Raw genomic sequence first — 51,722 nt, 5'->3', positions numbered from 1 at the left:
GCGTCGGAGGGGGAGGTAGGCGATACACTCTCCAATTGAGCGCAGGGGTTCCGCCCCCTCCGTCACGCTGCGCGTGCCACCTCCCCCTGGCGGGGGAGGATTGAGAGCCCTCGCTCGGCTGAATGTCGATTCAACCTCAGTTCAGCACTTCGCCCGGCTCGACGCCCCAGAGGTGGGACTGCTCGATATAGCCCGCGCGGCCGCCCACGTCGAAGCGGCACCAGCCGCCTCCGCATTTGCTGATCCGCCCGACCACGCCGGGCTCGACCCGCCAGTTGATATGCGCGCTGAGCTGCGGCGTCGCGCGGAGTTCGGTGACGCCGCCGGTCACGATTGCCGTACGCCGCTCGTCGAGGAAGTTGCGCAGCATCCAGCCCTGGGTGCCGCCGGGATCCTCGACCTTGCGCCACTCGCCATAGACGTCGAGCACCTTGAGCGGCAGGTCGCGGCGCTGGTAGAGCCAGCTCGCCGGATAGTTGCGCCCGGGGCCGGTGCGCATCCGCGCCTTGTCGACGTCGATCGACACCCAATAAGGCGGTTTGCGCTGCGCCACCGCGGGCACGGCTATCCCCAGCACCATTGCCGCCAGTACCAGCCACCCGAAGCGCATTCGATCCCCTTTCATCGCATCCGCTGATACTGCGGGCGCGGCCTGCGCTTCAACCCGTTGACTGCGGCGCCCGCGCCCGCCAATCCGCTCTGAATGGCACAGACCGCGCGCCCTTCCTGTCCCCGCGTGACCGTCACCCGCGCGCTGCCGCAGGCGATCGAGGCGCGCATGTCGGAATTGTTCGACGTCGCGCTCAACGAAAGCGACCTGGCGATGGACCGCGCAGCGCTGGCGGCCGCCATGGCCGATGCCGACGTGTTCGTGCCCACCGTCACCGACCGGATCGACGCGGAACTGATCGCCGCCGCTCCCGATCGCCTCCGCCTGATCGCCAATTACGGCGCGGGCGTCGGCCATATCGACCTCAAGGCAGCGCGCGAGCGCGGCATCACCGTCACCAACACGCCGGGCGTGCTGACCGAGGATACCGCCGACATGGCGATGGCGCTGATCCTCGCCGCGCCGCGCCGGCTGATCGAGGGCGACAAGCTCGTCCGCTCGGGCGAATGGACCGGCTGGCGCCCCACCGGCATGCGCGGCCACCGCATCGGCGGCAAGAAGCTCGGCATCCTCGGCATGGGCCGGATCGGCCAGGCGGTGGCGCAGCGCGCACGCGCCTTCGGCCTGCAGATCCATTACCACAACCGCCACCGCATCCCCGAAGTCGCCGAGGCGCAACTCGGCGCCACCTTCCACGCCGATCTCGACGCGATGCTCGAGGCGGTCGACATCCTGACCATCCACACACCGCACACCCGGACCACCGGCGGGTTGATCGACGCGCACCGGCTCGACCTGCTCGGGCCCCAGGGCTGGCTGATCAACACCGCGCGCGGCGAGATCGTCGATCCCGAGGCTTTGGTCGCCGCGCTCGAAGCCGGCCGCATCGCCGGCGCGGGGCTCGACGTCTATGTGGACGAGCCCGCGGTCGATCCGCGCCTGATCGCGCTCGACAATGTCGTATTGCTCCCGCACCTCGGCTCGGCCACGTTCGAGGGGCGGGAGGCGATGGGTGTCAAGGTGATCGCCAATATCCGCTCCTGGGTCGACGGCCACCGCCCGCCCGACCAGGTCCTCGACGGCTGGCTCTAGGCCGCGTTCCGGCCCGCACGATCAGAGGCCGCGGAGCCACTCCGCGATCATCGCCTGCCCCGCGGCGACCGCGGCGGGCCCATGCGCGCCGTGCGCGTCGCGCAGCCGCTCGGGCGAGGTGCCGGCCTCGGCGATGAAGGCTGGGCCGTTCTCGATCCACGCCTCGAAGCGCGGATCCTCGCCCATCTCGGCATGGAACTGGAGCGCGAGCAGCTCAGAGCCGCGCCGGAACGCCTGATGCGCATAGGACGGGGTCGAGGCGAGCAATTCGACGCCATCGGGCAGATCGAAAGTGTCTCCATGCCAATGCAGCATCGGCACCTTGGCCACGTGGCGGAGCGGCGAATCCGCGCCCCTATCGTTGAGCGTCACCGGCGCGAAGCCGATCTCCTTCACCGGTCCCGGCCGGACTTCCGCGCCCATCGCCGCCGCGATCATCTGCGCGCCCAGGCACACGCCCAAGGTCGGCAGCCCGCGCGCGATCCGCTCGGCGAGCCGCTCGAGCTCGTGCGCGATCCAGGGATGCGCCTCCCGCTCATAGACGCCCATCGGGCCGCCCATCATCAGCAGCAGGTCGGGCGCCTCGAAGTCCAGGTTGGCAAAGCCCGGATCGGTGACGTCGACGCGATCGAGGACATAGCCCGCCGCCTCGATCGGCTCGCGGAACCCGGCGATGCCCTCGAAGGGCGTGTGGCGGATGATGAGACCAGTCTTCATGCGGCCAGACTAGAGAGACCCGGTCGAACCGCCAGCCAAGGGATTCTTGCATCTGGTCAAGAGTAAGCCCCTCCCCTTCAGGGGAGGGGTTGGGGGTGGGGCATGTAAGTCTCACCGAGCCCATCGCCCGCGGACAAGCCCCACCCCAACCCCTCCCCGGAAGGGGAGGGGCTCTTATAGTCTCAATCCCCCGTCAAAATCCGGTCGACCAGCTGCTTCACCGTCGGCACGAACCCGTTCGAATAGAAGGGGTCGCGCTTGAAATTGTACGCGCCGTGGCCCGCGAACATCAAATTCTCGTGCACCGGGCCGCCATGCGCGATGTCCTGCAGCGTCTTCTGGATGCAGAAGCTGCGCGGATCGGCGAGCCGGCCGGTCGAGTTGGTCTCGGTGTCCGCCCAGGACGAGAACTGGCACTGGCTGAGGCAGCCCATGCAGTCGGCCTGATCCTTGCGGATCACGCCCTTCTCTTCCTCGCTGACGAAGACGAGCGTGTTGTCCGGGGTCTTGAGCGCCGAGGTGAAGCCGAGCCCGAACCATTCGCGCGCGCGCAGCAGGTCGTTGCGCGTCACCCAGAAATTCTTGCCCTTCACGCCCACGTCGAGCTGGAAGGTGTGATCGCCGGCATGCTCGGTCGAATAGGCGATCTGCCGCTCGCTGCGTGCCTCGAGGTTGCGCAGGAAGGGATTGCGCACCGCGCTCGAGTAGAAGCCGGTCGGCGAGAAGCGGTGGAGCAGGATATCGCCTTCCTCCAGCTGCATCAGCTCGTTCTTCCACTCCTCGGGGATCGGGCTCTCCTTGGTGAGCAGGGGCCGCGTGCCGAACTGGAACGCGATCTTGCCGAGCTCGGGATTGTCGATCCAGTCGTTCCAGTCGCGAAGGTACCAGACGCCGCCCGCCATCACGATCGGCACGTCGTCCGAAATGCCGCCCTCGCGCATCGTCGTGCGCAGGTCGCGGACGCGCGGATAGGGATCCTGCGGGACCAGGGGATCCTCGGCATTGGACAGGCCGTTATGCCCGCCCGCGAGCCAGGGATCCTCATAGACAACCGCCGCCAGCCATTCCGAAGCCTTGGAATAAGCCCGCTTCCACAGCGCGCGGAAGGCACGGCCCGAGCTGACGATCGGCAGATAGCTGACATTGTACGAAGCTGCGATCTCGCTGAGCTTGTAGGGCATGCCCGCGCCGCAGGTGACCCCCGCCACCATGCCGCGGGTGCGCTCGAGCACGCCGTGCAGCACGCGCTGCGCGCCGCCCATCTCCCACAGCACGTTGATGTTCACCGCGCCCTTGCCGCCGGCGATCTCGAACGCGCGCTTGACCTGCTCGACCGCGCCGTCGATCGCGTACTGGACGAGTTCCTCGTGCCGCTCGCGCCGGGTCAGCGCGCGGTAGATCTGCGGGATGATCTTGCCCTCGGCATCATAGCTGTCGGCATTGACCGCGCTCACGGTGCCGATTCCGCCGGCCGCTGCCCAGGCGCCGGCACTGGCGTGGTTGGTCGCAGCCACCCCCTTGCCACCCTCCACCAGCGGCCAGACTTCGCGACCGTTATAGTTGATGGGGGTCAAACCCTTGAACAAATGTACCTCCGCCCGAAATTTCGCGGAACGCTATACGCAAAACCCGCCAACAAGCGAGCAGCAATCGTTATTGCAATGCGTCAGGGCGTCCCATCGCTGCACCATAAAGCCGCGCATAAGCGGCGATCATCTGCGCCTCATCGAACAACGCACGGGCGCGCTCCCGGTTCTGTCCGCCGATATAGCGCATCGAATCCGGATGCCGCGCCAGCGTGTCGATCCGGTCACGCAGGTCGACTTCGTGGTGCCGCGGCGCCAGGAACGGTTCGTTCTCGGGCGCCACCATCACCGGAATGTCGCCCACCCGGGTCGAGACCACCGGCAGCCCCGCCGCCATCGCCTCGATCACCGAGATCGGCGCCTGCTCGCTCCTCGACGACAATGCGAAGATGTCGAACAGGCCCATATAGCGATGCGGCTCGGGGAGGAATCCGGGCAGGATCAGCTGGTCCTCGATCGCCATCGCCTCGGCGGCATCCAGGATGTTCTGCCGCTCGGGCCCCTCGCCCAGGATCACCAGCTTGAAGCGCGCGTTCACGCCCGCGCAGGCACGCACCAGCATCGGCAGGTCCTTGACCGGCCGCAGACCCGCGACGCAGCCGATGAACACCTCGCCCTCGCGGCGGTTCGCGAGTTGCGGGATCAGGCTCGCATCGGGCTTGCCGGCATAAAGCTTGGTCGCCACGCCGTTGGCGATGCGGTGGACGCGCCCAGCGGGCTGGCGCCAATGCTTCACCGCGACCTTCTCGAGCACATGGCTCGGCACGACCAGCGCATTGGCCGCGGGCAGCGCGATGCGGCGATACATGTTGCGCACCGGATTGAGCCGCTCGGCCTCGTCCTGGTTGAAGCCGTCCTCGTGGTGGACGATCGGCGGCAGTCCCTTGCCGAACACGCGCGCCGCCATCACCCCGTCGATCGCGCCCCAATTATAGGTGAGCACCAGATCGAAGCGCCGCATGAACCGCGCGATCTCCTCATAGCGCTTGGCTGAGGGGCGTCCGGAGAGCGGCGGCGGGTTCTGCGCGATCTCGTACTTGACCCCCCTGGCGATCGCATCGCGTGCATTGAGCTGATCGGGCATCGCCGAGACGATCGTGTGCCGCGCCCTGTCGCCGAACGCGTTCATCAGCCGCACGGCGCGCGATTCCTTGCCGCCGAGGTTGAAGGTGGAGTGCAGGTGAAGGATGTGGATGGGCATATTGGAAGCGGTGCTTAGCTATATCGTCATCCCGGCGAAAGCCGGGACCTCAGGCGACTGAGCGAGCGGCGCGCGATCCCGGCTTTCGCCGGGATGACGGCTACGCCGTCACCTTCCCCAGCAACCGCTCGATCGCCGCCACCACCTCGGGCTCGTCGAGCGTCGGCGCATGCCCCACGCCCGGCACCGTCACCAGCTTCGCGCCGGGCACCCGCGCGAGCATCTTCGCCGCGGTCTCGGCGCTCAATATGTCCGAACGTTCGCCGCGCACGATCAGCACCGGCTTGCCCTTGAGCGCGTCGATGGTCGGCCACATGTCCGGCCCCGCCTCGTTGCCCGGCACGCGGAACGGCTCGGCGATCTTCATGTCGTAGTCGAGCACGATCCGGCCCGAGCTGTTCACTCGGAACAGCCTCTTGGCCATGCGCAGCCAATCCTCGATGCCATAGCCCGGATAGACATCGGCATTGCCCTCGGCGACGCCGCGCGCCGCGTGCATCCAGGTCGGGTGCCACACCGCCTTGCCGACATAGGTGCGGATCCGCGCCAGCCCGCCGGGATCGAGCTCCGGGCCCACATCGTTGAGCACCACGCCCGCCAGCTTCGCGCCGTCGGTGGCCGCGAGCAGCATGGTGACGATGCCGCCCAGCGAGGTGCCCACCGCGACGAAGCGCTCGATCGCCAGCTCGGCGAGCAGGGCCTCGACGTCCTGCAGATAGGTCAGCGGGACATAGGACATCGGATCCTTGGCATAGGCGCTCTCGCCCCTCCCGCGGAACTCGACGAGGAGCACGCGCCGTTCGCCCGCCAGCCGCCCCGCCAGCACCTCGTAATCGCGCGCGTTGCGCGTCAGGCCGGGGAAGCAGAGGACCGGCGGCTTGTCGTCCGCGCCGGCATAATCGCGATAATGCAGGCGCAGGCCGTCCTTCGACCACCAATAGCCATCGCTGTAGTTGCGCCGCTCGCCCATCGGTCCCCATATCGCCGCATGAACTTCACTCCGCAACAGGCGATCCTCGAACTCGGCGATGCCTTTTACGATCCCGTCCCCGCGGCGCGTTTCCCCCAGGCGATCCTGCGCTTCCGCAACGATCGCGCGGCGGCGCAGATCGGGCTCGATCAGTTGAGCGACGCGCAATGGATCGCGCATTTCGGGCGTTTCGAGCCGCTCCCCGGCGCGCTCGAACGGCCCTTGGCGCTGCGCTATCACGGCCACCAGTTCCGCGTGTACAATCCCGAGATCGGCGACGGGCGCGGCTTCCTGTTCGCGCAGATGACCGACGAGCGCGGCCGCCTGATGGACCTCGGCACCAAGGGTTCGGGCCAGACGCCGTACAGCCGCTTCGGCGACGGCCGGCTGACGCTCAAGGGCGGCGTCCGCGAGATCCTCGCCACCGAGATGCTCGAGGGGCTGGGCGTCGAGACCTCGCGCACCTTCTCGCTGATCGAGACCGGCGAGGAGCTCCATCGCGGCGACGAGCCCTCGCCCACCCGCTCGGCAGTGCTCGTCCGGCTCAACCACGGCCATATCCGCATCGGCACCTTCCAGCGGCTCGCTTATTTCCAGGACCTGGAGAATATCGAGCGGCTGACCGGCTATGTGCTCCGCCACTATTTCGGCGAGGAGCCCGGCGACGACGCCCCCCAGCGCCTTCTCGCTTATGTCGCCCGGCGCACCGCGCGCATGGCCGGCCGGTTCATGGCCGCGGGCTTCGTCCATGGGGTGCTCAACAGCGACAACATCAACGTCACCGGCGAGAGCTTCGACTATGGCCCCTGGCGCTTCGCCCCGACCTGGGATCCCGGCTTCATCGCCGCCTATTTCGACCAGGCCGGGCTCTATTCGTTCGGCCGCCAGCCCGAGGCGATCTATTGGGACGTGATGCAGCTCGCCAGCTCGCTCCGGCTGATCGCCGAGGAGGAACCGCTGGTCGAAGCGATGGACGTGTTCCCCGAGGCCTTCCAGCGCGAGGTTGCCGAGGCGATGCTGTGGCGGCTCGGCCTCGTCCCGCGCGGCGTGGAGCACGACCGGCCGCTGGTCGGCGCGATCGAGCGCGCGCTGGTCGAGACGGGCACCCCGATCGACCGCTTCTTCTTCCACGGCTTCGGCGGCAAGCTTCCGCCCAGCTACGGCGAACCCTTTGCCGACCTCCGCGCGCAACTCGCGCACTACGCCCCGCGCAAGGGGCGCGACCACGCTTACTGGTCCGGCGACGCCCCTTGCGCGATGCTGATCGACGAGGTCGAGGACATCTGGGCGGCGATCGCGCGCGACGACGACTGGTCGCGCCTCAACGCGAAGGTCGCGGCGATCCGCAGAATGGGCGAAGCGCTCCGCTAAATCCTCCCCCGGAGGGGGAGGTGGCGCGCGTAGCGCGACGGAGGGGTATTCTCCACAGGCGACACGGCTTGGGGAGACTACCTCTCCACCGCTTCGCGGTCCCCCTCCCCCTCCGGGGGAGGATCTCGCGACATAACGCCGCCGGGGGGTTGGCAACCCTTCTCCATTTCGGGCAAGAGCATTGCCATACTTCCGGGGACATCAGCAGAATATAATGCCGGGAACGGAAATCATCTCCACCGAGCCGGCAACGGGCGCCGTGCTCTGGCGCCAGAAGGTCGGCGACGTCGACGCCGAGGTCGCGCATGCGCGGCGCAGCTGGGCCGAATGGGCCGCGCGCCCGCTCACCTACCGGATCGAGGCGCTCCGGCGCTTCGCCAACGTCGTCCGGCAAAAGGCCGACGCCTTCACCGACCTGCTCGCGCGCGAGACCGGCAAGCCGCTCTGGGAGGCGCGCACCGAGGTCGAGACCGTGATCGGCAAGGTCGACATCTCGATCACCGCTTATTCCGAGCGCACCGGCCAGCGCCGGATCGAGGCGCCGATGAACACGCGGCTCGCGCTGCGGCACAAGCCGCACGGCGTGCTCGCGGTGCTCGGCCCCTACAACTTCCCGGCGCACCTTCCCAACGGCCACATCGTCCCCGCCCTGCTCGCCGGCAATGCGGTGGTGTTCAAGCCTTCGGAGAAGACCCCCGCGAGCGGCGCGTTCCTCGTCGATTGCTTCCACGCCGCCGGCATTCCCGAGGGCTGCATCCGCCTGCTGATCGGCGGCCCGGACGAGGGCAAGGCGCTCGCCGCGCATCCCGATATCGACGGGCTGCTGTTCACCGGCTCGGCCAATACCGGGATCGCGCTCAACCGCCAGTTCGCGACGCGGCCCGAGAAGATCCTCGCGCTCGAGATGGGCGGCAACAACCCGATCGTCGTCTGGGACACGCCCGATCTCTATTCGGCCGCCGTGCTCGTCATCCAGTCGGCCTTCACCACCGCGGGCCAGCGCTGCACCGCCGCGCGCCGGCTGATCGTCGACCAGAACCTCTTCGATCCGCTGATGGTCGAGATCAACAAGCTGATCGGCCGCCTGATCATCGGCGAGCCGCATGCCGACCCCGCGCCCTTCATGGGCCCGGTGATCGACAACGACGCCGCCGACATGCTCACCGAGAGCTTCCTCGCGTTGTCGACGATGGGCGGGCGCCCGCTCAAGCACATGGAGCGCCCGATCGAGAGCCGGCCCTTCCTCACTCCCGGCCTGATCGACATGACCCAGGCCAACGACAAGCCCGATGTCGAACTGTTCGGCCCAGTGCTCCAGATCTATCGCAAGGCGACCTTCGAGGAGGCGATCGCGGAGGCCAACGATACGCGCTACGGCCTGTCGGCGTCGCTGGTGAGCCAGAATCCGCGGCTCTACGACCAGTTCTGGGCGAACATCCGCGCCGGCATCGTCAACTGGAACCGCCCCACCAACGGCGCCTCCTCCTCGGCGCCCTTCGGCGGGGTCGGCTGGTCGGGCAACCACCGCCCCAGCGCCTATTACGCCGCGGATTACTGCGCCTATCCGGTGGTCTCGTCGGAATCCGAACAGGCCCGCGCCGCGATCGGGCTGGGACTGCGCGACGCCTGAGCAGCGAGCCGGAGCCATGGCCCGGCATGAAAGACGCTCATCAGCAGGTACATCGGCACCATGCCGCCGAACGGCGACATCGCGCCGCAGAGCATCTCCGCCGCGTCACCGCTGAGCGCAGTGAGCAGCGCCATCAGCGCGAAGCCGGGCGCCGCTGCCAGCCCCAGCCAGTCGGCGGCGCGGCGCACGTTCATGACGCGGTGTCGGCGTTGCGGAAGGCGGCCTCGCCGGCGTCCGACACTTCCACCCATTTGGGATCGGGCGCGGCCTCGGCTTCGTAATTGTCGTGCCAGTTCCACCATTTGTACGTCGGCGTCTGCGGATAGCCTTCGGGCGAATCCTCCCACACTTCCTGCCGGCCGAGCGGAGTCAGGTCGAGATAGCTCCACACCGTCCCCATCGCCTCGTCGCCGCGATTGTTGATGAGATAACTGCGGTAGATCCGCTCGCCGTCGCGGATGAAGACATTGTGGCCGTGCCACTCGTCTACCCCGAAATCCTTGTCGAAATCGTCGGTGATCGTGACCCAGGGCATCTCCCAGCCCATCCGCGCCTTCAATCGCGCGATGTCCGCCTGCGGCGCGCGCGAGGCATAGACGAGCGTCGTGTCGCGCGCGTTCAGATGCGCGAGATGGCTCACCTGATCGGCGCCCAGCGAGCAGCCGCGGCAGGCATGGTCGGGCCAGCCGAACACGCCCGGCTCGAAGAACGCCCGATAGACGATCAGCTGGCGCCGCCCAGCGAACAGGTCGAGCAGCCGCACCTCCCCGTCGGGGCCCTCGAAGACATAGTCCTTCTCGACCGCCATCCACGGCATCCGGCGCCGCTCGGCCGCCAGCGCGTCGCGGGCGCGCGTATGCGCCTTCTCCTTGACGAGCAGCGCCGCGCGCGCCGCCTCCCATTGTTCCGGTGCGACCACAAGGGGATGGCTTTTCGGGAGTTCCGACATGCTCACTGCTCCTCTTCGCCAGTGACCGCGCCGATGCGCGGGACGACCTTGAGCCAGCCGCCGCTCATCCGCTCGTAGGCGGTGTCGTTGCGCGGCAGGACGAAGCCCGAATGGACGAGCCGGAGGCGCGTGCCGCCCTCGGCTTCCTCGAGCGTGAAGGTGACGATCGTGTCGAGGAGCGAGCCATAGCCGGCATTGCCCGCATGCCCGCCCTTCCACGAATAGACGAAGCGCTGGTTGGGGATCGCCTCCAGCACTTCGCACTGGATCGTGCCGTCCCACTCGCCGGCCGGCGTGGTCTGGTAGGTGAAGCGGCTGCCCGGCACCGGCTCGAAGTCGGTCGGCACCATACCCAGCCACCGCGCCATCAGTGCGCCTGAGGTCAGTGTCCGCCAGATCGTCTCCGGCGCGTGCGGGAAGACCTCGTCGACCACGATCTCGCGGGCGCGGGTCTGCAATGTGGTGTCGTTCATGGATCGATCTCCTTGAGAAGCGTACGCAGGTCGGCGAAGCGATCGCGCCAGAAGACGTCGTAATGGCTCAGCCAGTCGAACAGCGGCGCGAGCCCCTCGGGCCGCGCGCGATAGAAGACGTTGCGCCCCTGCGGACGCTCGGCGACCAGCCCGGCCAGCTTGAGCGATTTGAGATGCTGCGACACCGCGCCCTGCGTCACGCCGCTCGCCCGGGTCAGCTCTGCGACGTTGATCTCCTGCGCGCGGGCGACGCGCTCGAACACCGCGCGCCGCGTCGGATCGGCGAGCGCACGCATGACGGAATCGATCGGGCTGGTCTGTAGCATGGCTCATAATTAGCCATCGCTAATGCATTAGTCAATGCTAATGTTTCTAACAGACTCTTCGCCGCTGGACAGAAGGCGAAGCGGCTCGCTATCGGCCGCGCATGCCCGTCATCGCCACCATCATGAACTCCACCACCGGCCAGCCGATCCAGAGGATGACCTTCGGCCGCATGCCCAAGCCCTGGGCCTCGTTCACGCTCGAGAGCGGCGAGCTCGTCACCGCCGACCGCGTCGACATCGGCAAGCCCGCGCCCGGCAAGGTCGTGGTGCCGGTGTCGGTCTGGGTGACCCCGAAGAAATAGCGCCTCGCGCCGCACTCCTCCACGTCATCCCCGCGAAAGCGGGGACCCATCTCGTGCGCGTGCCAAGCGATACAACGGCCGTTGTGCGCGCTGAGGGTGCCGGAGATGGGTCCCCGCTTTCGCGGGGATGACGTGATTGATGGCGTCGCTCCGGCAACATTTTGTTACGATGCCCTGCAAACCGGGCATTGAATCCTTAACCCCCACCCCCTAGATTCAGGCTTGCGGGACCGGGCCCCTCTGGCGGCGGCTTCATCTGAAGCTCCGTGATGTCGGACCGCATCGAGCTAGCTCGGTGCAGGTTTGACGGCTGTCCGTCACCACCCCTCACCGAAGAACCGGCTCGATCGATGTAACTGTCGATGGAGTGGCATGTGAGTAACCTTATCGAGCGGCTGATCGCCGCGCACCGCGTCCTGAACCGCGAAATCCGCCGCGAGCTCGCTCGTCGCGCACCCGATCGCTTGCGCCTGACTCGGCTCAAGAAGGAGCGGCTCGCGATCAAGGACCGGCTGTTCCGCCATTTCCCCGACGCGGCCGAGATGCGCCGCATCGCCCGCGGCGCGATCCGCCGCGCGCGTCACGCCTGAGGAGACCCTTAAGTGGACAATCTTTCCGCCTTCAACCGAAGCGCCGCCGCCGCCGCGCAGGTCCGCTACGATGAGGGCCTGCGCCGGCACATGCTCGGCATCTATCGCAACATGGGGATCGGCCTCGCCATCACCGGCCTGGTCGCCCTGCTCGTCGCCAGCACGCCGCCGCTGGCCGCGTTGATCTTCGGCACGCCGCTGAAGTGGGTCGCGATGCTGGCCCCGCTCGCCTTCATCTTCTTCTTCACCTTCCGGGTGGAGCGGATGACCACCGCCGGCGCGCGCACGGCCTTCTTCGCCTTCGCGGGCGTGATGGGCGTGTCGATGGCGAGCATCTTCTTCGCCTTCACCGGCCCCAGCATCGCGCTGGCCTTCTTCACCGCCGCGGCGATGTTCGCCGGCCTCAGCCTGTGGGGCTACACGACGAAGCGCGACCTGACCGGCATGGGGACCTTCCTCTTCGTCGGCCTGATCGCAGTGATCGGCGCGAGCCTGGTCAATCTGTTCCTCGGCTCGGGCCTGCTCCAGATCGCTCTCTCGGTGGTCGGCGTCGCGGTGTTCGCGGGCCTCACCGCCTGGGATACGCAGCGGCTGAAGAGCGAGTATATCGTCTATGGCAATAGCCAGGCGGCCGAGAAGCTCGCGATCATGGGCGCGCTGTCGCTCTATCTGAACCTCATCAACATGTTCCAGCTGCTGCTGGGGCTCATGGGCGAACGGGAGTAACGTACATGACCGGCAATTTCACCTGCCCCGTCGACGGCACCAAGCTGGTGCCGATGGAGCGCTCGGGGATCGAGATCGATCATTGCCCCAGCTGCCGCGGCGTCTGGCTCGATCGCGGCGAGCTCGACAAGATCATCGAGCGCAACGCCTCGTCGGCGCCTCAGCCCCAGCAGAGCCAGCCGGCGCCCGCGCCCTGGCCCGAGCAGCGCCCGCGCTATGACGATCGCCACCACCAGCAGCATCATGGCGGCCATTACGGCCACAAGCGCCGCAAGTCCTTCCTCGAAGAGCTGTTCGACTAAGCCCCCCTTTCCCCGAACAGCTTGAACCTCGCCCGTCGCCGATCGCTCGGCGGCGGGCTTTTCTTTGCTCCCTCTCCGCCGCTATCGTCACCCGAAACCGGACGGGGAGAGGAAGTCATGGTCACGCGCAGAACGGTGCTCGGCACCGCAGCAGCACTGGCGGCCGCCACGAGCCTGCCCGCCGCCGCCGCCGCGCCGCCCGCCGCCTTCGTCCGGCGCGAAGGCACGCGGCTGACGCTCGACGGCAAGCCCTATCGCTTCGCCGGCGCGAACCTCTGGTACGGCGCCTGGCTCGGTGCATCGGCCGAGTTCGGCAACCGCGATCGCCTCGCCCGCGAGCTCGATGCGCTCGCCGCGATGGGCGTCGCCAACCTGCGCATCCTTGCCTCGGCCGAGACCTCGCCGCTCAAGAACTCGGTCCGCCCCGGCTTCCGCGACCGCGGCAATGTCTGGAACCCCGCGTTGCTCGACGGGCTGGACCATTGCCTCGCCGAAATGGCGAAGCGGAACATGAAGGCCGTGCTCTACCTGACCAATTTCTGGGAATGGTCGGGCGGCATGATGACCTATCTCTATTACGTCACCGGCAAATATATGGACGCGAACGACCCGGCGCATCCCTGGCCCGCCTTCGCCAACGCCACCGCCCAGTTCTACGCGAACCCCAAGGCGGTCGCGCTCTACGACGACTGGGTCCGCGCGATCGTCGGCCGCGCCAATGGCGTGACCGGCACCGCCTATCGCGACGATCCGACGATCATGGCGTGGCAGCTCGCCAATGAGCCCCGCCCCGCCGGCGACGCCGCCACCGCCGCGCCCCTGCTCCCCGCCTTCCATGCCTGGATCCAGGGCACCGCGAGGCTGATCAAGTCGATCGACCGCAACCACCTCGTCTCGACCGGCAGCGAGGGGCTGAAGGGCAGCGTCGAGAGCGCCGACATCTTCCGCAAGACGCATGCCTTCCCCGAGATCGACTATCTCACCACGCATATCTGGCCGCTCAACTGGAGCTGGGTCGACGCGAAGGACATCCCGGGCACCCACGCCGCCGCCACGGCGAAGGTCGCAGAATATCTCCAGCAGCACCAGGCGCTGGCCCGCGAGATCGGCAAGCCGCTGGTGATCGAGGAATTCGGTTATCCACGCGACGGCGGTGGTTACGATCCGGAGGCAAGTACGCACTTCAAGGACCTGTATTACCAGCAGATCTACGACGCGGTGCTCAACAGCGTGCGCACCGGCGGCCCGGTCGCCGGCTCGAATTTCTGGGCGTGGAACGGCGCGGGCCGCGCGGTCCATGGCGACCATCGCTTCCGCCCGGGCGAGACTGCCTGGCTAGGCGATCCGCCGCACGAGCCGCAGGGCTGGTACGGGGTGTTCGACAGCGACGCGAGCACCCGCGCGGTGATCGCGGCGCATGCGAAAGCGCTGGCGACAGTAGGCGAACCGATCGCCTCCTGAAAATCCTCCCCGGAACGGGGAGGGGAACCGCGCCACGCAGTGGCGTGGTGGAGGGGGCCCCGACCTCCTCGAGCGATGTCGCTAGCGGACAGCGGGCCCCCTCCACCATGCTTCGCATGGTCCCCCTCCCCGTTCCGGGGAGGATTTAAAAGCCCCATCAATAGCTCCGCTACACCCGCGCAAAGCATCCATCCGTTGCCGCGAATCCCCCGACGCACCATTTGCGGGGCCATGGCATCCCTGCTCGACCCTTCCGCGCGCGGTCGCGTGATCCTCGTCGGCGCCGGTCCAGGCGACCCTGGGCTGCTCACCGTGCGCGCGGTCGAGGCGCTGCGCGCAGCCGACGTGCTCGTCCATGACGGCCTCGTCGATCCGCGCGTGCTCGATCTCGCCCCGCAGGCCCATCGCATCTCGGTCGCCAAGCAGCGCAACCGCCACACCCTGCCCCAGGAAGCGATCAACGCGCTGATCGTCGCGCATGTGAAGACCGGCGCGATCGTCGTGCGCCTCAAGGGCGGCGACCCGTTCATCTTCGGCCGCGGCGGCGAGGAAGTCGAAGCGGTGCGCGCCGCCGGCCTGCCGGTCGAGGTCGTCCCCGGCGTCTCCGCCGCATTGGGCGCCGCCGCCGAGGCGATGCTGCCGCTCACCCATCGCGACTGGTCGAGCGCGGTCAGCTTCGTCGCGGGCCAGTGCAAGGGCCTGTCCGACCAGAACTGGTCGGGCCTCGCCGGCAAGGGCCGCACCTTGGTCATCTACATGGGCGTCGCCAACTGCCCGCAGATCGCCGACAAGCTGATGGCCGACGGCGTCGCCCCCGACATGCCCGTCGCGGTGCTCGAACGCGCCACGCTGGAGGGGCATCGCGCGATCCGCACCCTGCTCGCCGATCTCGGCGACATGGTCGAGCGCGAGAAGGTGAAGAGCCCCTCGATCATCGTCGTCGGCGAGGTCGTCCGCCTGTCCGACGCCGACGACAAGCTCGTTCAATGGGCCAAGACCGCGGAGACGCTCGCATGAAGCTCCTGACCGGAAACGACCTCGCCACCGGCGACGTGACCTGGTGGACCGGCACCGGCTGGTCGCGCCATGTCGAGGACGCCGTCGACGTCGGCGACCAGGGCGAGGCGATCGCGCATGCCGAGGAAGGCGCGCGCCGGGTCAACGCGCCCTATGTGATCGACGCGACCGAGACGCCCGAAGGCCCTCGCCCCGCGCACATCAAGGACCGCATCCGCGCGCTCGGCCCCACCGTCCGCGCCGACCTCACGCTGAAGCCCGCGGACCCGAACGCAGGGAGCTGGGTGATATGATTTTCGCACGCGGAGGCGCGGAGGAAAAGAGTGCGTTCGCGCAGAGGCGCAGAGAGCACAGAGATGTCGCGCTCGGCTGCGCCAGCAGCCTTTCATCCACTCGCGACTGGAATGGAAAGCGGGCTGCCGCGCGCATCTTCTTCTCTGCGTCCTCTGCGCCTCTGCGCGAACCCATTTTTTTCGCGCCTCCGCGCCTCCGCGTGAATCAAATTCAGGCCACAAGCTGATGTACAAATACGACCAGTACGACCACTCGATCGTCGCCAGCCGCGTCGAGGAGTTCCGCGACCAGGTGGCGCGCCGCCTCGCCGGCCAGATCACCGAGGACCAGTTCAAGCCGCTGCGGCTGATGAACGGGCTCTATCTCCAGCTTCACGCGTACATGCTGCGCGTGGCGGTCCCCTATGGCACGCTCGACAGCCGCCAGATGCGGATGCTCGCCACGATCGCGCGCAAATACGATCGCGGCTACGGCCATTTCACCACGCGCCAGAACATCCAGTACAACTGGATCAAGCTCGAGGACGCGCCGGACATCCTTGCGGATCTCGCCACGGTCGAGATGCACGCCATCCAGACCAGCGGCAATTGCATCCGCAACATCAGCTCGGACCAGTTCGCCGGCGCCGCCGCCGACGAAGTCACCGATCCGCGCCCCTGGGCGGAGCTCCTCCGCCAGTGGAGCACCTTCCACCCCGAATTCAGCTATTTGCCCCGGAAGTTCAAGATCGCGGTGATCGCCGCGGACGAGGACCGCGCGGCGATGCGCCTCCACGATATCGGCATCCAGATCGTCGACAACGACGGCGTGCACGGCGCCAAGGTCTTCGTCGGCGGCGGCATGGGCCGAACGCCGATGGTCGCGCCCGAGATCAAGGACTTCGTGCGCCTCGAAGACCTGCTCAGCTATCTCGAGGCCTGCCTGCGCGTCTACAATCGCTACGGCCGCCGCGACAACATCTACAAGGCGCGGATCAAGATCCTCGTCAACGATCTCGGGCCCGAGGAATATGCCCGCCAGGTCGAGGAGGAGTTCGTCGCGGTCAAGGCGCTCGGCATCGATCCGCCCCAGGCCGAGTTCGACCGCATCGCCGCCTATTTCGCGCCGCCCGCCTGGGAGGCCGGCCTCGGCGACGAGCTCGATCGCAGCGACCCCGATTTCGCCCTCTGGCTCGACCAGAACGTCTCCGCACACAAGGCGCTCGGCTATGCCGTGGTCACGATCAGCCTCAAGCCGATCGGGGGCATCCCCGGCGACGCCTCGGCCGACCAGATCGACCTGATGGCCGATCTCGCCGAGCGCCTCAGCTTCGACGAGCTGCGCGTCACCCATGCGCAGAACATCGTCCTGCCGCACGTCCGCAAGGCGGATCTCTACGCGCTCTGGGAGCAGCTCCGCGACGCGGGGCTCGCCGAGGCGAATCTCGACCTGATCAGCGACATCATCGCCTGCCCGGGCCTCGATTATTGCAGCCTCGCCAACGCCCGCTCGATACCGGTCGCGCAGAAGATCGCGACGCGCTTCGCCGATCTCGGCCGCCAGCGCGACCTGGGCGAGCTCAAGCTCAAGATCAGCGGCTGCATCAACGCCTGCGGCCACCATCATGCCGGGCATATCGGCATCCTCGGCGTCGACCGCAAAGGCACCGAGAACTACCAATTGCTGCTCGGCGGATCTGGGGCGGAGGATGTCAGCCTCGCCAAGATCACCGGCCCCGGCTTCTCCGAGGACGGCATCGTCGACGCGGTCGAGAAGGCCACCAACGTCTATCTGCGCGAACGCGCCGAGGGCGAGCGCTTCCTCGACACCTATCGCCGCATCGGCATGGAGCCGTTCAAGGAGGCGCTCTATGGCTGATCGCAACCGCTATTCGACCGCTCTCACTCCGTTCGTTTCGAGCGTAGTCGAGAAACGGCCAGGCAACCCTTCCTCTCGGTTTCTCGACTTCGCTCGAAACGAACGGGGCATGGCATGACCGACAATATCCTCCGCTTCCGCGACGACGAGCTCCACGAGGAGCCTGCGGTCACGCTCGACTCGTTCCTCGGCCAGTCCAATGCCACCGCGGTCCGCATCGAATCGGGCGAGGATGCGCGCGCGCTGCTGCCGCACATCGATCGCCTCGCTTTGGTTGAAGTGAGCTTCCCCAAATATCGCGACGGCCGCGGCTATTCGACCGGCCGGATCCTCCGCGAGGCCGGCTATACCGGCGAGCTCCGCGCGCAGGGCGACGTCCTGGTCGACCAGATCCCGCTCATGCGCCGCTGCGGCTTCGACAGCTTCGCCCCCGAGGCGCCGGTCGACCCCGCGACGCTCGAAGCCAGCCTCGCGCGCTACGAGCATGTCTATCAGGCGGCCGCCGACAGTGCGGTGCCGGTGTGGAAGCTCCGTCATGGCTGAGGCCGTCGCCCGCAAGATCGACAGGCTGGATATCGCCCCCCGCTTCACCGAGCAGGACGCGATCCGCCTGAACAACATGTTCCGCGGCACCTCGACCGAGGAGATGCTGCGCACGGTGCTCGGCGAGCACATGGTCGGCGACGTCGCGGTGGTCTCGTCCTTCGGCGCCGAGTCCGCGGCCTTGCTCCACCTCATCGCCTCGATCGATCCGTCGGTCCCGGTGCTGTTCCTCGAGACCGGCAAGCATTTCCCCGAGACGCTCGCCTATCGCGACCTGCTCGTGGAGCGGCTGGGCCTGAAGGATTTCCGCAACCTCCGGCCCGACCCGGAAGTGCTCGCCGCGCGCGACGCCAACGAGCTGCGCTGGTCGTTCGACCCCGACGGTTGCTGCGATATCCGCAAGGTGGTCCCGCTCGCCAAGGGGCTCGCCGATTTCGACGCGACCATCACCGGCCGCAAGGCGTTCCAGGCGAGCACCCGCAGCGCCCTGCCCCGCTTCGAGATCGACACGTCCGACACGGTCGGCCGGCTCAAGGTCAATCCGCTCGCCGACTGGACCCGCGCCGATCTCGACGCCTATTTCGCGAAGCACGACCTGCCGGCCCATCCCCTGGTGGCACAGGGCTATCTCTCGATCGGCTGCGCGCCGTGCACCAGCGTGGTCAAGCCCGGCGAGGACCCCCGCGCCGGTCGCTGGCGCGGCTGGGACAAGACCGAATGCGGCATCCACACGCCCATTGCGGACGGCGACCCGAACCAGCCGAGCTTCTGAGGCCAAACTTCCCCTCTCCCACAGGGGAGGAAAAAGCGTCGCCGGGGCCGCTTCTGCGGCAGCCCCGGCGATCCTCTCCTGCTGACGAACCTGTCAGAACAATATCGGCAGACGCGGCAGGATCTGGTTGCGCACGCTGTCGCCGCCCCGCGCGTCCGCACCAAGGCTGCCGAAGAGCATCGCCCCGCCCAGGAACGCGCCGAGCAGGAAGCTCAGGCTCGCCAGCGTCTCGCCTTGGTTCGATCCTGGCCCGAAGATCTGCCCCGGCTTGGTCGCATTGAGATCGGCCTGGGTCGCCACGTCGCCGGTATAGGCCGAGCGCCAGCCCGCGCCGCTGTCATTCTCGTGCAGCACGAAGCCGTCGGCATTGGCGCGGTCGAGCGCGCGGCCATTGTCGCCCATGGTGATCTCGAGGTCGCCGAGCTTCTGCTGGCTGAGCCCGGTCACTTCGATCGCCTGGTCGCCCTTGGTGATCGCCACCGAGCTGGCGAAATAGACGTTCGGATTGCCCTGGCCCTGCTCGGTGTTGATCGTGATCTTGGTGCCGTTGTCGAGCGTGAAGGTCGTCGTCCCCCAGAAGTCGTAGACGTGCTGGCCGTTCACATCGACATGCGGGTCGCCCCAGATCCGGGTGGTCTCGCCGGTATTGGCGTTGGTGATCGTCATCTCCGAATTGCGTTCGTTGAGCTGCAGGCTGTAGCCGTCGCCGAGATCGATCGAGGCCTTGCCCTCGGTGCCGGTCTTCACCGTCCAGCTCGCCTGGGTCTCGCCGCCGCAGCGCGCATCGACGTTCCAGCCGCGCGGGAAACAGGACGAAGCGAACGGCCCCGCGCCGAGCGGATTGAGCAACTTGCCCGCGATCCCGGCCGCGAGCACGAAATTGGCCGAAGCCGAGCCGGAGAGCAGCCCTTGCAGGGCGCTGGAGAAAGCAGTGTTCGCAGCGATCGTCGTCATCTCGCGTCCCCTGTGCCTGGTGGATGCGAAGAACGTTACGCTGTCGCACGCCCGCCCGCGCTCCGCATTCCGACTAGAGCCGCTAGTCGCTTCGATTAGTCGCGCATCCGCCCCGGCCCGCCGCTGGCGCGCTCGACGCGCCCGCACCGCCGCCCTTCCCTTTCGCCCCGGGATCGTCGAGGAGGGCGCCATGCTCCGAACCCTCTATCCCCCGATCGAACCCTATGCGACCGGCACGCTCGACGTCGGCGACGGCCACAGCATCCATTATGAGCGCTGCGGCACGCCGGGCGCCAAGCCGGCGGTGTTCCTGCATGGCGGCCCCGGCGGCGGCATCTCGCCCAAGCATCGCGGCCTGTTCGATCCCGCGCTCTACGACGTGCTGCTGTTCGACCAGCGCGGCTGCGGCAATTCGACTCCGCATGCCGGGCTGGAGGCGAACACCACCTGGCACCTGGTGGCGGACATCGAGCGGCTGCGCGAACTCGCCGGCGTCGAGCAATGGCTGGTGTTCGGCGGTTCCTGGGGCTCCACGCTCGCGCTCGCCTATGCGCAGGCGCATCCGGACCGGGTGAGCGAGATCGTCCTGCGCGGCATCTACATGTGCACCACGGCCGAGCTCGACTGGTTCTACCAGTTCGGCGTGTCCGAGATGTTCCCGGACAAATATGAGCGCTTCGTCGCGCCGATCCCCGAGGCCGAGCGCGGCGACCTGCTCCGCGCCTATCATCGCCGCCTGACCACCGGCACGCGCGAGGACCAGATCGCCGCCGCCCGGGCCTGGAGCCTGTTCGAAGGCGAGACGATCACGCTGCTGCCCGATCCCGCCACATCCGCCCAGCATGACGAGGGCCATTTCGCGCTCGCCTTCGCCCGGATCGAGGCGCATTATTTCGTCAATAACTGCTGGCTCGAGCCCGATCAGCTGCTGCGCGACGCGCACCGGCTGCACGCGATCCCCGGCACGATCATCCATGGCCGCTACGACATGCCCTGCCCCGCCCGCTATGCCTGGGCACTGCACAAGGCCTGGCCCGAAGCGGACTTCCACCTGATCGAAGGCGCCGGCCACGCATTCTCCGAGCCGGGCATCCTCGATCAGCTGATCCGCGCGACCGATCGCTACGCAGGCAAGAGCGGCGAATAAGGTCCGTCCGCAGTTACCATGCCTTCCCCGCGAGGAAGAGCGCCGAAACCCACCCTTGACTCTTAAATCTACATATGTTGGATTGAGCCATGGTTCGAAACCGGCGACCATCGAAGCAGATGCTCATCCTCCTGGAGGCGCTATCCGTGCGACGGCAGGAATGGCGTCATGGCTATGACCTCATGAGGGAGACCGGCCTGTTGTCGGGCACGCTCTACCCGCTGCTGATGCGGATGACCGATCAGGGGTTGGTCGAAGCCGAATGGCGCGAGCCGGCACAGCCCGGGCGACCCGCCCGTCACGCCTATCGGCTGACCGCTGCCGGTTTCGCGCTCGCCCATGCGGTGGCCAATGACAGCGGGGACCTTGCCCCCAGGGTTTCGCTGGCATGAGGGCCGCCGTGTCGCGGGCCGTGATGGCGCTGGCGATCGCCTGTCTTGGCGAGCACCGCCGGGAATGGGCGCGTGCGATGCGGGCGGAGTTCGATGCTGCAGCCGAGGATGGGAAGCCGCTGATGTTCGCGATCGGCTGCCTGACGGCATCCTGGCGCGCGATGCCGACCCATGAGGAAGGCCGTTTCGTTCTGACCAACTATGCCCTCGCGCTTGGCCTGATGGTGCCGATGGCGGCCCTGCAGATTGGATGCGCGGTGTTCGGTTTCCCTTACCTGTATCCAGGACAGGACGGGCTTCGTGGCGCGCTGATGGCGGGCGGCGCACAGGAACTCCTCCTGCGCGGCGTCTATCAGGCCGCCGTGCCGTCGCTCACCGCGCTCCTGCTCTTGCTCGGCCTGGGGCATCTCCGCATTGCCTGGGTCATGCTGGAACGCGACTGGTCGCGCGTCACCTCCATGGGGACGCGCATCATGGCGGCGGCGGCGACGCTCATCATCTTCATGACGGCGCTCTTTCTCGATAGCAGCCAGGCGGTGTTGCAAACCGCGGTGCTGGCGATCGAACTGGCGGTCCTCACCCTTCTCGCGCGGTGGCACGCGCAGCTTTTCCCACCGGCCTCGCCAGAGGATCTGGCGCGGTAGATTCAACCGGCAAGTTTTCTTCGGGAGCGTGAGCGCTTTGAAGATGGATGGCGCGCGCCTGCAGTAGATCGCCCGCGGGCTCTGATGCGTGGCCGAGATTTGGCAGCTTACAACAACAGGAGAGGTGCCCCATGTTTCGATCCGGTCCGGGCTTCAGAGCATTATTTCTCGGCGCAGCTGGCCTGGCGTTGATCGCTGGCGGCGATGCCGCTGCGCAGGCAAAGGAAGCGCGCTGCGCGGTCCCCGCCACGTCGGCGGGCGGACCGAGCAACGCCCATACCCGATACGTCGAGGCGAACCTCAATCCGCCCGTCATCCAGCCGGGCGCCAGGCCGTACAGCCTCGCCGAGCGGATGCGGACGTACGACGTGCCGGGCATCAGCGTGGCCGTCATTCATGGCGGCAAGCTCGACTGGGCGCGCGGCTGGGGTCTTCGCGACACCGCAAGTTGCGCGCCCGTGACGCCGGATACGGCGTTTCAGGCCGCATCGATCAGCAAGGTCGCGACGGCGATGATCGCGCTGCGCCTGGTGGAGCAGGGAAAGCTCGCGCTCGATCAGGACATCAACCTCTGGCTGCGCTCCTGGCAGCTGCCCCGCGATCCGAAGCTGGACCCCGACGGCGTGACGCTCCGCCAGCTTTTGAGCCACACGGCGGGGCTCGGCGTTCACGGCTTCCCCGGCTATCTGCCGGACGCCCCCTTGCCCACGCCCGCCCAGATCCTCGACGGCAAGGCGCCGGCCAACACTGCGGCGGTGCGCAGCGTGCTGCCCGTGGGCGCGCAATGGACCTATTCGGGCGGCGGCTATGTGCTGACGCAGCTGGCGCTCGCCGACGTGAGCGGAATGCCGTTCGCGGACCTGGCCCAGCGCGAGCTGCTGCGCCCGTTGGGGATGACGCGCAGCGCCTATGCGCAGCCGCCGACCACGGCGATCCGCGCCGACATGGCCTTCGCGCACGCGCACGGCACGCCGATCCCCGGCAACTACCATGTCTATCCCGAACTCGGTCCGGCGGGACTGTGGACCAGCGCGAGCGATCTCGCGCGCCTGCTCATCGACGTGCAGGCCTCCGCCGCCGGTCAGGCCGGCCACAGGCTGTCGCCAGCCATGACCCGCACGATGCTGACGCCGATCATGGGCAATTGGGGCCTCGGACCGGCGGTGTATCTGGATGGTGCCCGGCGCTTTGGGCATGACGGCCTCAATGAAGGCTTCCAATCATTGATGATCGCCTATGTCGACAAGGGCGAGGGCGTCGTGGTTCTCACCAATGGCGGCAACGGCAAGAGGCTGATGGACGAAGTCGTCCGGGCGATCGCGACCGACTATGGCTGGAAGGACATTGCGCCCCCGGCCGTCCAGGAGAAGGTACTGACCGGCGCCGAGCTCGCCAAAGTCGCGGGCAGGTTCGAAGGCGGCGGACTTTCCGTCATTCTCGAAGCGCGGCCGGACGGACTCTTCGCCGACACCGGCGGCCCGAGCCCCGAGCGGCTGACGGCACTATCCGCCACACGCTTCCTGAGCGACGCGCGAGGGATCGTCGTGCAATTCACTCCCGACTATTCGAGCTTCGATATCGTCGAGGGCGGGCCTCCGATCAAATTCCTCCGCGCGAAACCGTCTGCTCCGGCCCCGAAAGCGGACGGGCCGTGAACCACCGCCAGCGCCCCTTCCCGCGACTCGCCGCTCAATAATCCTCGTGCGCGAGGTCGCTGAACTTGGTGAACTGGCGGTCGAAGCGCATGTGCACCGAACCCGTCGCGCCGTGGCGCTGCTTGGCGATGATCACCGTCGCCTTATTGGCGACCTCGAGCTGCTTGGCCTGCCAGGCCTCATAGGCCATGCGCTCCTCGGCGGTCTCGGTGCCGTCGGGGACCTTCGTCGGCGCCTTGAAGTCGTGATAATATTCATCGCGATAGACGAACAGCACGATATCCGCGTCCTGCTCGATCGAGCCCGATTCACGAAGGTCCGACAGCTGCGGCCTCTTGTCCTCGCGGCTCTCCACCGCGCGGCTCAGCTGCGAGAGCGCCAGCACCGGCACGTTGAGTTCCTTAGCCAGCGTCTTCAGGCCGCGGCTGATCTCCGAGATCTCCTGCACGCGGCCGTCGCCCGATGCTTTGGCGCTGCCGGTCAGCAGCTGGAGATAGTCGACGATCACCATGCCAATCTTGTGCTGGCGCTTCATCCGCCGCGCGCGGGTGCGCAAGGCCGCGATGGTCAGGCCCGGCGTGTCGTCGATGAACAAAGGCAGCCGCTCGAGATCGCCCGCGGCGCGCGCGAACTTCTGGAACTCGCCATGGCTGATCTGCCCGGTGCGCAGCTTCTCCGAGACGACCTCGGCCTGCTCCGAGAGGATACGCATCGCGAGCTGGTCGGCCGACATTTCGAGGCTGAAGAAGGCGACCGGCGCGCCGATCGACTTCTCCTCGGGGATCCCCGCCTCGAGATCGTCGGCCCAACGCTTGGCGGCGTTGAACGCGATGTTGGTCGCGAGCGAGGTCTTGCCCATGCCCGGGCGGCCGGCGAGGATCAGCAGGTCCGATCGGTTGAAGCCGCCGGTCGATGCGTTGAGGTCGCTCAGCCCGGTGGTGACGCCCGAAATGCCGCCGCCCGAATTCATCGCCTTCTCGGCCTGCCGCACCGCCAGCGTCGCCGCGCGGGTGAACGATTTGAGGCCGGCGTCCGAATCGCCCTTCTCGGCGACTTCGTAGAGCTTCATTTCGGCCTGCTCTATCTGCTTGGCCGGGTTGATGTCCTGGCTGGTGTCGAGCGCGCCGTCGACGAGATCGCGCCCCACCGTCACCAGCGCGCGCAGCATCGCGAGGTCGTAGATCTGGTCGGCGAACGAGCGCGCGCCGATCAGGCTCGCCGGGTTGCCGGTGAGCTGCGCCAGATAGGCCGGGCCGCCCACTTCCTTCATCGCCGGATCGGCGGCGAAGAGCGGGCGCAGGGTCACCGGCGTCGCCAGCCGGTTGTCGCCCACCATCGCCGCGATCGCCTCGTATATCCGCCCGTGCAGCGGCTCGAAGAAATGTTCGGGCCGCAGCTTCTGGAGCACATCCTCGGCGACGCGATTGTCGATCATCATCGCGCCGAGCAAGGCCGCCTCGGCCTCGACATTCTGCGGCAGGCTCACGCCTTCGGTCGGCTGGGGATTCGGAAAGGGGATCGGCTCGGCCATGCCCGTCTGTCGCGCAAGCGGCCGTCCGCATCAACCACCACGCTTGTGAATAACGGGCATGAGCGGATAGGAGCCAGTCAATGGCCGATCCGCGCATCATCGACGTGACCCTCGACGAGCGCACAATCCTGTGGCGCTCGGCCGATATCGAGCAGGAGCGCCGCATCGCGATCTTCGACCTGCTCGAGGACAATCGCTTCGCTCCCCAGCGCCGCCACGCCGACGGCTATGAAGGGCCCTACAAGCTCCACCTGCGCGTCGAGGAAGGCCGGCTCGCGCTCGAGATTCGCCGCGCCGACGATTCGCACCTCGAGACGCTCGTCCTCGGCCTCGCCCGCTTCCGCCGCCCGATCCGCGACTATTTCGCGATCTGCGACAGCTATTACCAGGCGATCCGCAACGCCTCGCCCGCCCAGATCGAGACGATCGACATGGCGCGACGCGGCATCCACAACCAGTCGGCGGAGCTGCTGGTCGAGCGGCTCGAGGGCAAGATCGACGTGGATTTCGACACCGCCCGCCGGCTCTTCACGCTGATCTGCGTGCTGCACATCAAGGGGTGAGTCCCGGCCCAGGGGAACAGCATGATGGACGAGGCCGGCACCAGAATCATTCCCCGGAGAACGCCGGAATCAGCGGCGATGGTGGCCAGCGTCCAGCGGGCGATGGCGATCACGCCGGTGCTCAACCGCCTGACGTTCGCCGACGCGGACCAGATTCGCGCCGTGTTCAGCGATCTCATCGGAAGCAAGGTCGATGACGGTTTTTCGTTGATCCCGCCCTTCTACACGACGGGGGGCGAGAATATCCGGATCGGGCGCAACGTATTCATCAACCAGAATTGCACGATGTACGATCTCGGCGGGATCGATATCGGCGACGACGTGATGATCGGCCCCAATGTGAGCATCATCACATCAGGCCACCCCGTCGAACCCGCGCAGCGGCGCGCCGCCGTCGTCGCAAAACCCATCGTGATCGACCGAAACGTCTGGATCGCGGCCGGCGCAACGATCATCGGCGGCGTGACGGTCGGCGAAAACTCGGTCGTAGCCGCGGGCGCGGTAGTCACGAGGGACGTTCCGCCGAATACGCTGGTGGGAGGCAATCCGGCGCGCGTCATTCGTTCGATCGGCAACGAGTGAAGCGGGATCCGCTGCCTCTGGCTCCTCGCCCGACGATGTGGCACCCGTCGCGCAGGATTTGGGACAGGATTTGGAATTGCACCACATGAACGACGAAGGCGCACGCACACTGATCGAGGCGGCACGGCTGGCAGCGAAAAATGCCTACGCCCCCTATTCGAACTTCGCGGTGGGCGCCGCGGTGCTGCTGGAGGACGGCAGCGTCGTCACCGGCGCCAATTTCGAGAATGCCAGCTACGGCCTGTCGCTCTGCGCCGAGACGGTGGCGCTGGCGACGGTCAACGCGCAGGGCCGCTTCCGCGAGGTCGTCGCGATCGGGGTGATCGGCGGCCGCATCGGCCATGCCGACACCGCCCCGGTGAGCCCCTGCGGACGCTGCCGTCAGATCATCAACGAGGCCGCGCAGGTCGGCGGGCGCGACTTGCCCGTCTATTGCGGAGGCGCGGCGGGCGACGCGATTGCGGAGTACAAGCTCTCCGAGCTCCTCCCCCACGCCTTCGGCCCCGCCGATCTCGGGCTTGCCTGACGCCCGGTCTGAACGCGTTCAGCGCTTCGGCCCGGCCGCGCCATTGCCGAGGCCAGGCGCGAGCACCGGCCCATCGCCCCCATAGGCATCTCCCGGCAGGCTGCCGCTCGGCCCCTGCGGTCCGTCATATTCGTGCAATTGCGGCGACGGCGCCTTGCCGGGGCTCGTATTGAGGCCGGGCGCGATTACGCGGTCGGCCTCATAGGCGTTTTGCCCGCCCTCCAGCCGCCGCTCCGATTCCGCGCCACTGGGTCCGTCATATTCCTGGAGCGCCGGGGTCTTGGGCCCCTGCCGTGCCACGTCGTGCGGCGGCGGCGCCCGGTTGCCCCACAGTTCGTCGCGCATCGCACCCGGCCGCGCCTCGAGCGGGTTTTCGGCAATCCGGCGCCGCTGGTCGATATAGCGCCGATACTCGCCCGGCTCGCGCGCCTGGAGATAATCGGTATAGCGCCTCTCGGCCAACCGGATTTCGTTACGTGCCCAATCCGCTTCCTTGTCGAAGTCCCTGCGCAGGACAATGTCGTCCTTGGGCAGCAATTCCTTGCGCTGCAGGATCATGTCGAGTTGGCGCCGCTTCTGCGAGAGTGCGTCTTCCAGTTCCCTCTTCAGCTTCGGATTGGGGCCGCTACCGCCGCCGTCTTCGCGCTCCTCCTTCTTTTTGGGGCCGGCGGCGACCGGCGCCTTTTTCGGCGATGCCTTGCTGACGGGCTTTGCGGGCGAAACCGGAACGGCGCCCGCAAAGCCCGGCCCGAATACGATCTTCAGCGGCCCCGGCGGCCCGGACCGCACGGGGACGGCCTGATCGACCTGCATTTCCTCGAGGATGCGCATGGCCTCGGCAGTGTCGCCGGACTCGGCGGCCTTGCGATAGCGAACCTCATAGAGGCTCCTGCGCTCGTCCAGATTCCGCGCGGCCTCCCGCTCGCTCGCTCGGACATCTCTTCTGGCCTGCTCGATGATCTCGTTCTGCGTGGGCGCCCTGTCCTGCGCGGCCGCCATGGCGGGCAACAAAAGGCTGCCCGCCGCCAGAAGCTTGATCTTTACCCGCATCATCACGCGCCTTCTCCGGCGCCGAACGCGCCCATTGCCGTGGCGCTCACTATCACCCGGGGCGACGCTCACCGCTGACCTCGCGACCAAGTCCGCCGTGCTTGCGATCGGTTCTGCCCCGACAGGGAGCCAGGCCGAGCCGGCTTGCCAATTCCTTCGCTCCCGTGCTTGGTAACGCTAACGGAGGAGATGCCATGAAGACGTTGTCCCGGAGCGCGCTCGCGCTGCCGATCCTGTTCGCCGCGCCCGCAGCCGCGCAGGAGGCGGCGCCTCTGCTCCATCCGATGTTCCAGGATCATGGCGTCCTCCAGCGCGATCGGCCGATCGCGGTCTGGGGCGACGCGCCGGCGGGCGAACGGATCGAAGTGACGCTGGGGAACAGGAAGGTGCAGACGCGCGCCGGCAAGGACGGGCATTGGCGCGCCGACCTTCCGGCGATGCCCGCGGGCGGCCCCTACACGCTGGCCGTCGCCACGCGCGGCGGCAAGAGCGCGCGCGCCGAGGATATCATGGTCGGCGACGTCTGGCTCTGCTCGGGCCAGTCGAACATGGAATATCCGGTCAGCGGCGTGCTCGGCGCGGCGGGCGAGATCGGCAAGGCGAACGATCCCGACCTGCGGCTGATGACGGTCGAGAAGAAGACCAGCCTCAACCCCGAGCGCCAGTTCGCCACGCCGGTCCAGTGGCAGCGGACGACGCCCGACACGATCCGCGAATTCTCCGCCGCCTGCTATTTCATGGCCCGCGACCTGCGCGCCTCGCAGAAGGTGCCGATGGGACTGATCGACGCCACCTGGGGCGGCACCGCGATCGATGCGTGGCGGCCCGAGAGCGCGCTCGCCAAGGATCCGACGGCGGCACAGGACCTCGCGCTGCTCCGTACCTTTCGCACCGATCCCGCGCAGGCGAGCCGACTCTTCGGCGAGCGCTGGATGGCCTGGTATCGCGGCAGGTCGGGAGACGCGGCGGGCGCCGAGCCCTGGCAGGCGGAGGCGCCGGGCGACTGGCAGCCCCTGCCCTCGTTCGACCCGTGGGAGAAATGGGGCGTCGCCGATCTCGCCGAATATAACGGCATGCTCTGGTACCGCACCGAAGTGACGCTGACGCCCGAGCAGGCCGCCAAGGGCGCCACGCTCGCGCTCAGCCCCGCCGACGACATGGACGCGAGCTTCGTCAACGGCGTGCCGGTGGGCGTCACTTATGCCTGGGGCGTGCCGCGGCTCTATCCGCTGGCACCGGGCACGCTCAAGGCGGGCCGGAACGTCATCGCGGTGGGCGTGCTCGACACCTGGGGCGAAGGCGGTCTCACCGGCACCGCCGATCAGCGCGCGATACGCTTCGCCGACGGCACCAGCGTGCCCCTTGCCGGGCCCGAGGGCTGGCGCTGGCGCCGCGCACCTGCCGGGGTCGGCGATCCGCCGCACGCGCCCTGGGAAGCTATCGCGGGCTTTTCGGGCATCTACAATGCGATGATCGCGCCGATCGGGCCTTATGGCCTGCGGGGCGCAGCCTGGTATCAGGGCGAGGCCAATGCGGGTTCGCCCGGCGGCTATGCCGGCAAGCTCGGCAGCATGATGACGGCCTGGCGCGGCCAATTCGGCAAGGCCGACCTGCCCTTCCTCGTCGCCCAACTCTCGGGCTGGGGCCCGCGCGTACCCAAGCCCGTCGAGAGCGGCTTCGCGCAGATCCGCGACGAGCAGCGCCGCGCCGTCGCCGCCGACGCCCATGCCGCGCTCGCGGTCACGGTCGATATCGGCGACGTCGTCGACATCCATCCCGCCAACAAGGCGGACGTCGGCCATCGCCTCGCCCGCGGCGCCGAGGCGCTGACCTATGGCGGCAAGGCCTCGCCCTCGGGTCCCTGGCCGGTCGAGGCACGCTACGAAGGCGCGGTCGTGCGCGTCCGCTTCACCGGCGCCGACAAGGGGCTGGTGGCCTATAGCGCCGCGCAGCCGATCGGCTTCGAGCTCTGCGGCGCCGCGCCCGGAAGCTGCCGCTTCGCCAGCGCGACGCTTTCGGGGAACGACGTGCTGGTCACGGTCGGCACCGGCGCCGCGGACCGAGTGCGCTTCTGCTGGGGCGACAGCCCGATCTGCAACCTCTACGACGGCACCGGCCTCCCCGCGACGCCGTTCGAGCTGCCGGTCCGTTAGACAGGAGCGAGGTTCACAAGTCCCTTTCCAGCTCGCTGGCCATCGTATCGTAGGTCAGCTGATCGATCGGCTTTCCTCGCTGGATGCGCCCAACGCCTGAGCTTCCTGCCGCGTTGTTCACCGGCACTCTCTTGTCGGCCAGGAATGCGATCAGCTTCCTGGCCTCGGGATGATCGGTGATCGGACCCAACCGGTAGCGGCTTTCCAGACTGGTGTGATCCTTGCTGCTGTTCATGCAGATCAGGGACATGGGCAATTGCACCTTTTGGCCCGGCCGCACCTGCACCACTTGCTTGACCAGAAGAATCCCGTGCTGGTCGCTCGATCTTTCGGAAATCACGATCAGCCCTGCAGGAATGATGACATCGATGATGCCTTCATCCCCTCTCCCTCGCGGGTTCGTGTTTCGAATGACCATGCAGATCTGAACCATCCCGCCATGACCGATTAGAGGCCTGGCGGACTTTGCGCCCTCTTCCTTGCAATCATCTTCGTCGAACATGTTGTAGGGCATGATCTGCTTTTCGACGACGATGCCGGCCGGGGGTATCCATGGCGTGCCGGTCGGAAGCTGCGTGGAATCGCCCCAGCCCGGTGGATAGGATTGCGCGTGCGCGGCGGAAGCCACCGCCAACAACAGGGCCGCAAGGATCTGTGTTCGCATGGGTTCGTCACTCTTCAGGTTCGATCACTGCACGTTTGCGGCCACGCACCGCCTTCGATCCAGCGCCCCAGCGACGGGCACCTCATTCTCGTCGACGACGCCGAAGGGAGCGGCTGCGTGCGATGGACGCCCTTCAGCCATCAAGCGGCTTGCTCCGCCGCGCGCTTCCGGCGAAACGGACTCAGACCTCAGGGGGATTCATGAGCATTCTTTCCGACCGCTGGATTCGCGAACAGGCCCTCGCCAACGGCATGATCGAGCCGTTCGTCGAAGCGCAGCGGCGCGAGGGCTGCATCAGCTACGGCCTGTCCTCCTACGGCTATGACGCGCGCGTCGCCGACGAGTTCAAGATCTTCACCAATGTCGATTCGGCGGTGGTCGATCCCAAGGATTTCGCCGCGAACAGCTTCGTCGACCGCAAGACCGACGTGTGCATCATCCCGCCCAACAGTTTCGCGCTGGCCCGCACGGTCGAATATTTCCGCATCCCGCGCGACACGCTTGTCATCTGCCTCGGCAAGTCGACCTATGCGCGCTGCGGGATCATCGTGAACGTGACCCCGCTCGAACCCGAATGGGAGGGCCATGTCACGCTCGAATTCTCGAACACGACGCCGCTGCCCGCCAAGATCTACGCCAATGAGGGCGCGTGCCAGTTCCTGTTCCTCAAGGGCGATCAGCCCTGCGAGACCAGCTATGCCGATCGCGCGGGCAAATATATGGGCCAGCGCGGCGTGACGCTGCCGAGGCTCTGAGGCGCGGGCGATGGCGAGCAGCGACGATCTCCGCGCCGAATATCTGCTGCTCCAGACCTTCTACGAGGATTATGACAAGCGCGCTCTGTCGCTGAAGGCGATCGCCGGGCCGCTGCTCGGCGCAGGCGTGGCGGCTGGGCTCAAGGAAGCGAGCGACGCGATCCTCGTCGCGACGATCGCAGTGGCGCTGTCGCTATGGTTGCTGGAGGCGATCTGGAAGAGCTTCCAGTATTGCCTGGTCGCACGGATCGACCAGCTCGAGGCGTGGTTCCGCGCTGAGCCGGCCGAGCCGGTGATCGCGCCTTTCCAGATCTACGCGACGTGGAGCCAGTCCTGGCTCCACTATCGCCGGGCGGCCAGCCTGGCCGCCATTTTCGTCCAGCCCTTCGTGGCTTTGCCCTATGTCGTGCTCGTCGCCGTGGCAGGCGCCGGACTCATCCTGACCTGATCAGCGCGCGCTGAACTGCACCGTGTCGAGCCGGCGCAGGCCGCGCTGCGCGATCATGTGCGAGCCCGCGGTCTGCTCGGCGCTGATGTCCATCAGCACGTCGTCCTTGCTGAGCACCTTGGTGTAGAGCGCGCGCGCCTCGCTCGCCCGGCCGGTCTTGGCATAGACCGCGGCGAGGTTGAGCAGCAGCTCGGGGCGCCCGGGATAGATGCGCAACTCGGCGAGAAGCTTCGACTCGGCGGCGGCGTAGTCGCCCTGCACGATCTGCGTGCTGGCGACGGCGCTGTCCTGCGCCTGGGCCGGGAATGCCGCGACCAGGGGTGCGGCGGCGAGGATAACAAGACCAAAACGCATGGCACCCTCCAAGAATCATTGCGTCACGGTGACTCTTCCGTGACATCTTAATGACTCTTGTGTGACACTTTCGTTGCATTCCAGCAAGTGCGTTCATTGCAAGCGCAAAAAGAAAGGCGGCCCCGAAGGACCGCCTTGCCGAAGTTCATGCGGCTGCGCTTGCGCGCGGCCGGATCAGAAGTCGTTGCGATACTGCTCGTTGCCGACGAAGCCGAGCTTGGTCACATTCGCGCGCTTCACGATCGCGAGAACCCGGTCGACCACGTCGTAACGGGCCTGCGGATCGGGCTGGAAGTGCAGTTCCGGCTCCGGATCCTGCTGAAGCGACGCGTCCAGATACTGACGCAGCGTCAGGTCGTCGATCTGGACGCTGTTCCAGAACAGATTGCCGTTCGCATCGATGTACAGCTTGTTCTTCTGCGGCTCCACCGGAGGCGCCGAGTTCGGGCTGTTCTGCGGCAGGTCGACCTTCACCGCGTGGGTCTGGATCGGGATGGTGATGATGAACATGATGAGGAGCACGAGCATGACGTCGATCAACGGCGTCGTGTTCATTTCCATCATCGGCTCGCCATCGTCGCGGCCCGCGCTCATTGCCATTTCGAAAACTCCTTAAACGGGGCGCGTCACAGGCGGGTTACGGAGGACCCGGCTTCCGGCTCGGAGATGAATCCGACCTTCACGAAGCCCGCCATCTGCATGGTGTAGATCGTACCGCCGATGCAGCGATACGGGGTGTTGACGTCGCCGCGGATGTGCACCTCGGGAAGCTCGAGCCCTGCGGCGTTGGGGCCGCCCTGGCGATCGATTTCCTTCTTCAGCTTCTCCACGCCCTTTTCGAGCAGCTCCCTGCTCGAGACCGGCGTCATGCCCCAGTAAACCTGGCACTGGCCACCGGCACCGGTGATCGAAAGCGCCACGTTCTCGGGCTTGGTCGTGGTCGGTTCGAACTGCACTTTGGGAAGCGCCAGATCGATCGACTGAATCACCACCGGAACGGCGATCAGGAAGATGATCAGGAGCACCAGCATCACGTCCACGAGAGGCGTGGTGTTGATGTCCGACATCGGTGCGTCGTCGCCGCCGTCGCCTACGCTCATCGCCATTGGGCGTTATCCTATCCTTTATCTGCCCCCGGGAAAGCCCGGGAGCCGGGTCGCACGCCGAGGCGTGCGACCCAATCCTGTACTATGCTTTACGCGCGGGTCTGCGCACCACCCGCCTGGCCGGCGGTCGTGGTGGTGCCAGCCGGCTTGGCAGCGGCGGCGGCAGGCGCCTTCTTGGCAGCGGCGCTCGCGGTCGGGCGGACGCGGCCGTCCGAAGCGAGATAGCCGAGCACGTCGTTCGAGAAGCCGTTCAGGTTCTCGGCGATCGCCTTGTTGCGGCGCTGCAGGAAGTTGTACGCGAGCACGGCGGGAACCGCGACGACCAGACCGAGCGCGGTCATGATCAACGCTTCACCGACCGGGCCGGCGACGGCGTCGATCGAAGCCTGACCGGCCGAACCGATCTTGATCAGCGCGCGGTAGATGCCGACCACGGTACCGAACAGACCGATGAACGGTGCGGTCGCGCCGGTCGTCGCGAGGAACGCGAGGCCACCGTTGAGCTGCGAGTTGATCGACGCTTCCGAACGCGCGAGCGAGCCGTGCAGCCAGTCATGCGCTTCGATGGGATCGGTCAGTTCCTTGTACTGGTCCTGCGCCTGGATGCCGTCGTCGACGATCTGGCGATAGGCCGAGTTCTTCTCGAGCTTCGCCGCGCCTTCGCGCAGGCTGTTCGCGGTCCAGAACTGCGAGCGAACGCGCTTGTACTGGTTGATGATCTTCTGCTGCTCGAACAGCTTGGTGAACAGGATGTAGAGCGAGACGAAGAGCATCAGCACCAGGATACCGAACACGGTCTGGGCGATCAGGCCGCCCTCGCGGAGAGCGGCTTCAAGGCCGTACGGGTTGTCGCCCTTGGGCGCCGCCGCGGCGAGAATGGTCATGAGCATTGTCGAATATTCCCTTACAAGAATTGCTGTGTGCGCGGCGTTTCGGCCGCTTTGATCGCCTTACTTTTCAATCTGCCACCGGAAGCGGAGCGACTTGCGCCCGCCCGGGATCGGATTGCCCGCGGCATCCAGCGCCGGCGAATATCGCCCGCGACGGGTGACGAGACGGCAGGTCGCTTCGTCGAGAACCGATGCGCCGGACGACGAGGTGACCGAGCAATTCTCGATGCGCCCCTGCGCGTTCACGTTGAACGAGATGCCGACCGAACCCTCCTGCTCGGCGCGAAGCGCGGCAGGCGGATAGTCGTCCTGGGTGACCCACGAGGCGGGGTTGCCCTTGGCGGCCGCGGCCTTGCTGATCGCCGGCGGAGCCGGAGGCGCAGGCGGCGCAGGCGGTGCCGGCGGCGTGATCGGCGGCGGCGGCGGAATGATCGCGGTGGTCTGCATCGGCGGCGACGGCACCTGGACCTGCACCTGAGCCGGCGGCGTCACGACCTGAGTCGGAGGCGGCGGCACGGGGCTGTCCGGCGGCGGCGGCGGCGGCGGAACCTCCTCGGGCGGGGGCGGCGGCTCTTCGACCTCGAAGGTCTTCAGCTCTTCCGCTTTCTTTTTGATATATTGGTATGCCAAGCCCGTGACGAAGGCATATCCCATGCCAGCCACGATGATTGCGACTATGATAATCGCAACGAACCGGCTGCCACTTACATTCCGGTCAGCGTAAGCCATTCGGCAACGTCACTCCTCTAATCCTGTGCGACCCTGGGCGCCACAGATGCTTCGCGCACAAGTTCGACCGCCCTTCGCTTGGGTGCGTCGGTACGGCAGAGCGCGAGTCTCTATCGTGGGCACTCGGGGTACGCAAACGCTTTGTCGGACAATCCGCGCCTACCGGCGCTACATGACCGAATTATTTCTGTATAAGAGCGCGGCGATCCGGTAACGCAAGCGCATGATCCGTACCCACGTGATAGCTTTTTGTTGCGCGATATCGTTAATTGCGCCTGCCCAATCCGCCCCGCAAACCACGCAAAACCAAGCCTCCCCGGCCGCTGTATTACCCAGCTACGCCACTGTCGCGGGACTAGTTCTTGGCGCGCCGCTGATCGTCGATGCGCGCATTCGCAGCGCCGTCAGAATTAAAGGCGCCGAAGCCGCCAATGTCGCCCCCGGGCGGGCTCGATTCTACATCGAAGCCGATGTGACGGCACTGATTCGCGGCCCCGCGGTGGCTCCGAGAATCGGGTATGTCGCCGATCTGCCGCTCACCGAACGCGGTCGCGAGCCCAAGCTCAAGAAACAGCGCGTGCTCCTTTTCGCCCGTCCCGTCACCGGCCGGCCCGACCAGGTCCAGCTCGCCACGCTCGACGGGCAGCGCGCCTGGTCGCCCGAGTTTGACGCGCTGGTGCGCGGCATCGTGCGCGAGACGATCGCCGCCGACGCGCCGCCCGCGATCACCGGTGTCGGCAATGCCTTCCACGTGCCGGGCTCGCTTCCCGGCGAGGGCGAGACCCAGGTCTTCCTGCAGACCGCGAACGGCGCGCCGGTCTCGCTGCAGATCCTGCGGCGCCCGGGCGAGCAGCCGCGCTGGTCTGTCTCATTGGGGGACATTGTCGACGAATCGGCCGGCCCGCCCAAGCCCAACACCCTGCTCTGGTACCGGCTCGCCTGCGGACTGCCGCGCCAATTGCCGGCCGAGAGCGTCGAATCGGGCGATCCTGCCAATGCTGCGGTAGCCCGTGAGGATTATGCGATGGTCCTCGCCGCGCTGGGACCGTGCCGCTGAAGCGCGTTTAACTTGGAGGCTGAGTCCGGCCGGTTCTTATCCTCCCCCGCCAGGGGGAGGATCGAGAAGACCGAACGTCGATACGACCTAACGCCGGTGGCGCACCATGGTGATGCCGATCGATTCGCCCTGTTCGGCGATCGCCAGCTTGACGATCCTCACCTCCACCCGCCGCACCCGCGCGTCCGAGACGAACAGCGTGTCGCAGACATGCTCGGCCACTGCCTCGATCAGCGTGAAGTGCACGTCCTTGGGCAGCGCCGTGGTCGCGGCGTGCTTCAGGTCGATATAGCTCTTGGACGCATTGAGCGGCGTATCGGGCGCGAAACGCTCGGGCATGTCGATGTCGGCGGTCACCGAGATGCGCAGCGGCTGCGGCAGGTGCGTCTCCTCGGAATAGATTCCGGTCAGCACCTCGACTTCGAGGTCGTGCACCTGGAGCTGGAGCAAATCGCGCAACTAACTGCCTTTCGTGAAAATCGCGCCCCCTTAGCAGAAGCCGCGCCTCTGGGAAGTCTGGGTTCCCGTCCCCATTAATCCTTGCGCGCGCGTGCATCGGCGCTAAAGCGCGCGGCCCCGGTCGCTTTGCCGGGCATATTGCTGGGAATGGACGTGATCGCATTGGTGCCGCTCGCCGCTGTCGACCCCCAGGCCGTGGAGGCGCTGCTCGACCGCGCCTTCGGCCAGGGCCGACGCGCGCGCACCGCCTATCGCATCCGCAGCGGCACCGATCCCGTCGCCGAACTGAGCTTCGCCGCGCTCGATGCGGACGGCGCCTTGCTGGGCACGATCCAGTGCTGGCCCGTCGAGCTCGCCTGCGACGGCGGCGGCGTGGCGCCTATGGTGATGGTCGGCCCGGTCGCGGTCGAGCCCGATCACCAGCAGGAAGGCATCGGCCGCGCGCTGATGGAGCGGATGCTGGAAGCCGCCCCCGGCTGCCCCGCTAAGGGCTGCGACGCGCTCATGCTCGTCGGCGATCCCGAATATTACGGCCGCTTCTTCGGCTTCACTGCCGATCGCACCGCCGGCTGGCGCCTGCCCGGGCCGTTCGAGCCGCGCCGCCTGCTCGCGCGCGGCGACAAGGTGCCCGATTGCGCCGGAGCGCTCGGCCCCCGCCTGCGCCAAGCCGCTTGAGAGGGCTCGCGCGCTGGCCTAACGAGCTTGGGATGCCCGCGGCGCCTCTCCCCGACTTCGCCAGCCTGTCGCTCGCCGAGATCGCCCGGCTGGCCGCGGAGGACCGTCTGCCGCCGGTCGAAAGCTGGAACCCCGAGCATTGCGGCGACAGCGAGATGCGCATCGCGCGCGACGGCACCTGGTTCCACCAGGGCTCGCCGATCGGCCGCTTGGCCATGGTGCGGCTCTTCTCGACGATCCTCCGCCGCGAACCGGACGGGCGATTCGTCCTCGTCACGCCAGTCGAGAAGCTCGACATCCATGTGGAGGACGCACCCTTCACCGCGGTGGAGATGAAGGCCGAGGGCGACGGCGAGGCGATGCAGCTCGCCTTCCGGCTCAACACCGGCGACATGGTCACCGCCGGCCCCGGGCACGCGCTGCGCTTCGAGGAGCGCGAGGACGGCCCCCGCCCCTATCTCCACGTCCGCGGCGGGCTCGAGGCGCTGATCGCGCGCCCGGTCTATTACGCGCTCGCCGAGATCGCGCTCGCCAATGGGAGCGCGCCTCCGGGCGTGTGGAGCGATGGCGCCTTCTTCGCGCTGGAGCCCCGGCAATGACCCTAGCCGAACGCCTCCGCGTCGCGCTCGAAGCGCCGCATGGCGAGGGACCCATCCTTCTCGCCAGCGATCATTTCGAGTTCGATCCCGACAGCGTCGGGCATCCCGCCGCGGTGCTGGTCGCCGTCACCGACCGCGCCGAGCCGGGGGTGATCCTGACCCAGCGGACCGACACGCTGCGCCGCCATCCGGGCCAGGTCGCCTTTCCAGGCGGCCGGATCGATCCCGAGGACGATGGCGCGATCGGCGCGGCGCTGCGCGAGGCCGAGGAGGAGATCGCTCTGCCCCCCGCGCTGGTCCAGGTTGTCGGCACCGCCGATCGCTATCGCACCGTGACGGGCTATGAAGTCACGCCCATAGTCGGCGTTGTGCCGCCGGACCTCGTGCTCGTACCCGCCGAGGCCGAGGTGGCGGCGGTGTTCGAAGTACCGCTGGCCTTCCTGCTCGACACCGCGAACCATGTGGAGGCGAGCACGCAATATCAGGGACGCGAGCGCCGCTATTACGAGATACTCTGGGGCGAGCGCCGCATCTGGGGGGCGACCGCGGCGATGATCGTCAATCTTTCCCGGAGACTGCGTTGGACGGCATGATCCTTCCTCAGGCCGATTGGCGCAATCGTGTCGGCCTCGACCAACTCGTCGAAGCCCTCGGCGACGCGCGTTTCGTGGGCGGCTCGGTACGCGATACCTTGCTCGGGCTGCCGGTATCGGACATCGATCTCGCCACGCCGCTCTCGCCGGCCACCGTCGTCGAGCGGCTCAAGGCGGCGCGGATACGCGCAGTGCCGACGGGCATCGAGCACGGCACGATAACCGCCATACTCGAGAGCAGTCCGGTGGAAGTCACCACCCTGCGCCGCGACGTCTCCACCGACGGCCGCCGCGCCACCGTGGCGTTCACCGACGATTGGCGCGAGGATGCAGCGCGCCGCGACTTCACGATGAACGCGCTCTACGCCGATCCGCTGACCGGCGAGATCTTCGACTATTTCGAGGGGCTCGCCGATCTCGAGGCGCGCCATGTCCGCTTCATCGGCGATCCGCTGCGGCGCATCGCCGAGGACCATCTGCGTATCCTCCGCTTCTTCCGCTTCCTCGCCCGATTCGGCGACCGGGCCGATCCCGCGGGGCTGGAGGCGTGCACCGCGCGGGCGAAGGACCTGATGGCCCTGTCGCGTGAGCGAATCCGCGACGAACTGCTAAAGCTGCTCGTCGCCAAGGACGCCGTGCGCGTCGTGCGGCTGATGATCGAGCGCGGCATCTTCGAGCCGGTCCTGCCCGAGATCGTCTCGGCCGACTTGCTGGCGCACACCGCCGCGCGCGAAGCCGCCTCCGGCATCGCGCCCGATCCGATCCGGCGCCTCGCGGCGGTGCTTCCGCGGGACGGCGCGGGCGCGGACCTGATCGGCGCGCGGCTCAAGCTCTCCAATGCCGAGCGCAAGCGCCTCGTCGCGGCGATGGGCGAAGCGACCGAGGCGCCGAAGCCCCTCGCCTATCGGCTCGGCCGCGACACGGCGCTCGACCGGCTCCTTTTATCGGAGCGGGACATCGGCCAGATAGAGGAGGTCCAGTCCTGGGAGGCTCCGCGCCTGCCGATGACCGGCGGCGCGCTGGTCGCGCGCGGCCTCGCCAAAGGCCCGGACGTCGCTCGCGCGCTGCGTGCGGTCGAGGATCGCTGGATCGCGGAAGGCTTTCCCGGCGAGGAGCGCGTCATCGCGCTCGCCGACCAGGTCGTCGCTCAGGCCCTGGCCGCGGCCAGCAACGAATAGGCCTCGGCCTGCTCCAGCGGGCGGGCGAAGAGATAGCCCTGCCCATAGGTACAGCCCAGCGCGGCAAGCGTCTGGGCGAGCTCGTTGGTCTCGATGCCCTCCGCGGTGGTCTGCATCCCCAGCGCCTGCGCCAGGCTCAGCACCGCGCGCACGATCGCGATCTTGTCACGGTCGGCGAGCATGCCCGAGACGAAGCTGCGGTCGATCTTGAGCAGGTCGATCGGCAGCTTCTGCAGATAGGCGAGGTTCGAATAGCCGGTCCCGAAATCGTCCATCGCCAGCGTGGTGCCGAGATCCTTCAGCGCCATCATCGTCCGGCTGATCCGGTCGGGATCGCTGACGATCGCGCTCTCGGTGAGCTCGAGCGTCAGCCGCGTGCCCGAAACCTGGTGCTTCTCCAGCGCGATCTGCACCATCTCGGGGATCCGGTCGCGCTGGAGCTGGATCGCCGAGAGGTTGACCGCGACCTTCACCCCGCAGTCGCCGCCTGCCGCCACGTCCCACACCGCGAGCGTCCGCGCCGCCTCTTCCATTGCCCAGCGGCCGAGCGGGATGATCAGCCCCGATTCCTCGGCGACCGGAATGAACTCGTTGGGCGAGAGCGCGACGCCTTCCTCGTTGGTCCAGCGCGCCAGCGCCTCGAACGACGTGATCTGCCCGGTGCCGAGGTTGCAGATCGGCTGGAAGGCGAGCGTCATGTCGCCATTCTCGATCGCGTGGCGCAGCTCGGTCTCGATGCTGAACTGCTCGCGCGCGATATCGAAGGCGCGGATGTGATAGACTTCGGTCCGCCCGCTCTTCTTGGCGCGCTTCACCGCGAACTGGGCGTGGCGGATCAGGTCCTCGGGCTCGCCGCGATTGTCTGCGCCCAGCGCGATGCCGATCGAGCAGTCGACGCGGATCTCGAAGGCGGAGAGCCGGAACGGCGTCGCCAGCGCCGCCTGGACGCGCTTGGCGACGTGCAGCGCGTCGCCCGGCCCGTCGTCGAGCGTCAGCAGCACGCCGAATTCGTCGCCGCCCATGCGCGACAAGATGTCGCGGCCGCGGAGCGCGCCCTTGAGGCGCCGGGCGACCGATATCAGCAGCTCGTCCCCCGCGAGCCCGCCCATGCAGGCGTTGATCCGGCTGAACCGGTCGAGATTGACGACGAGCACCGCGAAGGCCTCGGCATTGTCGGCACTGATCGTCGCCTCCAGCGCGTCGCTGAAGCCCGCGCGGTTGGGCAGTCCGGTCAGGCTGTCGGTCGCCATTTCGCGGCGCAAGCTGTGCTCGGTACGCAGCTCGGAGGTCTGGTCGACCAGGGTCACCAGGCAGCTGCCCGTGCCGCGGTGCGTCGCGCGGCGCGCGAAGAGCACGCGGAAATAGCGGCAATCGACTTCCTCGCCGAACTGCCAGGCGATCTCGTGATGCGTCTCGTCCGATTCGAGGAAGCGGCGCAATTGGGTGCCGAGCAGCCGGATCAGCGGCGATTCGGCCGCGACCGTCCCCAGCCCCGCCATGCGGAACGGGCGGTTGAGCGCGCGGAACTGGAACTTGCCGCCTTCGAGCGTCAGCGCCACCGCGGGCACCGGCAGCAGGTCGAGCATCAGCCCGGCTTCGATGGGCCCCACGGCAAGCGCGTCCATGCCCTGTGGAGCAGGCTCCACGGGCGCGGTCGAGACTGGCTTGAGCTTACCGAACGCCATTGCCCGCCGGGGCTAGCCGGAATTGGTTAAGACCGGCTGAAGCAGTCCCGGCGTCGGGCCTCAGAATCGATTGTCGCGCGGGAAGCCGTTGGGGGCCATGCGCCCGGCCGCGCCGCGCGCGGCGCGCCAGGGCGAAAGATCGCTCTCGGTCCGCGTCCGCCCGGTCTCGCCGCCCATCGCCCAGCTCAGCCCCTCCTCCATCCGGAAGGTCCGCGCGTCGGAAAGCCCACCGTCGCGATAGCGCTGGAGCTGCACGCCCTGCCCGCGCGCCAGCTCGGCGACTTCGGCCAGCGGGAAGACGAGCATCTTGCGATTGTCGCCGATCGCCGCCACCGCATCGTCCTCCGCCGCGATCGGGCGGACCAGCTTGAGTTGCGCGCCGGTGCGCGGCGTCACCACCTGCTTGCCCTTGCGCGTCTCGGCGATCACGTCGGCGGCGTTGACCACGAAGCCCCGCCCGTCGGTCGCCGCGACGAGCAATTTCGCCGACGCGCTCGCCGGCAGCAGCGCCACGATATGGCGCTCGCCCTCCAGGTCGACCATCAGCCGCACCGGCTCGCCAAAGCCGCGTCCGCCGGGCAATTTGTCGCCGCCCAGCGTGTAGAACCGCCCATTGTCGGCGGCGAGCAGCAATTTGTCGGTGGTCTGGGCGTGGAACGCGAAGAGCGGCCCGTCGCCTTCCTTGAACTTGAGCGTCTCGGCCGAGGCGAGCTCGACATGCCCCTTCATCGCGCGGATCCAGCCGCGCTGCGACAGGATAACCGTGATCGGCTCGCGCTCGATCATCGCCTCGAGCGGGATCTCGCGCGTCGGCCCCGCCTCGCGGATCGTCGTGCGCCGCGCGCCCAGCGGCGTATCGAGCCCGTAGCGCTCGATCATCTTGCCGAGGTCGCGCTTCATCCGCGTCCGCTGGCGCGCATCGGACGAAAGCAAGGTCTCGAGCTCGGCCTGCTCCTTGAGCAAGGCCTCCTGCTCGCGCTTGAGCTCCATTTCCTCCAACCGCCGCAGCGAGCGCAGCCGCATGTTGAGGATCGCCTCGGCCTGGCGGTCGGTCAGCCCGAACTCGGCCATCATCACCGGCTTGGGCTCGTCCTCGGTGCGGATGATCTCGATCACCCGGTCGAGGTTGAGGAACGCGATGATATAGCCGCCGACCAGTTCGAGCCGGTCGGCGATCTTGCTCAGCCGGTGCTCGGAGCGACGCCGCAGCACGACGAACTGGTGCTCGACCCACGCCGCGATCGCCTCGCTCAGGCTCATCACCCGCGGGGTACGGTTCTTGTCGAGCACGTTGAGGTTCAGAGGTACGCGCACTTCGAGGTCGGAGAGCCGGTAGAGGCTCTCCATCAGCGTCTCGGCGTCCACGGTGCGGCTGCGCGGCTCGATCACGACGCGGATGTCCTCGGCCGATTCGTCGCGCACGTCGCCGAGGATCGGCAGTTTCTTCTCGTTGATGAGATCGGCGATCCCCTCGATCAATTTGCCCTTCTGGACGCCATAGGGGATCTCGGAGACGATGAGGTGCCAGCCCCCGCCCTTCTCGACCACCTTCTCGATCTTCGCGCGCACCCGGAACGAGCCGCGCCCGGTGGCATAGCTTTCGGCGATCGCGGCGGGGCTGTCGACGACGAGCCCGCCGGTCGGGAAATCGGGCCCGCTGACATAATCGAGCACGTTCGCCTGCGGATTGTCGATCAGCGCGACCGCCGCGTTCATCAGCTCGGCGGCATTGTGCGGCGGGATCGAGGTCGCCATGCCCACCGCGATGCCGGCGGCGCCGTTGGCGAGCAGATTGGGGAACAGCCCGGGAAAGAGCTCCGGCTCCTCTTCCTCGCCATTGTAAGTGGCGCGGAAATCGACGGCATTCTCGTCGAGCCCCGCCATCAGGTCGATCGCGACCTGGGTCAGCCGCGCCTCGGTGTAGCGATAGGCCGCGGCGTTATCGCCGTCGATATTGCCGAAATTGCCCTGCCCGTCGACGAGCGGGTAACGCAGCGCGAAGGTCTGGGCGAGGCGGACCATCGCGTCATAGACCGACTGGTCGCCATGCGGGTGATACTTACCGATCACGTCGCCGACGACGCGCGCGCATTTCTTGTAACCGCTCGCGGGGTCCAGCCGCAGCAGCCGCATCGCCCAGAGCAGCCGGCGATGCACCGGCTTCAGCCCGTCGCGGACGTCGGGCAGCGAGCGCGCAGTGATCGTCGACAGCGCATAGACGAGATAGCGCTCGGAAAGCGCGCTATCGAAGGGGACGTCGGTGGGGCCGCTGGGTTCGAGGATTTCGGTGTCGAGGCTCATCGTAGTCCGGGACTAGCAGCCCGCGCGGCGGCGCGCAAAGCCGAGCGTTGGCACCGAGTTCCGCATCCAACCGCCGTCATCCCGGAAGCCAATTTTCTCCAAATCTCTGATTTGGTGAGAAAATTGAGCTGTCCGGGATCCACCGTGAGGCAATGGCTGGCGGCGAGGTGGATCCCGGACAGTAAGACTTTCCAGCGGAAAACCTCGCGGTTTTCCGGGAAAGTCTAACTTCCGGGATGACGGCCTTTGTCGGGACCGGTTCCTAAACCGGTGCCGGCCGGTCCCGGCCGATCTCGTCCAGCAGCCATTCGCGGAAGCGCTTGATCTTGGGGATCTGCCGCCGCCCCACCGGCGCGACGAACCAATAGGCATAGCCGCGGGTCGAGACCTGCTCGAACGGGCGCACCAGCCGCCCCTCGGCAAGGTCGTTGCGCCAGAAGAAGGGCGTCAGTATCGCCGCTCCCTGCGCGGCCATCGCCGCATGGCCCTCATGCGCCTGCGAATCGAGCCGCACGCCAGGGCGCGGCGGTCCGTCGGGCACGTCGACGCCCGCCTCGCGCAGCCACACCGTCCACCAGGGATCGTGCGGACTGATCAGCGGCACGCGCAGCAGGTCGGCGGGCTCGAGCGGCCCGTACCGGTCGAGAAAGGCCGGGCTCACCATCGGCGTGAAGTCGACCGGCAGCAGCAGATCCGGTGCCAGCCCGGGCCAGTCGCCCCTGCCCGCGCGGATCGCGCAATCGACCTCGCCCCCTTCCAGATCGACGATGGTGTCGCTGGTATCCAGCCGCACCGCCATCTCGGGATGCGCCATCTGGAAGCTGCCCAGCCGCCAGGCCAGCCAGGTGTTGGCGAAGGTGTTCGAGGTCGAGATGACCAGCAGCCCCTCCTCCTCCTTGCGGACATTGGCAAAGGCCGCGTCGATCGCATCGAACGCGCGCGTGATCTGCGGCGCGGCGCGCGTGCCCGCGTCGGTCAGCACCACGCGCCGCTTGTCGCGCCGGAACAAGGCCGCGCCCAGCCGCTCTTCGAGCAGCTTCACCTGATAGCTCACCGCCGCCTGGGTCATTCCCAGCTCTTCGGCGGCGCGCGTGAAATTGCCGTGCCGGGCCGCGGCCTCGAACACGCGTACGGCGGACAAGGGCGGAAGGCGGCGCATGCCCGATCCATAAGGTACCCTTGTTACCCGAGTCCAACGATTTGTTGGCGCCGCGGCGGGTTCGGGCGCAGATAAGGCGGGCCATCGGCACAGGAGAACCGTCATGGACCGCGACTATGAAAGCACCGCCTGGGCGGACAATCACGAGCAGCTCAGCAACGGGATTTCCCGCTTTTTCAAGAAGCTGGCCTATCCGTTCAAGCTTCTCAACAAGATCGAGTACGACGCGCCCTGGCGCCATATGCGCCCGTAATCACCGTCTGGGGAACGCGCCCCGAATGTCTCGCCACAATCTCGCCTTAAATGCGGCGAAATTGTGGCTTGACGACATACCAAGTCATGTGATGGCATATCATCCTCGCTACAGGAGATATGCCGATGCGCCTTATCGCCCCTATCGCAATCGCCGCCACGCTCGCCGCCTGCTCCGAAGCCGGCGGCCCAGGCCAGCATGGACAAACCGCTCCGTCCGAAGTCGTCAGCGACTCCGTCGACACCGAAATGACCACACCGCAAAGCGCGGCCGCGGGACAAGCGGGCGCGCCGCCCAAATTGCCGATTTCGCTGCCCAAGCTCACTTACGCCTATGCGCTCTCCTACCTGTTGCCCGGCGACAAGATCGCGGCGACGCAGGACGCGCATCGCGACATGTGCGAGGAGATGGGCCCGGCACGATGCCAGCTGCTCGCGCTCGAGAGGGGCATCGGCGAGGAACAAGCCGCCCGCGCGATGCTCAAGCTCCGCGTCGCCACCGCGGAGGCGCGCCGCTTTCAGGTCCTGCTCGATCACGACGTCACCGAAGCGGGAGGACGCACCGAAAACGCCAAAATCGCGACCGACGAGGTATCGAAGCAGATGGTCGACACCGAGGCGCGAATCCGCCAGCGCGAACTGCTCGTCGCCCGCCTCACCGAGACGCTGCGCAACCGGAAGGGCAGGCCGGCCGAGCGTGTCGATGCCGAACGCAGCGTCACCCAGGCGCAGGAGGAGCTCGACCAGGCGCGCAGCTGGCTGGGCGAGCTGAAGGGCCGGGTCGCAATGTCCGAGTTCGACATCCGCTACGGCGCGATCGCCCCCAGCGCCACTGCGCAAGGACTCGGCGCGCGGCTCGGCGAAGCTGCGCAGGGCTCGGGCGCGGTCTTCCTGATCGGGCTCAACGCGCTGCTCTCGCTGCTGATCTACCTCCTGCCGTGGGCGGCCCTCGTCGCATTGCCGCTGCTCGTGCTGCGCGCTCTTCGCAAGCGGCGCATTGCGATCGGACAGGCCTGAACCGGCGCACGGCAAGTCCAACACACCCTCCCTCCATCATGGGGGGAGGGCTTTGGTTCAAAGCCTTCGTCAGCGTGATTGCACCGCAACACGGCTTCCAGTATAGGCCCGGGCTCTTCCAGAGCCCCGGCTGTCATGCGGCGTGTCCGCGCCGCCGGGGCGACGCATTTCAGGGGTAAGAGCCGACATGGCACGCCGCCGGCAGATCTACGAAGGCAAGGCAAAGATCCTCTACGAGGGTCCCGAGCCGGGCACGCTCATCCAATATTTCAAGGACGATGCCACCGCCTTCAACGCGCAGAAGAAGGGCACGATCAACGGCAAGGGCGTGCTCAACAACCGCATTTCAGAGCATGTCTTCACGTTGCTCGGCGGGATCGGCATCCCCACGCACTTCATCCGCCGCCTCAACATGCGCGAGCAGTTGATCCGCCAGGTCGAGATCGTGCCGATCGAGGTCGTGGTGCGAAACGTCGTCGCCGGCAGCCTCGCCAAGCGCCTCGGGATCGAGGAAGGCACGCCGCTCCCGCGCACGGTCGTCGAATATTATTTCAAGGACGATGCGCTCGGCGACCCGATGGTCACCGACGAGCATATCCTCGCCTTCGGCTGGGCGGCGCAGGAAGAGCTGCACGACATGGCCGACATGGCGATCCGCGTGAACGACTTCCTCTCGGGCCTGTTCGCCGGGATCGGCATCCGGCTGGTCGACTTCAAGCTCGAGTTCGGCCGCATCTGGGACAATGATTACGCGCGCATCATCCTCGCCGACGAGATCAGCCCCGACGGCTGCCGTCTGTGGGACATGGCGACCAACGAGAAGCTCGACAAGGATCGCTTCCGCCGCGATCTCGGCGGCGAGGTCGAGGCCTATCAGGAAGTCGCGCGCCGGCTGGGGCTGTTCCCCGAAGGCGCGGATTCGGCGGTGCTAGACCTCGAGAGCCATCGCAAGCGCCGGGGCAAGTAACGCGGGCTTTTCTGCGACGAAATCCCGCGATTTCGTCGTCGCACTAAACAGCTTCTTAACCATGGCGCGCCTAATCCTTGGCCGAAATCCGGTCAGGGGGATCACCCATGCGTTCGTTCCGTACCTATCTCGCGCTTTCGGGCGCCGTCACGCTCGCGGCCTGCGGCGGCGATACGGGCCCCCAGACGGTGGGCGGCGTTGCGCCCCCCGCGGCCAGCCCCACCCCGACCCACAGCTTCGTCGCACCCACCGATCCCAAGACCTATGACGGCATCGGCACGGTCCAGCACTACGGATATTACACCGATTCGAACAAATCGGGCCAGGGCGGCCAACTCTATGCCGGCGACGCCAACACCGCGCGCAACGGCGGCATCACCGTCAACTACAATCCGCGCGACGCGGTCTTCGAGCTGACGATCAATCGCCCCGCGGGCGACGTCAGCACCGGCGTCCTGCGCTACCAGGACCCGCTCCACCGCACGGCGTTCGGCGGTCCGGCCACGCCGCAGGCGGGGGTCCCCGAATTCGATGCCGCGCGCAACATCCAGTATCTCGAGGCGGGCAGCCAATCGGGCTCGCGCGTCGGCCCGGGCAGCCAGTTCTACACCTATACGGATCCGGCGACCGGCCAGGTGGTCACCACCGCGGCCAACTCGACCCTTCCGGTGATGGCCGACCAATCGAGCTACAACGTCGCCACGCTCTTCTACCAGAAGCCCGGCACGACGACCAAGTACGTCACCTATGCCGGCTTCGTGCGCAACACCGTATCCGGCTCGCTCCAGCAGCCCGACCCGAGCCAGCCCGCCTTCCTGCGCCAGACCTACAGCCTGGACCGCGCGGCCTTCGTCTTCGGCGAGCGGAGCGCCAATTCGGCGGTTCCCACCACCGGCACGGGCACCTTCAACGGCGAGATGATCGCGTCGATGGTGGTCAACGTGGATCCCACCACGAGGCTGGACGCCACGCTTCCCAGCTATCTGCAGTGGATCCAGGGGACGCAGTCCACATCGATCAACTTCGCGAACCTCTCCGTCTCGACGCATTTCGAGGGAACGGTGATGGCGCCGGGGCTCGACGCCTATACCAACGCGCAATATCCGCTCGCGGCCGGCACGCTGTTCGACGCCACTGCCTCCGCGATGATCGACATGGTCAACCGCGGCGGCTTCACCGGCCAGTTCAGCCAGGCGTGCTTCGCGGCGGACTGCACCGCGGCCAATTCGCTGGTGATCGCCGGCTCCAGCCTCGACGGCACCTTCTACGGCCCCAATGCCGACGAGATCGGCGGCGGCTTCCGCATCGTCGGCGGGACTCCGGACCAGCGGATCGACATCCTCGGCGCCTTCGTCGGCAAGAAGCCCTGACATGCGGCTGATCGCGGCGCTGCTGACGGCGCTGCTCGCGCCCGCGAGCGCGCTGGCCCAGGGGCTGCCCCGCCCGCTGATCGACCGCTGCACGGCCGAGATCTGCAAGGCGCGACTCACCCCGGACCAGGTGCTGGTCGAAGCGATGGCGCTGATCGAGGCCAGCCGCTTCGACGAGGCCCAGCCCCTGCTCGCCGCCTTGGGCCGCGTGCCCGAATACCGGCTCGAGTCGCGCTTCTTGAGCGGCCGCATCGCCGCGGCGAAGGGCGATCACAAGGCCGCGATCGCCTTCTACCGCGACATCCTGGCCGACGATCCCTCGCAGACCCGCGTCCGGCTCGAGCTCGGCCGCGAGATGCTCGCGATCGGCCATAGCGCCAGCGCCGACAAGCAGTTCCGCATCGCCCAGCAGTCCGACGATTTGCCCGAGGACATCGCCCGCACGATCCGCTCGGTCCGCGACGTGATCCGCTCGCGCCGCGCCTGGCGGCTCGACGTGGACTTCGGCCTCGCGCCCGACACCAACATCAACAACGCCACCTCGGTCGACACGATCACCGTGCAATGGGGCTCGAACCAGCTGCCGATCACGCTCGACGAGAACGCCAAGGCGCGCTCGGGCGTCGGCCAGACCGCGACGATCTCGGGCGGCTTCCGCCTGCCGGTCGCCGACAGCACCTCGATGCTGTTCGATCTCGACAGCAGCGGCAACAATTACAGCGGCACCGACTTCGACGACTATCAGGTCCAGCTCGCCGCCGGCCCCGAATTCCGCTTCTCGCGCGAATCGAGCGTGTCGATCCAGGCCCTGGGCGCGCAGCGCTGGTTCGGCGGCCACCTCGCCAGCCGCCAGATGGGCGTCAAGACCGGCTTCCAGACCCGGCTGAGCAACACCCAGCAGATCGGCTTCCAGCTCGACACGCGCCGCACCGACGCGAAATTCGACGACGCCTATGACGGCTGGCAGGTCGGCGCCTACGCCACCTATGAGCGCGCGGTCGCCAAGAGCCTCGTCGCCTCGGCCGGCCTGTTCGCGCGTCGCGACTGGCTCAAGGCCGACGCCTATTCGAGCACCGAGCTCGGCGTGATCGCCGGCTTCGGCGGCGAGCTTCCCTACGGCATCAGCTTCGGCCTCAGCGGCAGCGCCAGCCGCGCCAGGTTCGACGCGCCGATCCCCCTCTTCTCCCCCGAGCCGCGCGAGGACTGGCGCTACACGGCGCGCGCGACGCTCGGCAATCGCAAGATCCGCGTCTGGGGTTTCTCGCCGCAGGTCAGCGCGAGCTATTCGCGGATCGACTCCTCGATCCCCTTCTTCGCCAGCGACCGCCTCCGCTTCCGTTTCGCGGTAGCCCGCTATTTCTGATTGCGGGACTCGGCGCGCGCGGCCATAGGGCTGCCCTCATGAAGCTCCGCATCATCGTGACCCTCAAGAACGGCGTGCTCGACCCCCAGGGCAAGGCCATCCAGCACGCGCTCGCCGGCCTCGGCTTCCAGGGCGTCGACGACGTCCGCGCCGGCAAGATCTTCGAGCTCGAAGTGGCCGACGGCACCAGCGACGCCTCGATCGACGAGGTGTGCCGCAAGCTGCTCGCCAACACCGTGATCGAGAATTACCGGGTCGAGCGCGCATGAAGTCCGCGGTCATCGTCTTCCCCGGCTCCAATTGCGACCGCGACATCGCGGTGGCGCTCGAGGACGTGACCGGCACCAGGCCGCACATGGTGTGGCACGGCGAGACCAGCCTTCCCGACGGCGTCGGCCTGATCGCCCTTCCCGGCGGCTTCTCCTATGGCGACTATCTGCGCTGCGGCGCCATCTCGGCGCGTTCGCCGGTGGTGCGCGCGGTGGTCGAGGCGGCGGGGCGCGGCGTGCCGGTGATCGGCATCTGCAACGGCTTCCAGATCCTCACCGAGGCGGGGCTGCTCCCGGGCGCGCTGATGCGCAACTCAGGGCTCAACTTCGTCTGCCGCGATGTCGCGCTGACGGTGGACAACAGCCAGTCGATCTTCACCAGCGGCTATGGCAGCGGCGAGACGATCACCTTCCCGGTGGCGCATCACGACGGCAATTATTTCGCCGATGCCGAGACGCTCGACCGGATCGAAGGCGAAGGCCGCGTCGCCTTCCGCTATGCCGAGGACGTCAACGGCTCGGCCCGCAACATCGCCGGCCTGCTCAATGCGAGCGGCAACGTGATCGGCATGATGCCCCACCCCGAACGCCGCATCGAAGCCGCGCATGGCGGCCTGGACGGGCGCCGCATGTTCGAGGGACTGCTCGAAGCGGTTGCCTGAGGGCGTGGCCCTGGGCAGTTGCTGACGACCTGGGTCGGCCTCTACCTTCCCTCGCCCCCGAAGGGGGAGAGGGTTGCGCAGACTTAGGCCTTGCGAAGCAAGGTCTTAGTCGGAGCTGGGTGAGGGGTGCGGCTGCGCAGCAGCCGCGCGGAGCTGCGCTCCGCTCTACCCCTCGCCAAGCTCCGCTAGGCAGCAAGCTGCCAGGCTTCGCTATCAGCGCAGGGTCGGCCCGGAAAACGCGATGACGGCTACTTTGCCGCGGGCTATATCCGCGCCGCAGTTCCGTAGTGAGGGGTGATTCATGAACGTGAAGATCTTCGCCGTCGCCATCGCCGCCGCCTTCCTGGTTTCCGCCTCCTTCACCGCCACCCCCACCACGCCTCCCGTTCCGCAATCCAGCAATGCATGCCTGCTCGAGGGCGAGATCATGTCGGAGTTCGTCAAGGACTGCTCGCAGACCAGCATGCCGATCTCCGCCGCCGCCTATGCCGCGCAGTGTCGCGAGAATGAGAGTGCCGGGCTGAAGGCAACGCCGATGAAGACATGCCCGGCCCAGGCGCAGGCGTCGTGCATCAATCCGTTCGGCCAGCAGATCACGACCTTCTATTATGCGCGCAGCCCTCAGCAGCTTGCCGCGACCAAGCAGAGCTGCGTCGCGCAGCGCGGCAAATGGGTCGAGCGCCCCTGACCTGGGCACAGGCCGCCGCTCACGCGCGTGACCTCGTGCTGTGCGGTGATGTCCGGCGCCGCCCGCCACCGGATTGAAGATTTTATCCAAATGGGCTTGCCTTGCCCATTTTCGGATGGCATAGGGTCACCATCATGACCAGCATGATTCTCTTCGCGCGACCGCGACCGCGACCCTGCACCTGTCGACATTGACGGGCAGCTTTGCTGCGCCCGTCGTTTCAGGGTGTAGCTCAAGAGAGTCAGAGCGCCCGGCTTGGGACCGGGAGGTTGCAGGTTCAAGTCCTGTCACCCTGACCAGACCTTCATAAACAACGCTTTTCCGCCGCTTTCCGTGTGGTGGCCGAACGCAATTCAGTGCGCGGCCGGTTTGTGGATCCGGTGCTAGAGCGTTTTCCGATCATTCTGCATCGTACCCGGCGCTAGCGAAGTAATTGGCGCACTCCTGCGGCGAGTAGAGATCGATGATGCGGCCGATGGCGTCCCACAGGCCATGG

At 67.4% G+C, this 51,722-nt stretch carries 58 protein-coding genes and 1 tRNA gene; 37 read left to right on the top strand and 22 right to left on the bottom strand.

Annotated features, from left to right (window positions below):
• Positions 1-136: 136 nt before the first annotated feature.
• Positions 137-610, bottom strand: coding sequence for an SH3 domain-containing protein (locus tag MT490_RS03695; RefSeq protein WP_297384361.1), 474 nt, complete (start codon positions 608-610; stop codon positions 137-139).
• A gap of 93 nt (positions 611-703) precedes the next feature.
• Between MT490_RS03695 and MT490_RS03690 the strand changes: the two genes are divergently transcribed.
• A complete protein-coding gene (locus tag MT490_RS03690) occupies positions 704-1,702 on the top strand; it encodes a D-glycerate dehydrogenase (protein ID WP_297384359.1) in 999 nt (332 codons plus the stop codon).
• A 21-nt stretch (positions 1,703-1,723) separates the two neighbouring features.
• Here MT490_RS03690 and MT490_RS03685 read toward each other — a convergent pair whose 3' ends face one another.
• The 4 genes from MT490_RS03685 to MT490_RS03670 form a co-directional block, all read right to left on the bottom strand.
• Positions 1,724-2,419 carry a glutamine amidotransferase gene (locus tag MT490_RS03685; RefSeq protein WP_297384357.1) on the bottom strand — a complete coding sequence of 232 codons (696 nt, stop codon included), beginning with the start codon at positions 2,417-2,419 and terminating at the stop codon, positions 1,724-1,726.
• 182 nt (positions 2,420-2,601) lie between these two features.
• On the bottom strand, positions 2,602-4,005 hold the full coding sequence (locus tag MT490_RS03680) for a nitronate monooxygenase (protein ID WP_297384355.1): 1,404 nt from the start codon (positions 4,003-4,005) through the stop codon (positions 2,602-2,604).
• A 67-nt stretch (positions 4,006-4,072) separates the two neighbouring features.
• The gene (locus MT490_RS03675; protein ID WP_297384353.1) at positions 4,073-5,206 is read right to left on the bottom strand and encodes a glycosyltransferase family 4 protein; all 1,134 of its coding nucleotides are present in this window, start codon (positions 5,204-5,206) and stop codon (positions 4,073-4,075) included.
• A gap of 100 nt (positions 5,207-5,306) precedes the next feature.
• Entirely contained in the window at positions 5,307-6,176 is an 870-nt protein-coding gene (locus tag MT490_RS03670) for an alpha/beta hydrolase (RefSeq protein WP_297384369.1), read from the bottom strand.
• Between the two features lie 18 nt (positions 6,177-6,194).
• Here MT490_RS03670 and MT490_RS03665 point away from each other — a divergent pair, with 18 nt between their 5' ends.
• Both MT490_RS03665 and astD read left to right on the top strand, forming a co-directional pair.
• Entirely contained in the window at positions 6,195-7,547 is a 1,353-nt protein-coding gene (locus tag MT490_RS03665) for a protein adenylyltransferase SelO family protein (protein ID WP_297384351.1), read from the top strand.
• A gap of 214 nt (positions 7,548-7,761) precedes the next feature.
• Positions 7,762-9,177, top strand: a complete 1,416-nt coding sequence (gene astD / locus MT490_RS03660; protein WP_297384349.1) for a succinylglutamate-semialdehyde dehydrogenase — start codon at positions 7,762-7,764, stop codon at positions 9,175-9,177.
• Here the strand turns inward: astD and MT490_RS03655 are convergent.
• The 4 genes from MT490_RS03655 to MT490_RS03640 are packed head-to-tail and all read right to left on the bottom strand — an operon-like array spanning position 9,108 to position 10,925.
• Positions 9,108-9,371 carry a hypothetical protein gene (locus MT490_RS03655; protein ID WP_297384346.1) on the bottom strand — a complete coding sequence of 88 codons (264 nt, stop codon included), beginning with the start codon at positions 9,369-9,371 and terminating at the stop codon, positions 9,108-9,110. The genes astD and MT490_RS03655 overlap by 70 nt on opposite strands.
• Positions 9,368-10,126 (bottom strand): DUF899 domain-containing protein, encoded by a 759-nt coding sequence (locus MT490_RS03650; RefSeq protein ID WP_297384344.1) that lies wholly within the window; start codon positions 10,124-10,126, stop codon positions 9,368-9,370. The genes MT490_RS03655 and MT490_RS03650 overlap by 4 nt, the downstream gene beginning before the upstream one ends.
• A gap of 2 nt (positions 10,127-10,128) precedes the next feature.
• Positions 10,129-10,599 carry an SRPBCC domain-containing protein gene (locus MT490_RS03645; RefSeq protein WP_297384342.1) on the bottom strand — a complete coding sequence of 157 codons (471 nt, stop codon included), beginning with the start codon at positions 10,597-10,599 and terminating at the stop codon, positions 10,129-10,131.
• Complete coding sequence (locus MT490_RS03640) at positions 10,596-10,925, bottom strand: metalloregulator ArsR/SmtB family transcription factor (RefSeq protein WP_297384340.1); 330 nt, start codon at positions 10,923-10,925, stop codon at positions 10,596-10,598. The genes MT490_RS03645 and MT490_RS03640 overlap by 4 nt, the downstream gene beginning before the upstream one ends.
• A gap of 101 nt (positions 10,926-11,026) precedes the next feature.
• On the opposite strand from MT490_RS03640, the gene MT490_RS03635 reads away from it, so the two are divergent.
• The 10 genes from MT490_RS03635 to MT490_RS03590 all read left to right on the top strand — a co-directional run bounded on the left by MT490_RS03635 (position 11,027) and on the right by MT490_RS03590 (position 18,789).
• On the top strand, positions 11,027-11,227 hold the full coding sequence (locus MT490_RS03635; RefSeq protein ID WP_297384338.1) for a hypothetical protein: 201 nt from the start codon (positions 11,027-11,029) through the stop codon (positions 11,225-11,227).
• A 374-nt stretch (positions 11,228-11,601) separates the two neighbouring features.
• Positions 11,602-11,817, top strand: coding sequence for a YdcH family protein (locus tag MT490_RS03630; protein ID WP_297384337.1), 216 nt, complete (start codon positions 11,602-11,604; stop codon positions 11,815-11,817).
• Positions 11,818-11,907: 90 nt separating this feature from the next.
• The gene (locus tag MT490_RS03625; protein ID WP_297384367.1) at positions 11,908-12,543 is read left to right on the top strand and encodes a Bax inhibitor-1/YccA family protein; all 636 of its coding nucleotides are present in this window, start codon (positions 11,908-11,910) and stop codon (positions 12,541-12,543) included.
• A 5-nt stretch (positions 12,544-12,548) separates the two neighbouring features.
• Positions 12,549-12,845, top strand: coding sequence for a zf-TFIIB domain-containing protein (locus MT490_RS03620; RefSeq protein ID WP_297384335.1), 297 nt, complete (start codon positions 12,549-12,551; stop codon positions 12,843-12,845).
• A 117-nt stretch (positions 12,846-12,962) separates the two neighbouring features.
• Positions 12,963-14,306, top strand: coding sequence for a cellulase family glycosylhydrolase (locus MT490_RS03615; protein ID WP_297384334.1), 1,344 nt, complete (start codon positions 12,963-12,965; stop codon positions 14,304-14,306).
• Between the two features lie 231 nt (positions 14,307-14,537).
• Positions 14,538-15,323 carry a uroporphyrinogen-III C-methyltransferase gene (cobA, locus tag MT490_RS03610; protein WP_297384332.1) on the top strand — a complete coding sequence of 262 codons (786 nt, stop codon included), beginning with the start codon at positions 14,538-14,540 and terminating at the stop codon, positions 15,321-15,323.
• Positions 15,320-15,616, top strand: coding sequence for a DUF2849 domain-containing protein (locus MT490_RS03605; RefSeq protein WP_297384331.1), 297 nt, complete (start codon positions 15,320-15,322; stop codon positions 15,614-15,616). Before cobA ends, MT490_RS03605 begins: the two co-directional genes overlap by 4 nt.
• Positions 15,617-15,842: 226 nt before the next feature.
• Positions 15,843-17,474: a nitrite/sulfite reductase gene (locus tag MT490_RS03600; RefSeq protein ID WP_297384330.1), complete on the top strand. Its 1,632-nt coding sequence runs from the start codon at positions 15,843-15,845 to the stop codon at positions 17,472-17,474.
• Between the two features lie 114 nt (positions 17,475-17,588).
• Positions 17,589-18,017 carry a DUF934 domain-containing protein gene (locus MT490_RS03595; protein ID WP_297384329.1) on the top strand — a complete coding sequence of 143 codons (429 nt, stop codon included), beginning with the start codon at positions 17,589-17,591 and terminating at the stop codon, positions 18,015-18,017.
• Positions 18,010-18,789 carry a phosphoadenylyl-sulfate reductase gene (locus MT490_RS03590; protein ID WP_297384327.1) on the top strand — a complete coding sequence of 260 codons (780 nt, stop codon included), beginning with the start codon at positions 18,010-18,012 and terminating at the stop codon, positions 18,787-18,789. The genes MT490_RS03595 and MT490_RS03590 overlap by 8 nt, the downstream gene beginning before the upstream one ends.
• Before the next feature lie 93 nt (positions 18,790-18,882).
• Here MT490_RS03590 and MT490_RS03585 read toward each other — a convergent pair whose 3' ends face one another.
• Complete coding sequence (locus MT490_RS03585) at positions 18,883-19,743, bottom strand: DUF1521 domain-containing protein (RefSeq protein ID WP_297384325.1); 861 nt, start codon at positions 19,741-19,743, stop codon at positions 18,883-18,885.
• A gap of 190 nt (positions 19,744-19,933) precedes the next feature.
• Between MT490_RS03585 and pip the strand changes: the two genes are divergently transcribed.
• The 4 genes from pip (at position 19,934) to MT490_RS03565 (ending at position 23,581) form a co-directional block, all read left to right on the top strand.
• Positions 19,934-20,890, top strand: a complete 957-nt coding sequence (gene pip / locus MT490_RS03580) for a prolyl aminopeptidase (protein ID WP_297384323.1) — start codon at positions 19,934-19,936, stop codon at positions 20,888-20,890.
• A gap of 119 nt (positions 20,891-21,009) precedes the next feature.
• Positions 21,010-21,282, top strand: coding sequence for a helix-turn-helix transcriptional regulator (locus tag MT490_RS03575; protein WP_297384322.1), 273 nt, complete (start codon positions 21,010-21,012; stop codon positions 21,280-21,282).
• A gap of 23 nt (positions 21,283-21,305) precedes the next feature.
• Entirely contained in the window at positions 21,306-21,926 is a 621-nt protein-coding gene (locus MT490_RS03570; protein ID WP_297384321.1) for a hypothetical protein, read from the top strand.
• 188 nt (positions 21,927-22,114) lie between these two features.
• The gene (locus tag MT490_RS03565) at positions 22,115-23,581 is read left to right on the top strand and encodes a serine hydrolase domain-containing protein (RefSeq protein WP_297384319.1); all 1,467 of its coding nucleotides are present in this window, start codon (positions 22,115-22,117) and stop codon (positions 23,579-23,581) included.
• Between the two features lie 34 nt (positions 23,582-23,615).
• On the opposite strand, the gene MT490_RS03560 is transcribed toward MT490_RS03565, so the two are convergent.
• Positions 23,616-25,112 carry a replicative DNA helicase gene (locus tag MT490_RS03560; RefSeq protein ID WP_297384317.1) on the bottom strand — a complete coding sequence of 499 codons (1,497 nt, stop codon included), beginning with the start codon at positions 25,110-25,112 and terminating at the stop codon, positions 23,616-23,618.
• 80 nt (positions 25,113-25,192) lie between these two features.
• On the opposite strand from MT490_RS03560, the gene MT490_RS03555 reads away from it, so the two are divergent.
• The 3 genes from MT490_RS03555 (at position 25,193) to MT490_RS03545 (ending at position 26,783) form a co-directional block, all read left to right on the top strand.
• Entirely contained in the window at positions 25,193-25,675 is a 483-nt protein-coding gene (locus MT490_RS03555) for a UPF0262 family protein (RefSeq protein WP_297384315.1), read from the top strand.
• Positions 25,676-25,696: 21 nt separating this feature from the next.
• Positions 25,697-26,257: a sugar O-acetyltransferase gene (locus tag MT490_RS03550; RefSeq protein ID WP_297384314.1), complete on the top strand. Its 561-nt coding sequence runs from the start codon at positions 25,697-25,699 to the stop codon at positions 26,255-26,257.
• Between the two features lie 70 nt (positions 26,258-26,327).
• Positions 26,328-26,783 (top strand): cytidine deaminase, encoded by a 456-nt coding sequence (locus MT490_RS03545; RefSeq protein WP_363321722.1) that lies wholly within the window; start codon positions 26,328-26,330, stop codon positions 26,781-26,783.
• 18 nt (positions 26,784-26,801) lie between these two features.
• Here MT490_RS03545 and MT490_RS03540 read toward each other — a convergent pair whose 3' ends face one another.
• Positions 26,802-27,905: a hypothetical protein gene (locus tag MT490_RS03540; RefSeq protein ID WP_297384310.1), complete on the bottom strand. Its 1,104-nt coding sequence runs from the start codon at positions 27,903-27,905 to the stop codon at positions 26,802-26,804.
• 122 nt (positions 27,906-28,027) lie between these two features.
• Between MT490_RS03540 and MT490_RS03535 the strand changes: the two genes are divergently transcribed.
• Positions 28,028-29,986: a sialate O-acetylesterase gene (locus MT490_RS03535; protein WP_297384309.1), complete on the top strand. Its 1,959-nt coding sequence runs from the start codon at positions 28,028-28,030 to the stop codon at positions 29,984-29,986.
• A 13-nt stretch (positions 29,987-29,999) separates the two neighbouring features.
• On the opposite strand, the gene MT490_RS03530 is transcribed toward MT490_RS03535, so the two are convergent.
• Positions 30,000-30,650 (bottom strand): hypothetical protein, encoded by a 651-nt coding sequence (locus MT490_RS03530; protein WP_297384307.1) that lies wholly within the window; start codon positions 30,648-30,650, stop codon positions 30,000-30,002.
• 200 nt (positions 30,651-30,850) lie between these two features.
• Here MT490_RS03530 and dcd point away from each other — a divergent pair, with 200 nt between their 5' ends.
• Positions 30,851-31,405, top strand: a complete 555-nt coding sequence (dcd, locus tag MT490_RS03525) for a dCTP deaminase (protein WP_297384305.1) — start codon at positions 30,851-30,853, stop codon at positions 31,403-31,405.
• Between the two features lie 10 nt (positions 31,406-31,415).
• Positions 31,416-31,853, top strand: coding sequence for a hypothetical protein (locus MT490_RS03520; RefSeq protein ID WP_297384304.1), 438 nt, complete (start codon positions 31,416-31,418; stop codon positions 31,851-31,853).
• Here the strand turns inward: MT490_RS03520 and MT490_RS03515 are convergent, their stop codons facing one another.
• The 5 genes from MT490_RS03515 to MT490_RS03495 form a co-directional block, all read right to left on the bottom strand.
• The gene (locus tag MT490_RS03515) at positions 31,854-32,207 is read right to left on the bottom strand and encodes a tetratricopeptide repeat protein (protein WP_297384302.1); all 354 of its coding nucleotides are present in this window, start codon (positions 32,205-32,207) and stop codon (positions 31,854-31,856) included.
• A 174-nt stretch (positions 32,208-32,381) separates the two neighbouring features.
• Positions 32,382-32,807 (bottom strand): biopolymer transporter ExbD, encoded by a 426-nt coding sequence (locus MT490_RS03510; protein ID WP_297384300.1) that lies wholly within the window; start codon positions 32,805-32,807, stop codon positions 32,382-32,384.
• Positions 32,808-32,833: 26 nt separating this feature from the next.
• Complete coding sequence (locus MT490_RS03505; protein ID WP_297384299.1) at positions 32,834-33,313, bottom strand: biopolymer transporter ExbD; 480 nt, start codon at positions 33,311-33,313, stop codon at positions 32,834-32,836.
• A gap of 89 nt (positions 33,314-33,402) precedes the next feature.
• On the bottom strand, positions 33,403-34,203 hold the full coding sequence (locus tag MT490_RS03500; RefSeq protein WP_297384297.1) for a MotA/TolQ/ExbB proton channel family protein: 801 nt from the start codon (positions 34,201-34,203) through the stop codon (positions 33,403-33,405).
• 60 nt (positions 34,204-34,263) lie between these two features.
• Positions 34,264-34,932 carry an energy transducer TonB gene (locus MT490_RS03495; RefSeq protein ID WP_297384296.1) on the bottom strand — a complete coding sequence of 223 codons (669 nt, stop codon included), beginning with the start codon at positions 34,930-34,932 and terminating at the stop codon, positions 34,264-34,266.
• Between the two features lie 499 nt (positions 34,933-35,431).
• Between MT490_RS03495 and MT490_RS03490 the strand changes: the two genes are divergently transcribed.
• Positions 35,432-35,989, top strand: a complete 558-nt coding sequence (locus MT490_RS03490) for a hypothetical protein (RefSeq protein WP_297384294.1) — start codon at positions 35,432-35,434, stop codon at positions 35,987-35,989.
• 87 nt (positions 35,990-36,076) lie between these two features.
• Here the strand turns inward: MT490_RS03490 and MT490_RS03485 are convergent, their stop codons facing one another.
• Positions 36,077-36,448 (bottom strand): dihydroneopterin aldolase, encoded by a 372-nt coding sequence (locus MT490_RS03485; protein ID WP_297384292.1) that lies wholly within the window; start codon positions 36,446-36,448, stop codon positions 36,077-36,079.
• Positions 36,449-36,601: 153 nt separating this feature from the next.
• Between MT490_RS03485 and MT490_RS03480 the strand changes: the two genes are divergently transcribed.
• Genes MT490_RS03480 through MT490_RS03465 form a run of 4 tightly spaced genes read left to right on the top strand, consistent with a single transcriptional unit; the run spans position 36,602 to position 39,493 of the window.
• Entirely contained in the window at positions 36,602-37,123 is a 522-nt protein-coding gene (locus tag MT490_RS03480; RefSeq protein ID WP_297384365.1) for an N-acetyltransferase, read from the top strand.
• Between the two features lie 32 nt (positions 37,124-37,155).
• Entirely contained in the window at positions 37,156-37,722 is a 567-nt protein-coding gene (locus MT490_RS03475) for a DUF1285 domain-containing protein (protein WP_297384290.1), read from the top strand.
• The gene (locus MT490_RS03470; protein ID WP_297384288.1) at positions 37,719-38,315 is read left to right on the top strand and encodes a CoA pyrophosphatase; all 597 of its coding nucleotides are present in this window, start codon (positions 37,719-37,721) and stop codon (positions 38,313-38,315) included. Before MT490_RS03475 ends, MT490_RS03470 begins: the two co-directional genes overlap by 4 nt.
• A complete protein-coding gene (locus MT490_RS03465) occupies positions 38,312-39,493 on the top strand; it encodes a CCA tRNA nucleotidyltransferase (RefSeq protein ID WP_297384286.1) in 1,182 nt (393 codons plus the stop codon). Before MT490_RS03470 ends, MT490_RS03465 begins: the two co-directional genes overlap by 4 nt.
• On the opposite strand, the gene MT490_RS03460 is transcribed toward MT490_RS03465, so the two are convergent.
• From MT490_RS03460 to MT490_RS03450, 3 genes are all read right to left on the bottom strand, one after another.
• Entirely contained in the window at positions 39,463-41,079 is a 1,617-nt protein-coding gene (locus tag MT490_RS03460; protein WP_297384363.1) for a bifunctional diguanylate cyclase/phosphodiesterase, read from the bottom strand. The two genes, MT490_RS03465 and MT490_RS03460, sit on opposite strands and share 31 nt — an antisense overlap.
• Positions 41,080-41,238: 159 nt before the next feature.
• Entirely contained in the window at positions 41,239-43,479 is a 2,241-nt protein-coding gene (parC, locus tag MT490_RS03455) for a DNA topoisomerase IV subunit A (protein WP_297384284.1), read from the bottom strand.
• Between the two features lie 262 nt (positions 43,480-43,741).
• On the bottom strand, positions 43,742-44,638 hold the full coding sequence (locus tag MT490_RS03450; protein ID WP_297384282.1) for a LysR substrate-binding domain-containing protein: 897 nt from the start codon (positions 44,636-44,638) through the stop codon (positions 43,742-43,744).
• 103 nt (positions 44,639-44,741) lie between these two features.
• On the opposite strand from MT490_RS03450, the gene MT490_RS03445 reads away from it, so the two are divergent.
• The 9 genes from MT490_RS03445 (at position 44,742) to MT490_RS03405 (ending at position 51,525) form a co-directional block, all read left to right on the top strand.
• Complete coding sequence (locus tag MT490_RS03445; RefSeq protein ID WP_297384281.1) at positions 44,742-44,891, top strand: hypothetical protein; 150 nt, start codon at positions 44,742-44,744, stop codon at positions 44,889-44,891.
• 125 nt (positions 44,892-45,016) lie between these two features.
• Entirely contained in the window at positions 45,017-45,907 is an 891-nt protein-coding gene (locus MT490_RS03440; RefSeq protein WP_297384279.1) for a DUF4349 domain-containing protein, read from the top strand.
• A gap of 187 nt (positions 45,908-46,094) precedes the next feature.
• Positions 46,095-46,874 carry a phosphoribosylaminoimidazolesuccinocarboxamide synthase gene (purC, locus tag MT490_RS03435; protein WP_297384278.1) on the top strand — a complete coding sequence of 260 codons (780 nt, stop codon included), beginning with the start codon at positions 46,095-46,097 and terminating at the stop codon, positions 46,872-46,874.
• Between the two features lie 107 nt (positions 46,875-46,981).
• The gene (locus tag MT490_RS03430) at positions 46,982-48,244 is read left to right on the top strand and encodes a transferrin-binding protein-like solute binding protein (protein ID WP_297384277.1); all 1,263 of its coding nucleotides are present in this window, start codon (positions 46,982-46,984) and stop codon (positions 48,242-48,244) included.
• A gap of 1 nt (position 48,245) precedes the next feature.
• Positions 48,246-49,607, top strand: a complete 1,362-nt coding sequence (locus MT490_RS03425) for a surface lipoprotein assembly modifier (RefSeq protein WP_297384275.1) — start codon at positions 48,246-48,248, stop codon at positions 49,605-49,607.
• 38 nt (positions 49,608-49,645) lie between these two features.
• Positions 49,646-49,876 carry a phosphoribosylformylglycinamidine synthase subunit PurS gene (purS, locus tag MT490_RS03420; protein WP_297384274.1) on the top strand — a complete coding sequence of 77 codons (231 nt, stop codon included), beginning with the start codon at positions 49,646-49,648 and terminating at the stop codon, positions 49,874-49,876.
• Positions 49,873-50,538 carry a phosphoribosylformylglycinamidine synthase subunit PurQ gene (purQ, locus tag MT490_RS03415; RefSeq protein ID WP_297384272.1) on the top strand — a complete coding sequence of 222 codons (666 nt, stop codon included), beginning with the start codon at positions 49,873-49,875 and terminating at the stop codon, positions 50,536-50,538. Before purS ends, purQ begins: the two co-directional genes overlap by 4 nt.
• A gap of 301 nt (positions 50,539-50,839) precedes the next feature.
• Positions 50,840-51,226 (top strand): hypothetical protein, encoded by a 387-nt coding sequence (locus MT490_RS03410; RefSeq protein ID WP_297384270.1) that lies wholly within the window; start codon positions 50,840-50,842, stop codon positions 51,224-51,226.
• A gap of 221 nt (positions 51,227-51,447) precedes the next feature.
• A tRNA-Pro gene (locus MT490_RS03405) sits at positions 51,448-51,525 on the top strand.
• Positions 51,526-51,722 lie beyond the last annotated feature (197 nt).

This window comes from Sphingomonas sp. (assembly GCF_026460985.1).
Taxonomy (GTDB): Bacteria; Pseudomonadota; Alphaproteobacteria; order Sphingomonadales; family Sphingomonadaceae; genus Sphingomonas.
This window is presented reverse-complemented; position numbering and strand designations above follow the sequence as displayed.

Coding starts and splice junctions, on each gene's coding strand:
- MT490_RS03695 (WP_297384361.1), bottom strand. CDS start 610: ATGCGCTTCGGGTGGCTGGTACTGGCGGCAATGGTGCTGGGGATAGCC.
- MT490_RS03690 (WP_297384359.1), top strand. CDS start 704: ATGGCACAGACCGCGCGCCCTTCCTGTCCCCGCGTGACCGTCACCCGC.
- MT490_RS03685 (WP_297384357.1), bottom strand. CDS start 2,419: ATGAAGACTGGTCTCATCATCCGCCACACGCCCTTCGAGGGCATCGCC.
- MT490_RS03675 (WP_297384353.1), bottom strand. CDS start 5,206: ATGCCCATCCACATCCTTCACCTGCACTCCACCTTCAACCTCGGCGGC.
- MT490_RS03670 (WP_297384369.1), bottom strand. CDS start 6,176: ATGGGCGAGCGGCGCAACTACAGCGATGGCTATTGGTGGTCGAAGGAC.
- MT490_RS03665 (WP_297384351.1), top strand. CDS start 6,195: ATGAACTTCACTCCGCAACAGGCGATCCTCGAACTCGGCGATGCCTTT.
- astD (WP_297384349.1), top strand. CDS start 7,762: ATGCCGGGAACGGAAATCATCTCCACCGAGCCGGCAACGGGCGCCGTG.
- MT490_RS03655 (WP_297384346.1), bottom strand. CDS start 9,371: ATGAACGTGCGCCGCGCCGCCGACTGGCTGGGGCTGGCAGCGGCGCCC.
- MT490_RS03650 (WP_297384344.1), bottom strand. CDS start 10,126: ATGTCGGAACTCCCGAAAAGCCATCCCCTTGTGGTCGCACCGGAACAA.
- MT490_RS03645 (WP_297384342.1), bottom strand. CDS start 10,599: ATGAACGACACCACATTGCAGACCCGCGCCCGCGAGATCGTGGTCGAC.
- MT490_RS03640 (WP_297384340.1), bottom strand. CDS start 10,925: ATGCTACAGACCAGCCCGATCGATTCCGTCATGCGTGCGCTCGCCGAT.
- MT490_RS03635 (WP_297384338.1), top strand. CDS start 11,027: ATGCCCGTCATCGCCACCATCATGAACTCCACCACCGGCCAGCCGATC.
- MT490_RS03625 (WP_297384367.1), top strand. CDS start 11,908: ATGCTCGGCATCTATCGCAACATGGGGATCGGCCTCGCCATCACCGGC.
- MT490_RS03620 (WP_297384335.1), top strand. CDS start 12,549: ATGACCGGCAATTTCACCTGCCCCGTCGACGGCACCAAGCTGGTGCCG.
- MT490_RS03615 (WP_297384334.1), top strand. CDS start 12,963: ATGGTCACGCGCAGAACGGTGCTCGGCACCGCAGCAGCACTGGCGGCC.
- cobA (WP_297384332.1), top strand. CDS start 14,538: ATGGCATCCCTGCTCGACCCTTCCGCGCGCGGTCGCGTGATCCTCGTC.
- MT490_RS03605 (WP_297384331.1), top strand. CDS start 15,320: ATGAAGCTCCTGACCGGAAACGACCTCGCCACCGGCGACGTGACCTGG.
- MT490_RS03600 (WP_297384330.1), top strand. CDS start 15,843: ATGTACAAATACGACCAGTACGACCACTCGATCGTCGCCAGCCGCGTC.
- MT490_RS03595 (WP_297384329.1), top strand. CDS start 17,589: ATGACCGACAATATCCTCCGCTTCCGCGACGACGAGCTCCACGAGGAG.
- MT490_RS03590 (WP_297384327.1), top strand. CDS start 18,010: ATGGCTGAGGCCGTCGCCCGCAAGATCGACAGGCTGGATATCGCCCCC.
- MT490_RS03585 (WP_297384325.1), bottom strand. CDS start 19,743: ATGACGACGATCGCTGCGAACACTGCTTTCTCCAGCGCCCTGCAAGGG.
- pip (WP_297384323.1), top strand. CDS start 19,934: ATGCTCCGAACCCTCTATCCCCCGATCGAACCCTATGCGACCGGCACG.
- MT490_RS03575 (WP_297384322.1), top strand. CDS start 21,010: ATGCTCATCCTCCTGGAGGCGCTATCCGTGCGACGGCAGGAATGGCGT.
- MT490_RS03570 (WP_297384321.1), top strand. CDS start 21,306: ATGGCGCTGGCGATCGCCTGTCTTGGCGAGCACCGCCGGGAATGGGCG.
- MT490_RS03560 (WP_297384317.1), bottom strand. CDS start 25,112: ATGGCCGAGCCGATCCCCTTTCCGAATCCCCAGCCGACCGAAGGCGTG.
- MT490_RS03555 (WP_297384315.1), top strand. CDS start 25,193: ATGGCCGATCCGCGCATCATCGACGTGACCCTCGACGAGCGCACAATC.
- MT490_RS03550 (WP_297384314.1), top strand. CDS start 25,697: ATGATGGACGAGGCCGGCACCAGAATCATTCCCCGGAGAACGCCGGAA.
- MT490_RS03535 (WP_297384309.1), top strand. CDS start 28,028: ATGAAGACGTTGTCCCGGAGCGCGCTCGCGCTGCCGATCCTGTTCGCC.
- MT490_RS03530 (WP_297384307.1), bottom strand. CDS start 30,650: ATGCGAACACAGATCCTTGCGGCCCTGTTGTTGGCGGTGGCTTCCGCC.
- dcd (WP_297384305.1), top strand. CDS start 30,851: ATGAGCATTCTTTCCGACCGCTGGATTCGCGAACAGGCCCTCGCCAAC.
- MT490_RS03520 (WP_297384304.1), top strand. CDS start 31,416: ATGGCGAGCAGCGACGATCTCCGCGCCGAATATCTGCTGCTCCAGACC.
- MT490_RS03515 (WP_297384302.1), bottom strand. CDS start 32,207: ATGCGTTTTGGTCTTGTTATCCTCGCCGCCGCACCCCTGGTCGCGGCA.
- MT490_RS03510 (WP_297384300.1), bottom strand. CDS start 32,807: ATGGCAATGAGCGCGGGCCGCGACGATGGCGAGCCGATGATGGAAATG.
- MT490_RS03505 (WP_297384299.1), bottom strand. CDS start 33,313: ATGGCGATGAGCGTAGGCGACGGCGGCGACGACGCACCGATGTCGGAC.
- MT490_RS03500 (WP_297384297.1), bottom strand. CDS start 34,203: ATGCTCATGACCATTCTCGCCGCGGCGGCGCCCAAGGGCGACAACCCG.
- MT490_RS03495 (WP_297384296.1), bottom strand. CDS start 34,932: ATGGCTTACGCTGACCGGAATGTAAGTGGCAGCCGGTTCGTTGCGATT.
- MT490_RS03475 (WP_297384290.1), top strand. CDS start 37,156: ATGCCCGCGGCGCCTCTCCCCGACTTCGCCAGCCTGTCGCTCGCCGAG.
- MT490_RS03470 (WP_297384288.1), top strand. CDS start 37,719: ATGACCCTAGCCGAACGCCTCCGCGTCGCGCTCGAAGCGCCGCATGGC.
- MT490_RS03465 (WP_297384286.1), top strand. CDS start 38,312: ATGATCCTTCCTCAGGCCGATTGGCGCAATCGTGTCGGCCTCGACCAA.
- MT490_RS03460 (WP_297384363.1), bottom strand. CDS start 41,079: ATGCTCGACCTGCTGCCGGTGCCCGCGGTGGCGCTGACGCTCGAAGGC.
- parC (WP_297384284.1), bottom strand. CDS start 43,479: ATGAGCCTCGACACCGAAATCCTCGAACCCAGCGGCCCCACCGACGTC.
- MT490_RS03450 (WP_297384282.1), bottom strand. CDS start 44,638: ATGCGCCGCCTTCCGCCCTTGTCCGCCGTACGCGTGTTCGAGGCCGCG.
- MT490_RS03445 (WP_297384281.1), top strand. CDS start 44,742: ATGGACCGCGACTATGAAAGCACCGCCTGGGCGGACAATCACGAGCAG.
- MT490_RS03440 (WP_297384279.1), top strand. CDS start 45,017: ATGCGCCTTATCGCCCCTATCGCAATCGCCGCCACGCTCGCCGCCTGC.
- purC (WP_297384278.1), top strand. CDS start 46,095: ATGGCACGCCGCCGGCAGATCTACGAAGGCAAGGCAAAGATCCTCTAC.
- MT490_RS03430 (WP_297384277.1), top strand. CDS start 46,982: ATGCGTTCGTTCCGTACCTATCTCGCGCTTTCGGGCGCCGTCACGCTC.
- MT490_RS03425 (WP_297384275.1), top strand. CDS start 48,246: ATGCGGCTGATCGCGGCGCTGCTGACGGCGCTGCTCGCGCCCGCGAGC.
- purS (WP_297384274.1), top strand. CDS start 49,646: ATGAAGCTCCGCATCATCGTGACCCTCAAGAACGGCGTGCTCGACCCC.
- purQ (WP_297384272.1), top strand. CDS start 49,873: ATGAAGTCCGCGGTCATCGTCTTCCCCGGCTCCAATTGCGACCGCGAC.
- MT490_RS03410 (WP_297384270.1), top strand. CDS start 50,840: ATGAACGTGAAGATCTTCGCCGTCGCCATCGCCGCCGCCTTCCTGGTT.